Source organism: Pseudonocardia autotrophica (genome assembly GCF_003945385.1).
Lineage (GTDB): Bacteria > Actinomycetota > Actinomycetes > Mycobacteriales > Pseudonocardiaceae > Pseudonocardia > Pseudonocardia autotrophica.
In genome coordinates this window covers 5,015,496-5,071,998 of the sequence record NZ_AP018920.1, presented here as the reverse complement: position 1 = coordinate 5,071,998, position 56,503 = coordinate 5,015,496, and the positions used below count along the sequence as shown (strand labels likewise).

The following is a 56,503-nucleotide window of genomic DNA, read 5'->3' as shown; positions in this document are numbered from 1 at the left end:
GAGCCGGGCCGCTCACCGGACCGCCCTCGCCAGGAGATCCCGCGAACGGACGGTGCGGGTCACCGCCACCGGTGCATCGGGATCTGCTGGGTGTCCTCGTCGGACGACGTCGGGCGTCCGGCCGGTCGCGGGGCCGGGGTGACGGCGTGCGGTGCGAGGGTGACGTGGTGGGGCATCATCGCCGGACCTCGGGACTTGACCGTCGCGGACCGTCAGCGGATGAGCTCACCCCAGGCAGCCAGCCTGTCGGCCGTCGAGTCCTGGCCGAGCTCGCGCAGCGCCAGCACGTACTCCGCGGTGAAGGTCGCGTAGATCGGCCGGAGGCCGGTGGACAGCAGGCGCCGTGCCGCCTCCGGATCTGTCAGCCCGGTGGTGCGCCACGTCGCGGCGGCGGCGGCGAGATCGGCGTGCTCGTGATGGCCGGAGTACCAGGCGGCTGCGTCGGTGTTGTGACCGAGGCGGCCGGTGGCGAGTGTGTAGAGGAACCGCACCGGGAAGAGAACTGCCTTGGTCACCGGGCGCGCGCCGCCGGCGACGAGATCGTCCGGATCGCGTAGCCGCGCCCGGTAGGCGTCGTCGAACGTGGTGAGCGCGAACTCGGCCGCTCGGAGCACGAGAGCATCGGTGGTCGGCCTGGTCGCGCCCGCCCGGCAGTCGTCGCCGAGCAGGAGCCGACCCGAGTCCAGCAGATCGAGCCGGTCGACCTCGGGCAGCCGGCTGTGCTCCCCGGCCCCGCGCCGTACGCCCGGCGGATCGGACCAGAAGATCGACAGCCGGTCGGCGAGCTCGCCGGGAACGTCTCGTCGCACCCTTTCCCGCACGTCCGCCATGCGCGCGGACGTCGCCGGATCGACGCCGTCCAGCACGAGCATCACGTCCACGTCGCTGACCAGGGGAGCGAATCCGCCGTGGGCGATGCTGCCCAGCGCGTACGCCGCCGAGAGGCGGGGCCCGAACGCCTCGGCCGCCACACCGATCGCCCGGTCGACGACCGATTCGCCGTCCCCGGCACCGCCCAGACCTGTCACCCCGTCTCCGCGGTCGCCTGCAGCAGTCACCGCTGACGATGTGGCGCTCGGTCGGGCCGGGGGGCACGGTTCTCGATCGCCTCCCGGATCAGTGTGGTGGCGGCCCGGCAGCGGGCGATGACCTCCGGTGACTGCAGCTGCTCGCCCCGTACGACGACCTGGTAGTAGTACATCCCGGCGAGCAGGTCCTGCACGATCTCCGGATCGATGTCGGCGCGGATCTCGCCGGAACGTCTGCCGCGCTCCAGCTCGGCGGTGACCGGGGCGCGGCGGCGGGAGACGTGCGACTCCCAGTACTCCCGCTGGACGGCGTGGTCGGCGAGACCGAGCCGCAGGCGTTGGCGCAGCCTGGCCTCCGAGTAGCCGGCCAGGACGTCGTCGCCCGGTTGCGGGGCGATGCGCTCCAGGGTCTCCAGTGCCGACCCGCCCTCGGGCAGCTCGATCGGGGAGCGGCCACGGTCCAGCGCCGCGGCGACCAGCTTCGGCAGCGTGGCCCAGCGGCGGTAGAGCGCGGCGCGACTGACCCCGCTCCGGGCGACGACGGCGTTGACCGTGACCGGGGTGTCCGCGTCGATCAGCGCGAGGACGGCGTCGAGAACCCGGTCGGAGATGTCGTCCTGGCGCGGGCGGCCCGGCCCGCGGGACCGGCCGCTCGCCTGCTCGGAGTGCGGAGCGCTCACGAGACCAGTTTCTCCTGCAACCGCCGGACCGTCCCGCCGGTGAGACCGGCCCGGGTGAGGACCTCGACGACGCCGCCGTCGGCGTCGAGCAGTGCGAGCATCGCCTCCATCGCGCCCCGTGGGGCGCGCAGCAGCACCGGGGGGAGCCTGGTCAGCAGATCCGCATCGGTGCCCGCCCCGGGCCGGGCCGCCGCGACGCGGGCCAGCAGCGGCCCGAGGTTGTCCTCGGTCCGGATGTAGTCGGCGACGATGTCGGACCGGTCGGCGCCCAGCACCGACAGCACCGCGGCGGCGAAGACTCCGGTGCGGTCCTTGCCCGCCGCACAGTGGAACAGCACCGCCCCCGGGGTGTCGGCGATCGCCTTGATCCCGCGGACGACGGCGCCCGCACGCGCACGCAGCTGCTCGGCGTACCAACCGCCCATCGCACGCTCGGGTTGCGCCGCCGAGGCGAGCCGGTCCATCAGTGCGAGCACGGTCGGGCCGGCGGCCTCCCTGGTCAGTGGCAGCGGCAGGTGGACAGGTGGGTATCCGGCGAGCACCCCCCGCCCGGTGTACGCGACCTCCTCGGGCGAGCGCAGGTCGATGATCAGCTCGACGCCGTCGGCGACCAGGGCGCGTGCCCCCGGGTCGTCGATGAGGGCGGCGTCGTCGGCGCGGAACAGCGTCCTGCCCCGGACCGCGCCCCCCTCCACGGCGATGCCGCCGAGGTCGCGCAGGTTGGCCAGTGGCCCGGTGGGGATGGTGGCGGTCAACGCACTCTCTTCCTGATGGTGGCGCTCAGCCGGTCGATCACCGTCACGAGCACGACGATGCTGATGATGATGGCGAGCATGTGGCCGTAGTCGTAGAGGCGCATGGCCGTCGTCAGCTCCATCCCGATCCCGCCCGCGCCGACCAGCCCCAGGATGGTGGCGCCGCGCACGTTGCCCTCGAACAGCAGCAGCGTGTAACTCACCAGCAGTGGCGACGCCTGCGGCAGCACGCCGTAGGCGATCACCTGCCTGCCGGTCGCACCGGTGGAGCGCAGTGCATCGATCGGGCCGGTGTCGACCGCCTCCATCGCCTCGGCGTACACCTTGGCGATCGAGCCGAGCGACCCGAGGATGATCGCCAGGATCCCTGCGAAAGGGCCGAGGCCGACGGCCGAGACGAACATCAACGCGAAGATCAGGTCCGGGATCGACCGCAGCACGTTGAGCACGAACCGGCACGGGTAGTAGAGCCAGCGCGGTGCGATCGTGCTGGTGGCACCGAAGCTCACCAGCAGCGAGAGCAGCGCGCCGACGAGCGTCCCGATGATCGCCATCTGCAGGGTCTCGATCAGCAACCGGACGATGACGTCGAGGTCGGTGAAGTCCGGCGGCCAGGTCCGGGACAGGAAATCGCCCATCCTGGGCACGCCCTCGATGAACCGCTCGATGCTGAACCCGGAGCCCGCCCAGCTCCAGGCCACCGCGGCGACGGCGACGATGATGCCCAGGACGCCGGTGGTCCCGGGGACCTGGACGGTCCGGCCCAGCCGCAGCCGGTCGGCCTCGGTCAGTTCCGGGGCGGGCCGGTTCCGCAGGTCAGACATCGAGATCCACCTGCTCGTCGTGGGTGTAGATGGCGTCGACGGACGCGTCGTCGAGCTGGCCCACCGGCGCGTCGAACACGACCCGCCCGCCGCAGGGACCGACCACCCGGTCGGCGTAGCGGCGGGCGAGATCGACGACGTGCAGGCTGACCACGGCGGGGATCCCGCGTTCGGCGGCGACCTGGCGGATGAGGGTGAGCACCGAGTCGGCCAGCCGCGGGTCCAGCGAGGCGACCGGCTCGTCGGCGAGCAGCAGCCGGGGGTGCTGCATGAGGGCCCGCGCGATCGCGACCCGCTGTTGCTGCCCTCCGGAGAGGGTCCGGGCGCTCTGCCGGGCCTTCGCCTCGAGCCCGACCCGGCCCAGCAGGTGCAACGCCTCCCGGCGCTGGGCCCGGTGGAACAGGCCCACCAGGTTGAGCCGGCCGGCCCGGTGCAGGCCCCCGGTGAGGACGTTCGTCATCGCGGACAGGTTCGGCACCAGATTGAAGTGCTGGAACACGAACCCGACCTCGGAGCGCAGGGCGCGCAGCTGTGGCGGGTTCAGCCGGGCGACGTCCTGTCCGGCGACGGTCAGGGCGGTGGACTCGGCGGGGACCATCGCGGTCAGCGCCCGCATGAGCGTCGACTTGCCCGATCCGGAGTGCCCGAGGAGGGCGACGACCTCGCCGGGCGCGACGTCGAGATCGACGCCGTCGAGGGCCACGCTGTCACCGAACCGGACGGTCACCCCACGAGCACGCACCACCGGCTCCACGCTGACCGGCTCCCTCGTCGTGAGCTCGGCGGTCACCGCATGTCCTCGAGGTTGACCCCGGCCTGCTCGGCGACCCTCATCAGCGGCTCGAAGACCTCCTGACCGGGCTCGGTCCGGTACGTCGTGCTGCCGCCGAAGACCGGGGCGAGGCTCTCGTCGGCCATCAGGATGTCGGGCAGCTCGGTGATGACCGCCTGCCGGGTCGCGTCGTCGAGATCGACGTTCGCGACGATCGAGACGCCCACCGGGATCGGGTCGGTCTCGGCGACCACCCGGTAGGTTCCCTCGCGCAGCAGGCCCGCCTCGCGGAACATCGGCAGGATCTGGGTGGCGCTGCAGGCCATGTCGACCGTCCCGTTGAGCATCGCGAGCAGGGCCGAGTCGTGGCCGCCCGCGAAGGTCGACGTGTAGTCGGTGCCGTCGGTGAGGCCGTTGGTCGCGAGCAGCGACTTCGGCATGAAGTAGCCGGTGGTCGATCCCGGGTCGACGAACGCGATCTGGCGGCCCCGCATGTCGGCGACCCCCCGGACCTCGCTGTCGGCGCGCACGATGCACGTCGAGGCGGGCTCCTGCTCGGCCTCCCAGACGATCAACGGCTCGACCGAGCCGTTCTGGTAGGCCAGCGCGGTGGAGAACGGGCTCATCAGGGCGACGTCGACGAAGCCGGAACGCACCGCCTCGACGACGGCCATGTAGTCGGCCGGGTTCTGGACCTCGACCTCGCGGCCGGTGACCGTGGCGATCGAGTCGGCGACGGTCTGGACCTGTGCCAACAGGTCCTCCTCATCGGTTCCCGGGGGCATCGCGAAGGCGATCGGCCCGCTCGCCTCGGGTGCCGGCTCGGTGCCCCCGCAGCCGGCGAGGACCGCCAGGGCGAGCAGGGACGCCGCCACACGGGCGACGATCGTGGAGGTGCGCATGCCAGGGACCTTTCGGCGTGGGAGGTGGAGCGCGCCCACTCCATCCCGCCGCGATGGCCGCCAATTACGAGACCGATGGTCTTGTATTCAAAGCCTGGGTGAACAGTGACCGCCGTGCCGGCCGCTCGGCATGTCGGGCCGGCTGCACCGGAGTTCGGACAGTCCCGGCTCGGCGGCTGCGACCGGCCCGCGTGCCGGTGTTCGAGGGCGGCAGTGCTCCGCCGGGCTACGCCTGGCCCAAGACCCGATCCAGCGCAGCGCGTCCGGCCGGTCCCCATGCCGGTTTTCCGCCGGGCAGGCCTCGGTCGCCGTTCTGGCCCATCAGCATCAGGAACAGGCTCTTCAGCACGGCCAGCCCGCGAGCGCGCCGGAACGTCGCCTCCTCGATCTCGCCGTAAGCGGTGTGGAAACGCTCGGCGGCACCTGCCGGGAGCAGTGTCCAGGCGGCGGCGAGGTCCACGGCGGGGTCGCCGGCGAACAGCGCATCGAAGTCGACGACGCCCGCGAGCGTTCCGTCGGCGACGACGACGTTCGCCGGATGCAGGTCGCCGTGCACCCACACCCGCGGGCCGTCCCAGGGCGGCGCGGCGGCAGCGTCGTCCCAGACGGCGCGAGCGCGGGTGGCGTCGGCGCCGAGAGTGGCCGCGTCGATCGAGTTCAGGAAGTGGTCGAAGCCTCCGGCACTGTCGCGGGGGTGCGCGCCGATGCCGATGGCATCGGGCGGTGCGTCGATCGGTGCCGGGACGTGCAGTGCTTGCAGGAACCCGGCGAGCGTGTCGGCGGCGTGCTCGGGCCGGGTGATCGCCCCGCGTTCCAGCGGACGGCCCGGCACCCAGGTCATGACCGTCCAGAGCTTGGGGAAGCGCTCGCAGGGTGTGCCGCTGCGGACCGGTACCGGGATCGGCAACGGCAGGTGCGGGGCGAGGTGGGGCAGCCACCGTCGTTCCTTGAGCTGCGGGCCGGGATCGGTGTCCATGCGCTGGATCCGCACGGCGAGGTCGTCGCCGAGCCGCCACATCTGATTGCCCCAGCCGCCCTCCACCGCGCGGAGGGGCAGGTCGGCCAGGTCCGGCTGCTGATCCTGGAGCAGCTCGCGGACGAGGCCGGCGGTGATCACAGGCTCGGTCGCGGTCACCGGGCGACCGTAGCCGGAGGTTCGATCACCACGACGAGGTCGGCCTGGTGGCACAGACACTGCTCGATCCCGCCCCCGTGGCCCGAACCCACCTACCGGGAGAGGATCAACCGGACTCCGGGTGGACCCTCCGACCGTGCCCTCGGTAGGCGGTCGCGGCGAGCAGTCCGCTGACCGCCAGCGACACCGCCATCACCACGAACGGCGTGGTGTAGGTGCCGGTCGCGTCACGAAGCCATCCCGTCGCGTACCCGGCGAGGAATCCGCCGAGACTCCCGACGGTGTTGACCAGGGCGAGTCCGCTCGCCGCCGCAGCGCCGGTCAGCGATGCACTCACCATGCTCCAGAAGATCGGGATCGCGGCGTAGATGCCCACGGCAGCCAGGGTGACTCCGGCGAGCAGCACGGGGAAGGAGTCGCCGGCGAACGCGGCCAGAGCGACTCCCACTGCGGCGACCGAGGCGGGAAGTGCGTACCGCCACGGACGGAGTCCCCCGTGCAGCGCGAGCCGGCTCCACACGTAGGAGGCGATCGCTCCGAGCAGGAACGGGCCGAAGGTCACGATGTTGACCGCGGTGGCATCGGTGCTGTTCGTGACTGCGGCAGTGACCAGCGGGACGAAGAACGAGATCTTGGACTCAACCGGTCAGCGCAACACCCCACAGGTAGTTGATCATGATAGGGGTGGGCGATGGCACGCTTGGGCAGGCCGGGGATGTCCGATGAGGACCGCACTGATCTGTGGGTCCGCTGGGGGCGCGGGGAGTCGATCAGTGACATCGCTCGGGCGATCGAGCGGCCCCCGGGTTCAGTGTTCACGGTGCTCAAGTCGAGCGGGGGCTATGTTCCGCCGCCACGCCGGCGCCGACCGGGGACGCTGACTGCCGCCGAGCGCGAGGAGATCTCGCGCGGGCTGGGCCAGAACAAGTCGATGCGCGCGATCGCGGCCGAGATCGGCCGACCCGCCTCGACGGTGAGCCGCGAGATCGCCCGCAACAAGGGCCGGCGCAAGTACCGGGCGGTCGACGCCGAGGATCGTGCCTGGCGCCGGGCACGGCGCCCGAAGGTGTGCCTGCTCGCGCGGCGTCCGCTGCTGCGCGGGTTCGTCGCTGACAGACTCGGCGAGGACTGGTCGCCCGAGCAGATCGCCGGGCACCTGGCCAAGCACTTCGAGCCGGGCTCAGGGATGCGGGTGTCGCACGAGACGATCTACAAGTCGCTGTTCGTGCAGACCCGCGGCGTACTGGCCAAGACCCTGCAGAAGCACTTGCGGTCGGGGCGGCCGATCCGGCGCAACGTGCACAACACCACCACCGGGCAGTGGCGCTCGCAGATCACCGACGCGGTCTCGATCCGCGAGCGCCCCGCCGAGGTCGCCGATCGGGCGGTGCCCGGGCACTGGGAGGGCGACCTGCTGCTCGGGCGCGGCACGACCCAGATCGCCACCGTGGTCGAGCGCACCACCCGGTTCACCGTGCTCGTCGCCCTGCAGGGACGCGACATGGACACCGTCACCTGGGCGCTGTCGCAGCAGATGTGCCGGCTGCCCGAGCAGTTGCGCCGCTCGCTGACCTGGGACCGCGGGATGGAACTGGCCCGACACAAGATCGTCACTGCGCGGACCGGGCTGGAGGTCTACTTCGCCGACCCGGCCAGCCCCTGGCAGCGCGGCACGAACGAGAACACCAACCGGCTGCTCCGGCAGTACTTCCCGAAGGGCACCAGCCTCGGCGACGTCACCCAGGCCCAGCTCGACGAGATTGCCCACCGACTCAACACGCGCCCCCGTAAGACCCTCGACTTCGACACCCCGGCTGATAGATTCGAAGCACTGTTGCGCTGACGGGTTGAGTCCAAGATCGCGAACATCGGGAACGTCAGCAGGAGGAAGGTCGCCGCGAGCGCAGGACGGTGCCGCTGCGCAACGCGCCCCAGAACGAATGGGCGGACTCCTCCCGGTGTGCCGACGCGTTCGCCGCGACGAGCGCGTCCTTCTTTTCGCAAGGACTCCGAAACCGGCCGCCACCGGCCTGTGTCTCGAGTCCAACACGACGTCAACGAGGCTCACGCCCGCCGCCGCGGCTCGGTTGAGCGCGCCGACACCGAACTCGAGAGCTGGAGGGTCTTGCGTCAGCTCGGCTCCAGCACGAACACCGATGAAGTGTTCACCACTGCAGTTCGGAAACTCATGATCGCCAGCGCATGATCAGGTCAGCACGACAACACTGCAAACACATTGACGACCCGAACCGGGATACCTCGCAGATTGGTCCGAATTGCCGATCTGGCAACAGGAGATCGACGCTGACATTTTCGAACACATCGAAGCTGTGTCGTCAGTATCTGGACAATTGGAGCTGTTCTCCGCGGCGGCTATGCTCTGCACTGCCTCAAACTGGCACGCAGGTGTAGCTGATCAGTTGGGAGGACGTAGGCGCTCCGACAGCTGTGACGTGAGACGTTGTCGCCGGATCTTGAAATCTGATTGTGAGACCGCTGTGGGTCGGCCCCAATATTCGCACAGCCAGATTCCAAGGGTCGTCGACACTCAGCTGTCGTCGGAGGCGGGGCGTTGCGGGGGAGGGTCGGGCACGGGCTGCACGAGACGGGCGATCATGGCGTGCAGTGCGCTGTTGTCGCCGGCCAGTGACAGCCGGGAGGCGTGGTTGTTCTCGTCGGCATCCATCGCCGTCCAACGCAGTTCGTAACCGGCGGCGCGGGCCAGCTGGGCCATGAATGCCCGCTGGGTGCGTCCGTTGCCTTCGCGGAAGGGATGCAGGGCGTTGATGTCGCCGAGCAGCTCGGCGAGTCCGGTGACGAACGAGCCGAGATGACGGCCGCGGAGCAGCTGCGTGCGGTGCAGGCGGTCGAAGATGTCCTCGCCCGAGGACTCCAGGTGCTGAGGCAGACAGAACAGCTGCCCCTTCCCGAGGGAGACCGTGCGCAGCTCCCCGGCCCAGTCGTAGATGTCGCAGAAGATGTGGTGGTGGAAATCCTGCAGGTGGTCGAGGTCGTAGCGGCCGGGCAGCGGTTCCTGACGCAGCTCGATCAGCCGCAGCGCGGTCAGCTCTGCCTCGGCGCGGGCCAGTTCGCCGGCGTCGGTGATGCCCAACCTGTTCCGCAGGACCCCGGCGTCGAGATCGAGGTAGGGATCGGTCACCGCTGGTAGCGGGCGAGGATCTGCTCACGCGCCTGCGTAGTGGACACCTCTCCGGAGGCGACGCCCTCGAGCAGCGCGAGCCCTTCCGGGCCGGGTTCGAGGCCTTCGGCCCGGACCGAGGCCAGTGCTTCGTCGACATCGGCCCGGCGGGTTTCGAATCTGACGAGTTCCTCGTAGCGCGACACCGACAGCATCACGGCCTCGGGCTTGCGGTGCGATCCGACGAACACCGGATCCGCGCCCGGCTCCTGCACCCGCTTGAGCGCGGCCGCCAAGCCGGCCCGGAACTCGCGGAACGACAACACCGCAGGAGGCCACACGCTCCGTAGCGTACACGGACGCGTACGCATCCGCGATCGCATCCAGCGTCGCCCGGCTGGCGACTCAGCTCTGCCGACGCCCTGGCCCCGTGGCCCGGGGGTAGTAGTCGCAGTCGATGAGGGGTCGCCGCCGATAGCGAGCCCCACCGAGAAGCCTCTCTGTCACGGCGCCGAGCTCGTCGAGGGTGCAGCGCCGACTGAACTAGTTGTAGTGGTGGGCGGGCCCGGACGGACCCGGGAGGTCCGGACCGGTGACGTGGTGACGAACGGGTACCCGGTCGGCGAGTGGACGGTCCCGCCGCCGCGCGAGCGCCGGGACCGCTGCTCAGCCGCGGTGCGTGCCCGAGGGGCGCGAGGTGTCCGGCGATCCCGCGGGCGGGCACCGCTGCGGGTATCGAGTGGACCGTCCTTCCGCGTCGTGAAAGCGGCCTCCCGGCGTCTGCCGGGTGGGCGGCATCGTGAAGGCACGAGCCGGTGACCCGGCCCACACCCGGTATCCGGGTCGGGCCGGGCTCCGGCTTTCGCCGAGGCGGCCGCATCCGTTGCCACACACAGGAGCCGACATGGGTATCACGACCCGAGCCGCGATCTGCCGGGAACCGGGAACGCCGTGGGAGATCACCGACGTAGAGCTGGACGACCCGCGCGCCAACGAGGTCCGCATCCGGTTCCACGCCGCGGGTCTCTGCCACTCCGACGACCACATCCAGAAGGGCGACGCCCGGATGCGGATGCCCGTCGTCGGCGGGCACGAGGGTGCCGGGGTGGTCGAGGCGATCGGCCCCGGCGTCACCCGGGTGCAGGTCGGTGACCACGTCGTCTGCTCCTTCATCCCGGCCTGCGGTTCCTGCCGGTACTGCTCCACCGCCCGGCAGAACCTGTGCGACGCCGGGAAGAACGCCGCCACCGGTGAGTTCCCGGACGGCAGCTTCCGCTTCCACCTCGACGGCGAGGACCTCGGCGGGCTCTGCGTGCTCGGCACGTTCTCCCAGCATGCGGTGGTCTCCGAGTTCTCCTGCATCCCGATCGCCGACGACATCCCGTTCGACGTCGCATCGCTGGTCGGCTGCGGTGTCCCGACCGGATGGGGTTCGGCGGTGCACGCCGCTGGGGTCCGGGCCGGGCAGACGGTCGTGGTCTACGGCTGCGGCGGGGTCGGCGCGAACGCGGTGCAGGGTGCCCGGCTCGCCGGTGCCCGCAACGTGGTGGTGGTCGATCCGGTGCCGTTCAAGCGGGACATGGCGAAGGTGTTCGGTGCCACGCACACCTTCGCCGATCCCGACGAGGCCCAGCGGTTCGTCGTCGAGACCACCTGGGGCGAGCTCGCCGATCACGCGATCATCACCGTCGGGGTGCTGCACGACGAGGTGATCGGCCGCGCGCTGGCGATCACCGGGAAGTCCGGCCAGGTCACCATCACCGCGGTCGGCAACGGTTCGGTCCGGGCGCCGTCCGGGATGCTGATCGGCTACCAGCGCCGGGTGCAGGGCGCGATCTTCGGCGCCTGCAACCCGTTGCACGACGTGCCCCGGCTGCTCGACCTCTACCGCTCCGGCGATCTGAAGCTGGACGAGCTGATCACCAGGCGGTACCGCCTGGAGGAGGTCAACCAGGGCTACGCAGACATGTTGGACGGCCGGAACATCCGCGGCGTGATCGTCCACGAGCACTGAGGCGGTAACCATGACGACCGATACGACGACCGACCCGAACACCGGTCCGGCGGGCACCGGGCTGCCGGCCGACGCCACCCACCTGATCGGCGACGCCTGGGTGCCCGCCGCCGACGGCCGCACGATCGACGTGCTCGATCCCGCCACCGGCGAGGTCATCGGGCGGGTGCCGCGCGGCACCGCCGCCGACGTCGACGCCGCCGTCGCGGCCGCCCGGGCCGCGTTCCCGGCCTGGCGCGACACCAGCGCCACCGAGCGGGGGCGGCTGCTGCTGCGCTGGGCCGAGCTGGTCGAGCGGCACGCCGACGAGCTGGACCGGCTGGAGTCCCGCGAGGTCGGACGCCCGCACTGGGGCCCGCCGCCGATGGCCCGGATGCTCACCTTCCTGGCCGGGCAGGCCGACAAGGTGCAGGGGCTCTCGCTGCCCACCCACACCCCGGACGTCCTCGGCCTCACCCTGCGCGAGCCCTACGGTGTCGTCGCCTCGATCATCCCCTGGAACGCGCCGGGCCCGATGTTCGCCAACGACGCCGGCGCCGCGATCGCCGCGGGCAACACCGTCGTCGTCAAACCGGCCGAGGACGCCCCGCTGACCCCGCTCGCGCTGGCCCGGCTCGCCCGCGAGGCGGGCATCCCGCCGGGCGTGCTCAACGTCGTCACCGGCTACGGCCACGAGGCCGGCGCTGCGCTGCCCGCGCACCCCGACGTCGCCCGGGTCGGGTTCACCGGCTCCCCGGAGACCGGGTCCGCGGTGATGGCGACCTGCGCGCGCCGGCTGGTGCCGCTGCACCTGGAACTGGGTGGCAAGTCCCCGCAGGTGGTGTTCCCCGACGCCGACCTGGACCGGGCGATCCCGGCGATCGTCGCGGGCATCACGCTGAACACCGGCCAGATCTGTGCCGCCGGATCCCGGGTGGTGGTGGACCGGTCGATCCGTGCCGAGGTGGTGGAACGGCTCGCCGCCGAGATGGCCGCGGTCAGCATCGGCCCCTGGCACGAGCGGGCCCGGATGGGCCCGCTGATCAACGCCCGGCAACGCGACCGGGTGCTCGGCTACGTCCGCGCCGGCCGCGAGGAGGGCGCCCGGCTGGTCACCGGCGGCGGCACGCCGACCGGGAACGGCCTGGACCAGGGCTTCTTCGTCGAACCGACGCTGTTCGACGACGTCGATCCCGGCATGACGATCGCCCGCGAGGAGATCTTCGGCCCGGTCCTGTCGGTACTCGCGGTGGACGACGAGGCGCAGGCCCTCGACGTCGCGAACGGCACCGACTACGGGCTGGTCGCGTCGGTCTGGACCCGCGACGTCGGACGCGCCGTGCGGATGTCGCGCGGGCTGGCCGCCGGGCAGGTCGCGGTGAACGCCGCGCTCGGCGCCGGGGTGATCGGCGGGCCGTTCGGCGGGTACCGGCGCAGCGGCTTCGGCCGCACCATGGGCGCCGACGCCGTGCTGGAGCACACCCAGGTGAAGACGGTGTCGATCCGTGGCTGAGCGCAGCGTGCCGGAGCGGGAGCCGGGCACCGGGCGAACGGGCGACTCCGGGGTCCGGATGCGGGTGCTGATGGAGCCCCGCCACGGCTCCCGGTACGACGAGATCCTCGCGCTGGCCCTGGCGACCGAGGCGGCCGGGTTCGACGCGTTCTTCCGCTCCGACCATCTGATGGGCGTCGACCCGCACGACACCACCTACCGCCCCACCGACTGCTGGACGACGCTGGGCGGGCTGGCCCGTGAGACCAGCCGGGTCCGGCTCGGCGCCCTGGTCGGCGCCGCCACGTTCCGCGAGGCGGGCCTGCTCGCGACGATCGTCGCCTCGGTCGACGAGATGAGCGGCGGCCGGGTCGAGCTGGGTCTGGGCACCGGCTGGTACGAGCGCGAGCACGCCGCGTTCGGGATCCCGTTCCCGCCGATCCGTGACCGGTTCGACCGGCTGGAGGAGCAGCTCGCGGTGGTCACCGGCCTGTGGCGGGCCGCCCGGGACGGCACGTCGTTCTCGCACGACGGCAGCCATCACCGGATCGCCGACAACCACACCCCGCCGCATCCGGCGCAGGACCCGTACCCGCCGGTGATCATCGGCGGGACCGGGCCGCGGCGCACCCCGGCGATCGCCGCCCGTTTCGCCGACGAGTTCAACGGTGCGCTCGGCGGTGATCTCGCCGAGCGCTACGCGGTGTTCGACCGGGCCTGCGAGGCGATCGGCCGGGACCCGGCAACCGCACGCCGGTCCGCGGTGCTGCCGGTGGCCTGCGGCGCCGATCCGGCGGAGGTCGCCCGCCGCGGTGCGGTGATCGGGTCCGACTTCATGCGCGACAACGCCGCCATCGGGTCGCCGGAGCACGTCACGGACCGGATCGGCCGGCTGGCGCAGGCCGGCGCGGACACCGTCTACCTGCACATCTACGACATCGGAGATCTCGACCACATCGCCCTGATCGGGGCGGAGGTGCTGCCGCACGTCGCGGCGCGACCGGAGGGGGCCCTGCAGTGAGCACAGCAGAGACGACGGCCGGACCGTCCACCACGGACGCCGGCGTCATCACCACCCGAGCGGCGGTGGCCCGTGGCCCGCACACCGGCTGGGAGCTGACCGACCTGCGGCTCGACCCGCCCCGCGCACACGAGGTGCGGGTCCGGTTCCACGCCTCCGGGCTCTGCCATTCCGACGACCACATCACCGCGGGCGACGCGCCGGTGCGGTTCCCGGTCGTCGGCGGGCACGAGGGCGCCGGGATCGTCGAGTCGGTCGGCCCGGACGTGCGCCGGGTCCGCCCCGGCGACCGGATCGTCTGCTCCTACATCCCCGCCTGCGGCGCCTGTCGGCCCTGCTCGACCGGGCAGCAGAACATGTGCGTGAAGGGCCTCAACGCGGGCACCGGGATGTTCCTGGACGGGTCGTTCCGGTTCCACGAGGGCACCGGCGACGATCGCGTCGACTTCGGCGGTTTCTGCACGCTCGGCACGTTCTCGCAGTACGCGGTGGTGTCGGAGTGGGCGTGCGTCCCGCTGCCTGAGGACATCCCGTTCGAGATCGGCGCGCTGGTCGGCTGCGGTGTCCCCACCGGCTGGGGCTCCGCGGTGTACGCCGCGGGTGTCCGGGCGGGGGAGACCGTGGTCATCTACGGCGCGGGCGGGGTCGGCTCGAACGCCGTGCAGGGCGCCCGCTACGCCGGGGCGAAGAACGTGGTCGTCGTCGATCCGGTCGCGTTCAAGCGTGAGTCCGCCGAGATGTTCGGGGCGACGCACACCTTCGCCGACGCGGCCAGCGCGCACGAGTTCGTCGTCGAGACCACCTGGGGCCAGCTCGCCGACCACGCGATCTGCACCCCCGGCGTGCTCACCCCGGAGATCGTGAACGACGCCGTGGCGGTCGTCGGCAAGGGTGGCAAGGTCACCGTCACCGCGGTCGGACGGCTCGGCGAGAACACCGTCGACGTGCACGCCGGGATGATGATCAGTTACCAGCGTCAGATCCGCGGCGCGCTGTTCGGCGGCTGCAACCCGCTGTACGACATCCCCCGCCTGCTCGGCCTCTACCGGGCCGGCGATCTCAAGCTCGACGAGCTGATCACCCGCCGGTACCGGCTGGACGAGGTCAATCAGGGCTACGCCGACATGACCGACGGCCGCACCATCCGCGGCGTGATCGTGCACGACGTCTGACGCCCGCCGTGATCCGAGGAGCCATCGTGTCCCCTGCACCCGTGCCCGGCTTCGTCGCGCCCGCCGACGCCGAGGCCGTCACCGACCTGTTGCGGGCCCAGCTGGAGGGCCTGCCCGCCCGCTCACCGCTCTACGCCGACCTGTTCGCCGAGCACGGGATCGACGCGTCCGCGTTCGGCTCGCTCGCCGACCTGGCCCGGTTCCCCTTCACCAGCAAGCAGATGCTGCGCGACTCGCAGGCCGCGCAGGCACCGCTGGGCCGGCACGCCGGCGTCGCGATGTCGGAGGTCGTGCGGGTGCACGCCTCCACCGGCACCACCGGACGGCCCAGCTGGGTCGGGGTGACCCGGCGCGACGCGGCCGCCTGGACCGATCTGGTCGCCCGTGCGTTCCGCACGATGGGCGCCACCCGCGACGACGTCGTGCTGCACGGCGCCGGACTCACCCTGTTCGTCGGGGGGCTCCCGATCCGCGACGCACTGGAGCGGATCGGCTGCACCATGGTCCCGATCGGGACCGGGGCGTCGGAGAAGGCGCTGCTGGCGCTGGACTCGCTCGGCGTCACCGCCCTGCACTCGACGCCGTCCTACGCCCGCTACCTGGCCGAGTACCTGCGTGCCGCCGGCCGCGACCCACGCGAGTTCGGGTTGCGCAAGATCTTCGTCGGGGGTGAGCCCGGCGGCGGGGAGCCCGCCTTCCGCAGGCAGGTCGAGCAGGAGTGGGGGGCCCCGGTCACCGAGGGCCTCGGCAACGCCGACATGGCCCCGGTGCTGTTCGCCGAGCAGCCCGGCAGCGGTGGGATGCGCTTCACCGGCGGCCGGCACGTGATCGCCGAGCTGATCGACCCGGAGTCCGGGGAGCCGGTGATCGCCGAACCCGGCGCTGAGGGCGAGCTCGTCTACACCTCGGTGGACCGCGAGTGCTGCCCGCTGGTGCGGTTCCGTACCCGGGACCGGGTGGTCGTCACCGGGCGGGCGGCCGACGACGCCCCGCTGATCCGCTGCATCGGGCGGACCGACGACATGCTGATCGTGCTCGGCGTCAACGTCTTCCCGTCCGCGGTGCGTGATCTCGTGGTCGCGATGCACCCGCGCACCACCGGCGCCGTGCAGATCGTGCTGCCCGAGCACGGCCCGCGGGTCGATCCGCCGCTGCGGATCGAGGCCGAGTGGGGCGATGCGGCCGGTGACACCGAGCAGCTCGGCCGGGACATCGAGACCGCGATCCGGAACCGGCTGTCGGTCAAGGCCGCGGTGACGCTGGTGCCGCCCGGCTCGCTGGAACGCGCCGAGATGAAGTCCCGGCTGACCCGGCTCGCGGGCTGAGCAGGAAGGAGACGAGACGTGCCCGAGAAGCCCAACGCCATCCTCGACCCGACCGGCCGGAGCGCCGAGCCGGCGCCGGAGCCGGGGGCCGCGCTGCTCGCGCCGCGCCGCGCCGACCTGACCGGCCTGCGGATCGGGGTACTGGAGAACACCAAGAAGAACGCCGATCTGCTGCTCACCGAGCTGGCCCGGTTGCTCGTCGACGAGCACGGCGCCGCCGGGGTCACGGTGGCCCGCACGAAGCGGCAGTTCGCCGTCCCGGCGCCCGACGAGCTGATCGAGGAGTACGCCCGCGACTGCGACGTCGTCGTCACCGGGGTCGGTGACTGCGGATCGTGCAGTGCCTCCGCGGTCGCCGACGGGGTGCTGTTCGAGCAGGCCGGGGTGCCCGCCGCGGTGATCTGCAGCGACGCTTTCGCGGCCACCGCCGACACGATGGCCGCGCTGCGCGGCGCCACCGGCTACCGCTACCTGACGACCCCGCACCCGGTCGCGATCCTCGAACCGGACCAGGTCCGGGACCGGGCCGCGCGGCTCGCCGGCGACGTCGCCGCGCTGCTCACCGGGGCGCAGCGGTGACCGCCGGGATCGATCCGGACCCGGATCTCGCCGCCGCGGCGGTCGAGCACTGCTTCGAGCAGGGCTGGACCGACGGGCTGCCGGTGGTGCCCGCGTCGCGCGCACTGGTCGACCGTTTCCTCGCCACCACCGATCTGGCCCCGGAGACCGAGATCGGCAGGCTGCCGCAGCTGGACCGGGCGGTCACCGTCGAGCTGGCCGCGATCAACGCGGTGATGGCGGGCTGCCGTCCGGAGTACTTCCCGGTCGTCCTCGCGGCCTGGGCCGCGCTGACCGCGGAACGCGCCACCGGGGGCGGGGGCTGGCAGTCGACCAGCGGCCCGGCGCCGCTGATCGTGGTCAACGGCCCGGTCCGCGAGGCGCTCGGGTTCAACTCCACCGGCGGCGTGTTCGGGCCGGGGTTCCGGCCGAACGCCACCGTCGCCCGGACGATCGGGCTGATCGTGCGCAACGTCTACGGCGTGCACCCGCACGCCCTGGAACAGGCCACCCAGGGCCTGCCCGGTCGCTGGCAGATCTGCATCGCCGAGAACGAGGAGGAGAGCCCCTGGGAGCCGCTGTCGGTCGAGGCCGGCGTCGCGCCGGGGGAGTCCGCGGTGTCCGCGACCCTGCTGCGGACCTGCGAGTACGTCGACAACCGGCACACCGGCTCGGTCGAGCAGCTGCTCACCGACATCGCCGACACGATCTCCCGCACCGGGGCCTGGATCTTCCGGCACGCGAGCGCCGGGATCGTGTTCTGCCCCGAGCACGCCCAGCAGCTCGCCGCCGCCGGGTTCGGCCGGGCCGACGTGCGGGCCTGGCTGGCCCAGCGGTGCGGCCGCAGCGTCGCCGATCTCGCCAGGGCGGGGAAGGACGGCCTGGACGGCCAGGTCCGGTTCGCCGACGGCACCCGCGCCGACGGCTTCGATCCGCTGCTCGCCGGCTCCGGCCGGGAGAACCTGCTGCTGGCCGTCGCCGGGGCCCGCAACGCCGGCATCTCGATGGTGGTGCGGCTGTTCTCCGACTGGTCGGGCACCTCGGTGCCGGTGGCGGGGGTGACCCGATGACCGGCCCGCTGCAGAACCCGTTCACGCCCGGGGCCGGACCGATGGACGGCCGCGCCGTGCTGGTCACCGGCGCCGGCCAGAACGGTGAGCTGCCCGGCGTCGGCTACGCGACCGCCCGGCTGGTGGCGTCCCAGGGTGCCCGGGTCGCGGTGCTCGACCGGGACCCGGCCGCCGCGGGCCGCACCGTCGAGCAGATCACCGCCGACGGCGGGCGGGCCGTCCCGGTCGTCGCCGACGTCACGACCGACCAGGAGTGCGCCGCCGCCGTCGCCCGGGCCGCCGAGCTGCTCGACGGGCTCGACGGGCTGGTGAACAACGTCGCCGCCGGGGACCGGGCCGGACTGTTCGACGTCACCCCGGAGCGGTTCGACGAGCTGCTCCGGATCAACCTCACCTCGGCCTGGCAGATCACCCGGCACGCCGTCCCGCTGCTGCCGCCCGGCTCGTCGATCGTGAACGTGTCCTCGGTCGGGGTCCGGATGCGCGGGCCCGGGATGGTCTACTGCGTCGCCAAGGCAGGCCTGGAGAACCTCACCGAGGGCGCCGCGACGACGCTGGGCCCGCAGGGCATCCGGGTCAACTGCGTGCAGGTCGGCGCGATCTGGGGATCGTTCGCCGCCGCGAACATGAGCGAGGACCTGCGCGGTGCGCGCCGGGACTCGACCGCGCTGAAGACCGAGGGCACCGCGTGGGACGTGGCCGCCGCGGCGGCGTTCCTGCTCGGTGCGCACGCCCGCTGGATCTCCGGGCACACCCTCGCCGTGGAGGGCGGGCCACCGCACCGGTTCCCGCCGGGGCCGCCGGTCCGCACGGTGGCCGGATCCGGTGACGTCCCGGACACCGGCGACCCGCAGCACCTCGCCGGTGCCGCGGTCGCCGCAGCCGCGCCGGGCACCGGGGGTGCCCGGTGAGCGCCCGGGTCGCGCTGGTCACCGGCTGCGGCAAGCCGGACGGTGCCGGCCAGGGGATCGCCCGCCGCCTCGCCGCGGCCGGGTACGCCGTCGTCGTCACCGACCGGGTGCCCGGCGGGGTGCCCAACGCCCGGCAGGCGGCGCAGACCGGAACCGGTACCCACGACGGCCTCACCACGCTCACCGCGGAGCTCGCCGGCACCGGGGCCCGGGCCGTCGCCGCACTCGGCGACATCGGCCACCCCGACGACGCCGCCCGGATGGTCGGCACCGCCGTCGAGGAGTTCGGCAGGCTCGACGTCCTGGTCAACAACGCCGCCGCACCACAGGGCGCCGACCGGGCCGACATCTGCGAGACCTCGCTGCAGGTGTGGCAGGAACTGCTGCACACCAACCTGACCGGCACCTTCCTGATGTGCCGGGAGGCGGTGCCGGTGATGCGCGGGCAGCGCTACGGCCGCATCGTCAACATCTCCTCGATGGCCGGGCTGTCCGCGGCCCCGCGCTCCGCCGCCTACTCGGCGTCCAAGGCCGGGGTGGTCGGGCTGACCCGCGCGCTCGCGATGGACGTCGCCGGGTGGGGGATCACGGTGAACGCGATCTGCCCCGGCCTGCTCGCCACCAGCCGGGCGGTGCTCGATCCGACGCTGGACGACGAGGCCGCGGTCGCCGCGGTCGCCGCCCGTGGGCGGTCCATCGCGGTCGGACGGGCCGGGCGGCCCGACGACGTCGCCGCGGCGGTCGCCTACCTCGCCGCCGAGGACGCCGGCTACGTCACCGCCCAGACCCTCGTCCTCGACGGCGGCGGGCTCAGCCCGTTCCCGCTGCCCCGACCCGCCGACAACGCAGGAGACACACCATGAGCGACCAGGTACGCGCCGCCGTGCAGACCGCACCCGGCACGATCGAGCTGCGCGAGTTCCCGCGCCCGGCGATCGGTGCCGACGACGGGCTGCTGCGGGTCGAGGCGAACGGGATCTGCGGCAGCGACGTCGAGATGTTCCGCGGCCACATGCGGATGGGCTCGGGCAAGCCGGTGATCCCAGGGCACGAGCCGCTCGGGATCATCGAGGAGGTCGGCGATCGGGCGGCCGCCCGGTGGGGCGTCGAGCCGGGCGACCGGGTCGCGCTCGAGGTCATCGTGCCGTGCCGGGCCTGCCACGACTGCCTCACCGGCCGCTACCAGTCCTGCCGCAACCGCGGGAACGCGCACGGCGTGACCGGGACCGACGTCGCGCCGTCGCTGTGGGGCGGGATGGCCGAGCACCTCTACCTGTCGCCGAACGCGGTGCTGCACAAGATCGACCGGAACCTGCCGGCCGAGCTGGCGGTGATGTTCAACCCGCTCGGGGCGGGCGTCCGGTGGGCGGTGCACCTGGGCGGGATCGGGCTCGGTGACACCGTGCTGGTGCTCGGTGCCGGCCAGCGCGGGATCGCCTCGGTGATCGCCGCCCGTGCCGCCGGCGCCGGGACGATCATCATCACCGGCCTCGAGTCCGATGCGCACAAGCTGGAGCTGGCCAGGGAGTTCGGCGCCGACCACACCGTCGTCGTCGACGGGGACGGCGCCCAGGACCCGGTCGAGACGGTGCTCGACCTGACCGGCGGGGCCGGGGCCGACGTCGTCCTGGAACTGACCCCGATGGCCGCCGCCCCGCTCACCCAGGCGCTGCGCGCCGCGAAGCACGGCGGCACCGTGGTGCTCGCCGGGCTCAAGGGCGGCCGGGAGAACCCGCTGAACACCGACCTGATCATCAACCGGGCACTGACCGTGCGCGGCGCCTACGGCGTCGACGCCCGCGGCTACGCCGAGGCGATCGCGATCATCGAGTCCGGCCGGTTCCCGCTGGAGAAGCTGCACACCCACACGTTCGGGCTCGACGACACCGCGCTGGCGCTGCGGACCCTGGCCGGGGACGAGCCCGGCGAGCACGCCGTGCACGTGTCGGTCCATCCCCACCTGCACTGAGGAGTCGCCGTGCTGATCGACGCACACGCCCACCTGCTGCCCCACGACTACCCCGACGACGGCCCCGATTGCTTCCCGCGGATGGAGGCGATCGACGGCACCGACGCCCGGCTGCTGGTGTTCGGGTCGGTGCGGTTCACCGCGAAGGCCGCGTTCTTCGATGCCGAACGGCGGATCGAGGCCCAGGACGCGTCCGGTGTGGACGCCGAGGTGATCACCCCGATGCCGCCGCTGCTGCGCTACGACCTCGCGGTCGCCGACGGGCTGTCGCTGGCCCGGCACGTCAACGAGTTCACCGCGACGCTGAGCGCGGCCGCACCGGGCAGGCTCTACGGCTTCGGCATCGTCCCGATGCAGGACCCGGACACCGCGACCGCCGAGCTGAAGCAGATCCGCGACGCCGGCCTGCACGGCGTCGAGATCGCCTCCGCGGTGCTCGGCAGGCCGATCGGGGACGAGCGGTTCCGGCCGTTCTTCGCCGAGGCGGAGCGGCTCGGGCTACCGGTGTTCGTGCACGCCATGCCCGTCCCGACCGATCAGCTCCCGGCCTCGGCGATGGGCACCCATGTGGTCGGCCTGCAGGGCGCGACCGCCGCCGCGTCGATGATCACCGGCGGGACCGCGGCCGAGTGCCCGGACCTGCGGCTGTCGTTCAGCCACGCGGCCGGCGGCTTCCCGCTCGTCCTGCCGCGGGCGCAGTACTTCTGGAGCGGCACCTGGAACGAGGAGCCCGCGGTACCCGAGCGCGCGTTCGCGCACGACGACGGACCGTCGCCGACGGAGCTCGCCCGGCGCTTCTACTACGACACGATGGTCTTCGACCACCGCGCCCTGCGCTACCTCGTCGATCTGCTCGGCCACGACCGGTTGCTGGCGGGCTCGGACTTCCCGGCGATGCCGCGCGAGGAGCCCTGCGGCCGCACCCTGCGGTCGTTGGACCTGTCCCCGGCCGAGCTGGACGACATCCTGTGGCACAACACCTTCCGCTGGCTCGGGATCGACCCGCCTGCCTGATCCCTGATCGCCGCCCGGCCCGAGGGCCGGGCGGCTCAGAGTTCGGTGACCGGGCTCGGGCCCAGGGTCCGGGAGATCGCCCGGGACGCCTGTGTCAGCACCCCTGCCAGCTCCCGGGTCCGCTCGTCGGTCGCCTCCACGACCACGCTGACGGCTGCGGCGACGCGTCCGCCGGCGTCGAGCACCGGCACCGCGACCACCATGTCGGGCACCGTGATCTGCCCGCGTGCCACCGCCACCCCGGTCTGCCGGATCGAGGCCAGGGTGCGGCGCAGCTCGTCCGGGTCGATCACGGTCATCGGGCTGAAGCGCTCCAGCGGCGAGCTCAGCACCTGCTCCTGGAACTCCGGTTCGGCGTGCGCGAGCAGGACCAGCCCGGTGCCGGTGGCGTGCATCGGCCAGCGGTCGCCGACCCGGCTGTTCACCGGATTGCGGACCCGGGCCCGGATCGCCTCGACGTAGACCACGCCGGTGCCGTCCCGCACGCCCAGATGGACGTTGCCGCGGGTGGCCCGGTGCAGGTCCTCCAGGTGTGGGTAGGCGGCCTCACGCAGGCCGAGGCCGCGCGGTGCCAGTGCCGACAGCTCCAGCAGTCGTAGCCCGACCGAGTAGCGGCCCTCGCCGTCGCGTTCCAGCGCGCCCCAGGCCATCAACTCGTGCACCAGCCGGTGCGCGGTCGACAGGCTGAGCCCGCCGCGGCGCGCGATGTCGCTGAGCGTGAGCGACCGGTGCCGGGGCCCGAAGGCGTCGAGTACCGCCAGCATCCGGCCCGCGGCCGTGACCCGCCGGCCGGCGTCGCCGGGATCCGGTTCGGGTGCCCATCCGGGGCCGCGCTCCGCCGTCACCGTCATCGTGCGGCCCTCGCGCCCGTCGTCCTGCAGGGTTCCACCACGCCCGACCCCCTCGTCCAGCGTTCCACGTCGTGCGGCGACCGGAGCCGCCGCCCGACCAGTCTCCGCAGGCCATGCGCTGCGTCACAAGGGCCCCACGAACGAACGGGTCGGATGGGACAGGCCCGGCTACGTCATTCGTCGTGTCCGGGGACGGCGTGCCGCCAAGTTGTCTTCCGCCGGGCGAAAGCGCCCTCCACCGCGACGGTGACGCTGCCCGACGCTGGTCGACGTCACAGTGAGCCTGGTCACGCCCGCCGGCGGCCCCGATCGCCCGGTGCCCGGGTCCCACCACCGACCGGACGCCCCGCCGACGCGTGGGCGGGCCGGTCCCGAACCGAACGGGAGTGCCCCGTGAGACGACGGATGCACCTGCCGGCCCTGCTGCTGGCCACGGCCATGGTCATGGCCGGCTGCGGAGGTGGGGCGGCCACGACCGCGGGCGACGGCCCCGCGGAGCCGTCCGGTCCGCCCCAGCAGGGCGGTGAGCTGACCGTGCTGGAGGATGCCGCGTTCGCCGGCGGCTGGCCGACCGGCCTTGACCCGGCCACCAACACCACCGGCGGCGCGAACGTGCCGCAGATGAGCGCGATCTACGGCGGGTTGTTCCGGCTCGTCGCCGACGACGACGGCACGAACGCCCGGGTGGAGCCGCACCAGGCGGAGAGCAGCTCCATCGAGAACGACGGCCGCACGATCCGGATCACGCTGCGCGAGGGGCTCCGGTTCACCGACGGCACGGCGTTCGACGCCGAGGCGGTCGCCACCAACTTCCGCCGGGCCGTCGACTCGCCCTGCACCTGCTCGCCGAACTGGCCGCTGGCCGATGGCGGCATCACCACCGACGGGCCGCTCACCGTCGTCCTGGAGTTCACCCGGCCCTACGCCGCGGTGATCAACGCGATTCCGGTGACGAACGTGAACTGGATCGCCTCGCCCACCGCGCTGGCGGAGAAGGGGGAGGACGCCTTCGCGATCGAGCCGGTCGGCGCCGGTCCCTTCACCGTGGTGTCGAACCAGCTCAGCTCCGAGCTGGTGCTGGAGCGCAACCCGGACTACTTCAAGGACGGGCTGCCCTACCTGGACCGGCTGACCTTCCAGTCGATCGGCGGTGACCAGCCCGCCTACCAGGCGCTGCTGGCCGGGCAGGCACAGGCGTACGAGGGACTGACCACGACCCCGCTGCTGGAGCAGGCGCAGTCGCAGGGGCAGCTCAGCGTGGCGGTACAGCCCGCGACCTCGCCCTACGTCGTCCAGCTCAACACCGAGGCCGCGCCGTTCGACGACCCGCGGGCCCGGGAGGCGATCTACGCCGCCACCGACTTCGACGCGATCGCGCAGGGCCTGTTCGGCGGCCAGTACCCGGTCAGCCAGAGCTTCACCGGGCCGGGCGGGCTGTTCCACACCGAGGAGATCCCCGGCTACACCGGCCACGACCCGGAGCGGGCGCGGCAGCTCGTCACCGAGCTCGGCGGGCTGGAGGTCGATCTCGGGACGCTCGGCGCCTACGTCGCCGAGCAGGTCATGACCGCGCTGCAGACGCAGTGGCAGGAGGCGGGCATCACTGTCCGGACCGAGACCTACGAGCTGTCCACCCTGATCCAGGAGTTCAACGGGGGCAGCTGGCACGCGATGCTGCAGACCGCCGGATCGTGGGACCCGGCGGCCGGTGTCGGCGTCAACTTCCGGTTCGACTCGAACAGCCCCTTCTCCGGGGTCACCGATCCCGAGCTGGACGCGCTGTTCGACGAGGCAGCGGCAACGGTCGACCCGGCGGAGCGCCAGGAGCTCTACGACCGGGCCGGCGAGATGATCGCCGAGAACCACTACGCCCCGTTCGGTCTCGCGTTCGCCCCGGCGAACCTCGCGGTCCCGGGGGTGTACGGACCCGGACTGACCACCCAGATCCCGCCGATCGTCGTCAACACCGGCGTGCACTGGGACGAGGTCTGGCGGGAGCCGCAGCAGTGACGGCGGGCGCACCGGTCCGCGACCGTTCCGGCGGCCTCACGACGCTGCTCGGATCACCGGCGCTGCGGATGGTCGGCAAGCGGACGCTGATGGCGGTCCCGATCGTGCTCGGGGCCAGCATCCTGACCTTCTGGGTGCTCAGCCTGATCCCGGGCGGGGCCGCGCAGCAGCTGCTCGGGCCGGAGGCGACCGCCGAGCAGATCGCCGCGCTGGAGCAGCGGCTCGGGCTCGACCGGTCCGGACCGGTGCGCTACCTGCAGTGGCTCGGCGGCGCCGTGACCGGCGACCTCGGCAACTCGGTGATCAGCGGCCAGCCGGTCACCCCGGTGCTGGCGGAGCGGCTGGCCGTCACCGGGCAGCTGGTCGGGATGGCGTTCGTGCTGTCGCTGGGGCTGGCGATCCCGGTCGCGCTGCTGGCGGCCTACCGGCCGAACCGCCTGTTCGACCGGCTCAGCATGCTGGTCAGCATCACCGGGCTGTCGGTCGCGAACTACGTGCTGGCGCTGCTGCTGGTGCTGCTGTTCGCGGTGCAGCTCTCGATGTTCCCGGCGATCGGCTTCGTGCCGCTCTCGGAGAGCGTGACCGGCAACCTGCACTCGCTGGCGTTGCCGGCGGTGGCGATCGCGTTCCCGCTGTTCTGCTTCTACACCCGGTTCCTGCGCGGGGACCTGGTGGATCAGTTACAGGGCGAGGACTACATCATCACGGCCCGGGCCAAGGGCGTCGGGCCGTGGCGGGTGCTGGTGCGGCACGCCTTCCGGAACTCCTCGTTCGGGCTGATCACCGTGGTCGGGCTGAACCTGGGCACGCTGATCGGCGCGACCGTGATCATCGAGCAGATCTTCGCGCTGCCCGGTCTCGGGCAGCTGCTGCTGCAGGCGATCAACACCCGGGACTTCGTGGTGGTGCAGGCGTGCGTCGTGGTGTTCGCCGTGATCGCCGTGCTGGCCAATCTGCTCGCCGACCTGCTCTACGCCGTGCTCGACCCGAGGATCCGCTATGGCAGTCGCTGAGCCCGTCACCTCCGGAACCCCTGTCACCCCTGCCTCACCACCGGGGCGGCGCAGCCTGCTCCGGACCCCGGCGATCGTGCTGCCCGGTGGGCTGCTCGCACTGATCACCGCGGCCTGCTTCGTCGCCCCGGTGGTGCTGCCGCTGCCACCCCCGATCGGCGGGAGCGTGCTGTCGAGCTACCTCCCGGCGTTCTCGCCGGGACATCTGCTCGGGACCGACCCGAACGGCAACGACATCTTCTCCCGGGTGCTGCACGGCGGGCGCTCGTCGCTGATCGTCGCGGTCTCGGTGAACCTGCTCGGGCTGCTCGTGGGCGGCACCCTCGGGGCGGTGTCCGGCTTCCTCGGCGGCATCGTCGACACCCTCATCATGCGGGTGCTCGACGTGCTGATCGCGTTCCCGTCGCTGGTGCTGACCCTGGCGGTGGCGCAGAGCCTCGGCCCGAGCCGGACGAACACCATCCTCGCGCTGGCGTTCTTCAGCGTGCCGGCGTTCGCCCGGATCGCCAGGGCCGCCACCCTGCGGCTGCGCGAGCAGCCGTTCATGGCGGCCGCCGAGCTGTGCGGCACGCCCGGCCACCGGACGCTGCTGCGGCACGTCGCGCCGAACATCGCACCCCAGCTGATCACCTTCGGGATGCTCGGCATGGGCATCGTGATGGTGATCGAGGGAGCGCTGTCGTTCCTCGGTCTCGGTATCCCGCCACCCGCACCGAGCTGGGGGAACATGATCGCCCAGGGCCAGCAGAGCCTGTCCGCGACGCCGATGCTGGTCGTCTGGCCGTGCCTGGTGCTCTTCGTGACCGTCCTGACCTTCAACCTGCTCGGCGAGACCCTGCGCGCACGATGGAGCGGCCGATGAGCATCTCCGGTACCGACACCGCCCCGGCCCGCACCGGCCCGGCGCCGGCCCCCGATCCGCTGCTCGTGGTGCGCGATCTGCGGGTCCGGTTCACCCGGGACGGCGTTCCGGTGCACGCGGTCAACGGGCTGTCCTACAGCGTCGCCCCCGGACGGACGCTGGCGGTGATCGGCGAGTCCGGGTCCGGCAAGAGCGTGAGCTCCCGGGCGCTGCTCGGGTTGCTGCCCGAGTCCGCCCGGATCACCGGCTCGGCGACGTTCGACGGCACCGAGCTGATCGGGATGCCGGAGCGCGAGATGCGCGGGCGGCGCGGCTCGGACATCGCGATGGTCTTCCAGGACCCGGCCCGCTCGCTCAATCCGACGATGCGAATCGGCAACCAGATCACCGAGGCCGTCCGGGTGCACGCCGACGTCGACGCCCGGGTCGCCCGGGAGCGCGCCGTCGAGCTGCTCACGCTGGTCCGGCTGCCGGCACCGGAGCGGCGCTTCTTCGAGTACCCGCACCAGCTCTCCGGCGGGATGCGGCAGCGGGTGATGATCGCGATCGCGCTCGCCGGGCAGCCCCGGCTGCTGATCGCCGACGAGGCGACGACCGCGCTCGACGTGACCACCCAGGCCCAGATCATGGAGCTGCTGGCCGAGCTGCAGCAGCGGCTCGGCACCGCCGTCGTCATGATCAGCCACGATCTCGGGCTGGCCGCCAGCTACGCCGACGACGTGCTGGTCATGTACGCGGGGCGGGCCGTCGAGTACGCGCCGGCGCCGACCCTGTTCGGTGCCGTCCGGATGCCGTACACCGCGGCGCTGCTCGGCGCGATCCCGCTGCTCGACCGGCCGTCCCACACCCTGCTGCCGGTGATCCCCGGCCAGCCGCCGGACCTGCGGGCGCTGCCCGAGGGCTGCCCGTTCCGCCCGCGGTGCGCCTCGTCCGACGATCAGTGCCTGACCGAGCCACCGCTGACCGAACACGAACCCGGGCACCGCTGGGCCTGCTGGCATCCCGAACCCGGCCCGGGCACCGACCGCGAGGAGGACCGGCGATGACGGTCACCGACCATCGGGGGACCGGCACGCGGACCGCGCCGCCCGCCCCGCTGCTGGCCGCCCGCGACGTCGTCCAGGAGTTCCCGGTCCGGGCCGCGGGCGGGGTGAAGGGCGGCGTGGTGCACGCCGTCTCGAACGTCTCGCTGGAGGTCTACCCGGGGGAGACGCTGGGGGTGGTCGGCGAGACCGGCTCGGGCAAGTCCACGCTGGCCCGCTCGCTGATCCAGGCGCCGCGGCCGCAGTCCGGCGAGATCGAGTTCCAGGGCGTCGACCTGATGCGGCTGCGCCGGCGCGAGCTGGTGCGGGCCCGGCGCTCGCTGCAGATGGTCTATCAGGACCCGTTCGGCTCGCTGAACCCGCGCTGGCGGGTCGCCGAGCTGGTCGCCGAGCCGCTGGTCGGCTACCGGGAGGGCACCGCGTCGACGCGCGCCCGCCGGGTCGACGAGCTGCTGGACATGGTCGGGCTGGACCCGTCGCTGTACGGGCAGCGGCGCCCGCACGAGCTGTCCGGCGGGCAGTGCCAGCGGGTCGCGATCGCCCGGGCGATCGCACTGGACCCGGCGCTGCTGATCTGCGACGAGGCGGTGTCCTCGCTGGACGTGCTGATCCAGGCCCAGGTGCTGAACCTGTTCGAACGGCTGCGTTCCGAGCTCGGCCTGTCCTATCTGTTCATCGCGCACGACCTGGCGCTGGTCAAGCAGGTCAGCGACCGGGTCGCGGTGATGCACCTCGGGCAGCTCGCCGAGCTCGGCCCGGCGACCGCCCTCTACCGGGCGCCCCGGCATCCCTACACCGCGGCGCTGCTCGACTCGATCCCCGGCCTGGACCCGGCGACCGGGCGGGTGCGGCGGCCGAAGGCGCCCCCCGGCGAGCCGCCGTCGCCGCTGGACCCGCCCAGCGGCTGCCGCTACCGCACCCGTTGTCCGCGCGCGCAGCAGCGCTGCGCCGAGGAGGAGCCGGTGCTCCTCGAACTGGCACCGGGGCACCGGGCCGCCTGCCACTACCCGCTCGACCCACCCGGAAGCACCGACGACGAAGGGACCCGCACATGACGATCGACCACACCGCGCTGGAGGGCCTGCGCGCCGGTCTGGAGGCCGACGACTACTCGATGGAGGTGACCGAGGCCGGTGACCGGCTGGAGATCCGGATCAGCGCCGGACCGGACGCCTGCGCCGACTGTCTCGTCCCGAAGGACATGATGCGATCCGTGCTGCACTCGGCGCTCGGCGTGCCGGAGGAGCAGATTGATATCAACTACCCTGATGAAACGCTCGAACCGGGCGGCCGGTGACCGCATGATGGTGCGGTGCACGACGATGTGACGACCATTCCGGTTCCGGACCGGGACGAGCCCGGAGCGGCCGCGCTCGTCGCGGTGTGCGCGGACGGTCTCGTCCTGCTCGACGCCGACGGCCGGTTCCGCTCGCTGAACCCGGCCGCCGCCGCGCTGCTCGGACGCCCTGCCGAGGAACTCGTCGGCGTCCGGGCGCCGTTCGTTCCCGGCCCGGCCGGTCCGTCCGGGACCCGCACGGTGCGCTGGGCCGTGGCGGACGGGCTGTCCCGCGAGCTGCGCTACCGGGTGGCGCCGGACGGCACCGGTGGGCTGGCCGTGTGGTTCAGCGACGTCACCGACCGGCTGGCCCGGCAGGAGCGGCTGACCGCGATCGTCCGGGCCGCCGCCGGGGTCGCCGAGGCGGGTTCGCTGACCAGCACGCTGGACGCGATCGCCCGCGAGATCGTCGGCACCGCGCACATCGCGGCCGCGCAGATCCTGGCGGTCGACGATCCGGCGGCCGATCTGCAGGTGCTCGGGATGGCCGGGTTCGGGTCGGCACCCGACTTCGTCCGGCGGCTGCGGGCCTGCCGGGAGCGCGGCGCGGACATCCGGTTCCTGGACGCGCACGCGCGCGGCGAGGCGGTCGCCGTGCCGCACCGCCGGGCGGCGATCCTGTCGGACCCAGCGTGGGAGCCGCTGCACGAGATCATGAGCCGGCCGGACTGGGACGGCTTCGTCGCGATGCCGATGGTCGTCCGCGGCACCACCGTCGGCGTGATCAACGCCTACTACGAGCCGGACGAGGCGCCGGACCCGTCGTCGCTGGCGTTCCTGGAGGCGATGGCCGCACACGCCGCCGTCGCGGTGGACACCGCCCGGCTGGTCGCCCGCTCCCGTTCCGAGGCCCGCACCGCGGAGCGCCGCAAGCTGGCCCGGGACCTGCACGACTCGGTGGTGCAGCAGCTGTTCTCGATCCGGATGCAGGTCTCGGCGCTGCAGGGCCAGCTGGACCGCTCCGATCCGGACCCGACCCGGGTGCTGGGTGCGGCGACCGAGCTCTCCGAGATGTCCGCCGACGCATTGGACGACCTGCGGCTGCTGGTGCGCGAGATGCACCCGTCCGCACCACGCGGCGGCGACCTGGTGGAGGCCGTCCGCACGCACGCCTCCGAGGTGCAGTCCCGGACCGGCCTGCGGGTGGACGTGCTGGCCCCGGCGGACCCGCGGCTGGGCCCCGGTGTCGCCGACGACCTCTACCGGACCGTCCGGGAGGCGCTGCACAACGCCGTCAAGCACGCCGGGGCGGACACGGTGCGGGTGCGGATCGAACGCAGCAACGGCGACCTGGTGGTCGAGATAGCCGACGACGGGTCCGGGATCCGGCCGGCGGATCCGCTGACCGGCGTCCCCGGCGGCCTGGGGCTGGTGTCGATGCGCGAGCGCGCCGAACGCTGGGGCGGAACCTGCGCGGCGGGCCCGCGCCCGGACGGCGGCTGGACGGTCCGCACCGTGCTCCCGGTCGCCGGCCTGGACGAACAGGAGAGCTGAGGTGGCCCGTTCCGCCGCGGCCGCACTGGCCAATGTCGACCTGAACCTGCTGGTGATCCTGCGCGAGCTGCTGCGCGAGCAGAACGTCACCCGGGCCGCCGAGCGGGTCGGGGTGACCCAGCCCGCGGCGAGCGCGGCACTCGCCCGGCTGCGCAGGCACTTCGACGACGACCTGCTCGAACGCACCCGCGGCGGCTACGTGCTGTCCCCGCTGGGGCGCCGGCTCGCCGTGCAGGTCGAGCCGCTGTGCCTCGGGCTGGAGCGGCTGTTCGCGCCGGAGGAGCCGTTCCGGCCGGAGATCTCCGAGCACGAGTTCACGATCATGACCACCGACTACGTGCTGGCGGCGATGGGTGAGTCGCTCTCCCGCGCGGTGCACGATGCCGCACCCGGGGTGCGGCTGCACGTCCCGGTCGTGAAGGGCAGGCTGCCCACCGACCTGCCGGAGACGCTGCGCACGCTGGACGGGATCATCTCCGCGCCGAAGGCCGAGTTCAAGGCCGACGAGCTGCGCGGCCAGGAGCTGTTCCGGGACCGCTGGGTGTGTGTCGTCGACGCGGCGAACCCGGTGCGGGACCGGATGGAGCTGGGTGACCTGGAACGCCTGCCGTGGGTGATCCCGAACCATCCCGATCCGCAGTACCCGGCGAGCTCCCCGCTCGCCCCGCTGCTCGCGATGCTCGGCACCAGGCCGCGGGTGGCGGTGCGGGTCGACAGCTACGCGGCCACCCCGTGGTTCGTCGCCGGGACCGACCGGGTCGCGGTCATGCAGGGGCGGCTCGCCGCCGGCTTCGCGGACCGTTCCGATCTGCGGATCGTGGCCTGTCCGGGAGATCCGCCACCGATCGTCGAGGTCTTCTGGTGGCACCGGCTGCGCTCCGACGACGCCGCGCACTCCTGGCTGCGCGCGATGCTCGACACCGCGTCGCGATCGTTGCGCCCCGGCCCATAGACCCGGTGAATGCCCCGCATCCCAAGTCTTTCTTTCCGCCCGCCGTGACCTGCGACATAGCGTCGGGGCATGCGGATCGTGGTGGCCCGGGTGGAGGATTTCGCGCCCGGCGAACGAAAGATCGTCACCCGTGGACGGCGCTCGATCGGGGTCTTCCGGGTCGGTGATCGCTTCTACGCACTCAACAACCACTGCCCGCACCTGGGCGGCCCGCTGTGCCAGGGCCGCACCCAGGCGTGGGTCCGGTCGAGCACACCCGGGAGCTACCAGCGCGAAGACGAGCAGGCCCTGATCGCCTGCCCCTGGCACGGCTGGGAGTACGACCTGGCGACCGGCCAGTCGTTCCTCGGGCCGGGGGAGCCGCCGGCCCGGAGCTACGAGGTGAGCATCGAGCCGGGCGACGACTGCGCGGGTGAGCCCGCGCCCGGCGAGCGCCGGCCCGGCCCGTTCGTCGCCGAGACCTTCGACGTGACGGTGGAGCGGTTCGGTTCGGGCGACCACGTCGTCGTCGACACCACGCCGCGTTCCACCCGCACCGTCCCGAGCCAGGGGGAGAGCCAGTGACCACCGCACCCGAGGCGCCGGCGGCGCCGGTTCGCCGGCGTACCGGATTCACCATCGTCGACACCGACATCCACCCGGCCTGCCCGCCGGCCGAGCTGGTGCGACGGCTGGACCCGGCCGCCCGGCGCCGCTACGAGCTGTTCGGCAGCCGCGTCCCCGCCCCGCCGGACGTCTACCCGCGGGTGCGCAACTCCGGCTACCGGCTGGACGCCTGGCCGGAGGGTGCCTTCCCGGGCAGCGATCTGCAGCTCGTCCGCGATCAGCTGCTCGACGAGTTCGACATCGACCACGGCGTGCTCATCCCGCTGCAGTCGCACAGCTGGGGCGCCGAGACCCCGGAGTTCGCGGCGTCGCTGTGCCGGGCGCTCAACGACTGGGTCGCCGAGTGCTGGCTGGATCGCGAGCCGCGGCTGCGGTCGTCGATCGCGGTGTCGCTGGAGTCGCCGGAGCTGGCCGCGGAGGAGATCCGCAGGCGCTCGGGCGACCCGCGGTTCTGCCAGGTGCTGCTTGCCACCGGCGGCGAGTCCGGATTCGGCAGGCGCCGGTACTGGCCGATCTACGCCGCCGCCGCCGAGGCCGGTCTGCCGATCGCCGCGCACACCGGTGGGCTGGAGCAGCACCGCGGAGCCGGCTGGCCCTCGTTCTACCTCGAGGAACACGTCTGGAACGGCAACATGATGGGCTCGCTGGTCACCAGCCTGCTCTGCGAGGGGGTGCTCACCGAGTTCCCCGAGCTGCAGGTGGTCTGCGTGGAGGGCGGGCTGGCCTGGGCGGCACCGCTGATCTGGGCGCTGGACGACGGCTGGGCGGCGCTACGGGAGGACGTCCCGCACCTGGACCGGCTGCCGTCGGAGATCCTGCGCGAGCACCTGTGGTTCACCACGCAGCCGATCGAGGAGCCGCGCGATCCGGCCGATCTGGCCACCGTGATCCGGCATCTCGGCCTGGGTGAGCGGATCATGTTCGCCTCGGACTACCCGCACTGGGACTTCGACTCGCCGACAGCGGCGCCACGGCTGTTCCCGGCCGACCTGCGCGAGTCGATCATGGGATCGAACGCCTGCCGGCTCTACGACCTGCCCGAGCGGGTGGCGGCATGAGCGCCCCGGCGGTGGGAGTGGTGGCGGTCGACACCGATGTCCACTGTGTCCCGTCGAAACTGTCCGACGTGGTCGCGCACATGGACCCGTACTGGCGCGACTACACCACCGACGGCGGGGTGTCGCTGTCGCCGACCCAGGGCGGCGCCTACCCGCCCGCCATCGGCCCGGGCGGCCGGCCGCTGTCCGACGTCGGTGAGCTGGGTGAGCGCGTGCTCTCCCCGGACGGCACCGATATCGCGATCCTGACCTGCACCAGCACCTTCCAGACCAACCGCAACCCGTACTACGAGGCGGCGCTCTGCCGGGCGCTCAACGACTGGCTGCTGGAGCACTGGCAGGCCCGCGACCCGCGGCTGCGGGTGGCGATGGTCGTGCCGACCCTCGACGTCGACGCCGCGGTCGCCGAGATCCACCGGATCGGCTCCCGGCCGGAGGTCGTCACGGTGCTGCTGCCGGTCCGCAACGACACCCGCTGGGGCAACGTCTCGAACCGGCCGGTGCTGCGCGCCGCCGCCGAGCACGATCTCGTCGTCACCCTGCACGCGTGGGGCCGGGCCGGGCAGGCGCCGACGTCGAGCGGGATGACCCACAGCTACCTGGAGGACTACCTGGCCAACGGCCAGATCATCGCCCAGGGGCAACTGGTCAGCCTGGTCACCGAGGGCGTGTTCGCCGAGTTCCCCGGGCTCCGGGTCACCGTCGCCGAGTGCGGCTCGACCTGGCTGCCGACGCTGCTGTGGCGGTTCGACAAGGACTGGAAGGGCGTCTGGCGCGAGGTGCCGTGGGTGAACCGGCCGCCGTCGGAGATCGTCCGCGAGCACGTCCGGTTCACCACCGCGCCGATCCACCTGCCGTCCGACCCGGTGCAGGCCAGGGAGGCGATCGACCTGCTCGGCCCGGAGCTGCTGATGCACGCCGAGGACCACCCGCACGACCACGGTCCCGGCGCCGACCGGCTGGCGGCCGTACTGAACGGCGACGAGCTGGCCGCGGTGCGCGGCGCGACGGCCGCCGCCTGGTACCGGCTCGGGTGAGCGGGATCGGGCTGCCCGGTCGTCCGCAGGACGTCCGGACGCCGTCCGGCGGGACCGTGCGGGTCCGGCAGGCGGGCCAGGGGCCGCCGGTGCTGCTGCTGCACGGATGGCCGCAGACGTCGGTGATGTGGCACCGGGTCGCCCCCGGCCTGATCGACCGCCACACCGTGGTGCTCGCGGACCTGCCCGGCTACGGCGACAGCACGCTGCCGGCGGGCGCCGAGGTCGCGGTGTCCGGCAAGCGGACGATGGCCGCCGACCTGGTCGCGGTGATGGCCGCGCTCGGGCACGAGCGGTTCGCCGTCGTCGGGCACGACCGGGGTGCCCGCTGCGGGTACCGGATGGCGCTGGACCATCCCGGCACGGTGAGCGCGCTGGCGGTGCTCGACATCCTGCCGACGGCCGACGTGCTGGCCCGGGCCGGCGCCCGGTTCGCCAGGGGGGCGATCCACTGGTTCCTGCTGTCGCAGCCGACGGACCTGGCGGAGCGGCTGGTGGCCGCGGAGCCCGAGGCGATCCTCGGGCGCGGGCTGGCGGAGGTCTGCGATCCGGCGGCGCTCGACGCGTACGCGGCGGCGTGGGCGCGCCCGGAGGTGGTGCACGGGATGTGCCAGGACTACCGGGCCGGGTTCGACGTCGACGCCGCCGACGACGAGGCCGACCGCGGCCTGCGCACGATCAGCGCGCCGACACTCGTCCTGTGGGGACGGCGCGGCCCGCTCGGCCGGGAATCGGATGTGCTGCAGGACTGGCGGGTGTGGGCGCCGGAGGCCACCGGGCGGGCACTGGACGCCGGGCACCTGCTGGCCGAGGAGGCGCCCGGTGCGGTGCTGGCGGAGCTGGCCGCCTTCCTGCCCGCCACCAGCGAGTATCGACGCCATTGATGAGCGGCAGGCGGATCGTCTATTTCCGCTGCCCGGGCGCCCTTCCTAGCGTTGTGGCCGGGGAACCCGGGATCGCCACGGATCGCAACGACGCGAGGAGACGTGAGCCATGACCACCACATCCACCCGGAGCGCCCGGGGAGCCCGCCGCGTGGGCCGGACCTGCGCCGCGGTGCTGGCCGCCTGCGCGGTGCTGGCCGCCTGCGGCGGGAACGACGAGAGCGGCGGCGAGCCGGTCACCTTCCTCAACGTACTGCCGCTGGAGAGCCTCTCGTTCGCCCCGGAGATGATCGCCGACACCCGTGGCCTGTTCGAGGCGCGCGGGCTGGACGTCACGTTCGAGGCCACCCAGGGTTCCGCTCCCGCGATCCAGACCGTGCTCGCCGGCGGCGCGGAGCTGACCCGGATCGGCGACATCGAGACGATGATCGCCGCCGGTGAACGCAACGCCCCGCTGCTCGCGTTCGGCGAGCCGATCCACACCGGCACCATCCGGATGATCTCCACCGAGGCTGCCCCGATCACCCGGGCCGAGCAGTTCCGCGGACAGCTCGTCGGCACCCCGTCGGAGGGCGGGACCAGCTCGATCACCCTGGACCTGGTGGCGGGCTCCGCCGGGGTCGCGCCGGAGGAGGTGCCGCGCCAGGTCGTCGGGCTGAGCCCGGGCGTGTTCGATCTCCTGACCTCCGGCCGGGTCGACGCCTACATCGTGTCGCTGGACACCTCCGTGCTGCTCGACCGCACCCGCCCCGAGGCGGTCGTCTACGACCCGAACCAGGACGTCGACGCCGGCTCCCAGGTATACGTCACCTCCGCCGCGCAGATGGCCGACCCGCAGACCCGCGACCAGTTGGAGCGCTACGCCGCCGCCGTCGAGGAGGCGATGCAGTTCATCATCGACGACGAGGCGAACGGCTTCGCCGAGACGATGGAGCTGATCGGTTCCGAGTACGAGGTCCCCGCACTGGGTGATCCGGAGGTGGCGACGGCCGCGCTGTCCGCCTACGCCGACTCCTACACCGCCGGTGACACGCTGCTGGGGATCTCGCCGGAGCGTTGGCAGGCCGCCTACGACGAGATCGTCGGGATCGGGCAGCTCCCGCCCGGCCTCGACCCGGGCAGCTGGCTCGACACCAGCGTGACCGCGCCGCCGGCCGGCTGATCGCGCCGCCGGCTGATCGCTGCGTCCGCCGGCCGGCCGCAGCGTCCGGCCGTGACGGCGGGGTGTCCGAGATGCAGCTCAGCGGGCCGGTGACGGCCGGGAACCCGCCGGGCTGCATCTCGGCTGCGCTGTATCCCGTAGTGCCGCATCCGGTGGCGCTGCATCATCACGGCGGCACGGCGGCACGGCGGCACGGCGGCACGGCGGCACGGCGGCACGGCGTTGCGGCGGCTCGGTGGTGCGCTGCCGGCCCGGTCAGCAGGCGGCGGCCCGTGCGCGGGCCTCGGCGACCTCGGTGGCGGTGAGCAGCGGCAGCCAGGCCGCCTCACGGGTCGACCCGACCACGTTCTGCCGCACCCGCATCAGCGGCAACGGCTGCTCGTCGGGTACGACCCGCAGATAGGGGCGCGGGTCGGCGGCGCCGAGCGGGCTCCAGCCACGCAGCAGGACGACGTCGCCGGCAGCGATCCGGCTGCGGCGCAACACCTCGGTCCGGTCACGCTCGGAGTGCTCGGTGAGCGTCCCGCCGCCGGCGAGCACCACCCAGGCCGTGCAGCCCAGGTAGAAGCGCCGGTCCCGGCGGGGCTCGGTGGCGTGCCGGGTCACGAAGCCGACCTCGGTCGGTTCGAACGGCGATGCGAGATGGTGGGACTCGGCGAGCGCCGAGAGCCGCTGCGCGATCTGCGAGGTCACCGGGCGGTGCGCCGGGGCGAGACCGCTGATCCGTCCGTCTGCCGGGGCTTCGGCGCTCAGCGCGCGCAGGTCGTCGCGGCCGACGGTCCCGGTCAGCACGGCGTGCCGGCGACCGAACAGCGAGCCGGGAACCGGGTACGTCCAAGGACAGGTCATCGGTGCTCCTCGTCGAGCGGAACGGTGACGATGCCGAGCCTAGGAGCACCCTGCGGTGCAGGTGAGCCGCTGCTGACGGAGACCGGCTACGTCGTTCGTCGCGGTGGCGGGATTTGTCCTGCGGACGCAGTACCCGCAAGGATGCGCGGCATGCGGACGGCCGAACACGCCCGGACCCGGCTGGTGGCCGACCTGGAGCGGGACGGCCGGGTACACAGCCCGCGGATCCGGGCCGCGCTACAGGAGGTGCCCCGGCACCTGTTCCTGCCGGGCAGCGACCCGATCGACGCCTACGCCGACGAGGCCGTCCCGATCAAGACGGCCGACGGCGTCACGGTCAGCTCGGTGTCCCAGCCGTCGATGGTGGCGATCATGCTGGAGCAGCTCGACGCGGCACCCGGCCACCGGGTGCTGGAGATCGGCGCCGGCGCGGGATGGAACGCCGGGCTGCTCGCCCACATCGTCGGCTGCCGCGGCGCGGTGACCACGGTCGACATCGACGACGACCTCGTCGAGGGTGCGCGGGCCAACCTGCTCGCCGCCGGGCTCGACGAGGTCGAGGTGATCACCGCGGACGGGGCGGCCGGCTACCCGTCGTCGGCGCCCTACGACCGGATCGAGCTGACCGTCGGCTCCACCGGCATCCGCCCGGAATGGGTGCTCCAGCTGACCCCGACCGGACGGCTGCTGCTCCCGCTCACCGTGCGCGGCAGCCAGCTGTCGGTGGCCTTCGCGCGGACGACGCCGCACCGGCTCGCCTCGGTGTCGGTCCGCAGCTGCGCGTTCGTCCGGCTCCGCGGCGCCGGTGCGGACCCGGGCGCGGACACCGTGCTGCCCGGATCGGGATGGTCGGTGCAGCACTCCGGCAACGGCGCACCGGACCCTGATCCCGGGCTGCTCGAACGGGCGCTGCACGACCGCGGGACGGACCGCCCGTCACCCGCGCCGGGCTCGGTGTCGGATCTGTGGGACGGCCTCGGCCTGTGGTGCGCGCTCGCCGATCCCGCCGTCGTCCGGCTGCTCGGACCGTCCCGCGGGCGGCTCGCCGATGCGCTGTTCCCGCTGGCCGGGGGCCGGGCCGGGCTCGGCATCACCACCGACGACGGCTGCGCGCTGCTGCTCGCCGAGCCCGCCGCGACGCTCCGCTCGTTCGGTCCCGGCGGCGCCGCCGCCGCGGACCGGCTCGCCGAGCTGGCCGACCGCTGGATCGCGGCCGGTCGGCCGCACGCCGCGGACCTGCGGATCGACGCGGTCGTCCCGGGGCCCGACGACGGCCGATCACCGGCCGGGGAACCGCTCGCCGACTCGGCGGGGACCCTGCTCTACCCGAGCTGGGGGCCGCGCCCCGACGAGCGCACCCCGCCCGGGCGGGGCCGGTCCTCCGGGGACACACCGTCCGGTGGGGCCACGACCTGATCACCCGCCGCGTCGCATCCGCGCCGGCGCAGCCCGCTCCCGGTCCCGCTCCCGGGCCCGCTCCTGCTTCCGGTCCCGGTCCACGCGGAACCGGGCCGGTCAGGTCTTCGGCTCGAGGTGCACCAGCGGGATCTCCCGCTCGGTGCTGCGCTGGTACCCGGCGTAGTTGCGGTACTCCCCGGCGATCCGGGGCCAGAGCTCGGCCCGCTCGTCGGTGGAGGCGATCCGGGCCCGCATCGGCACCCGGTCCCCGCCCTGCACCGCGACCTGCACCTCGGGGTTCGCCCGCAGGTTCAGGAACCAGGCCGGGTGCTTGTCGTCGCCGCCGCGGGAGGCGACGACGACGTAGCGCCCGTCGCCGTGGACGGGCGCGGTCAGCAGCACGGTGCGCGGCTCTCCGCTCTTGCGCCCGGTGGTGGTGAGCTCCACGACGGGCATGCCCATCGCCGAGTGACCGATCTTGCCACCGGTGAGCTTGATCAGCAGTCGATGACCGGCGTTCATCGCCTTCAGGGCGAAATCCGGAGGATTCATGGCCTCGACCCTACTCACGGGTAGTCCCGATCGGGTCGAGCGGCGGGCGCTCGGTGCGCACCCCGGCCCTGTCCGGCCGGGCCCGCCGCAGACGAGCCGCACGGTCTGCGTCGGAGCACGCCTCGCCCGGGGACCGGGGTCAGCCGGCGATCTTCTCCAGCGACGGCCGCAGCTGGTCGAGCAGCCACCCGGCCGACACCGGGTTCGGTGCCTGCAGCGCCACCGCCGTGTCCAGGTCGACCGGCGTGTAGCTGCCCTCCTGCACGGCGCGTACCCGCTTCACCAGTTCGTTGCCCTCGAACGCCGCCCGGTCGTCGGTACCGGCGAAGGTCATGATGAGCAGATCGGCGTCGGAGAGCCGGCCGACCTCCTCGTAGGACACGCCGACCGTGCCCGGAGCGAGATCGTCGGAGGCGGGAGCGTTCCGGAACGACTCCGGGACATCGAGGCCCAGCGCCCGCATGAACACGGTGGACTGGTTCTGCTCACCGACGACCATCGGCAGGATCTCGCCGCGCGCCTGGCCGTAGAGGTAGGTCTTCCCGGCCAGCCCGGGGAGCTGCGCACGGACCTCGGCGATCTGCTCCTCGGCCGTCGTGATCAGCTCCTCGACCTTCTCCTGTTCGCCGATCGCGCGGCCCACCTGGCGGGCATCGTCCTGCATGGAGGCGGCGTAGAGCCCCTCGGCCGGCCCGATCACCGGTGCGATCGCGGCGAGCTGGTCGTAGGACGCCCGGTCCGCGATCTGCCATGCCGACACCGCGAGGATCAGGTCCGGATCGAAGGTGGCGATCTGCTCGGCGGAGAACGAGGGGGCCTCGCCACTGATCGCGAGCACCTCGTCGGGCAGCGGATCGAGGTAGGGGAGCGCCGGGCCGGAACCGGTGACGTTCTGCACCGCCCCGACGACCGGTGCTCCGACGGCCTGGGCGACGGCCAGGTCGTTGGCGCCGAGCGCGACGATCCGCTGCGGCTTCTCCGGGATCGTCGTCTCGCCGAAGGCGTGCATGACGGTCACCGGGTAGCTCCCGTCGGCGGAGTCCGCCGGTGCTCCCTGTTCGGGCGCGGGGGAGCTGCATCCGGCGAGGACGGCCGTGGCCGCGAGGAGCGCAGCGAGCACGGGGAACCGGCCGAGCGGTGCTGACGTCATGAGGAATCCCTTCGATGAGGCGAGGCTAACCTCTACTCGATCGAGGGCGATGTCAACAGTCGATCACCCGGCGACCGCAAGTGTCATCGGAAGCACAGCCGGGGCGCCCGCCCGGCGGACGGCGCGGGCCGCCACAGTCATCGTCCAGCCGGAGTCGACGAGATCGTCGACGAGCAGTACCGGACCGTCGACACCGGACAGGTCGGGCAGGGCTCCGGTGTCCAGTGCGGCCCAGACCGCCGCGAGCCGCTGGGCGGAGTTCTCCTTCGGACCCGGCCGGTCCCCGGCCGGCGGCAGCGCCCCGAGCAGCGGCAGCCGGCCGATCTCCGCGATCCGCTGCGCCAGGTGCTCGAGCTGGCGCGGACGGGTCCGCGAGCCGATCCCGATCACGCCGACCGGCCGCTGCTCCCAGCCCCAGCCGGCGAGCACCCGGACCACCGCGTCCAGTACGTCGGCGGGCACCGGATCGTCCGGCCCGGCGAGCAGCTCGCGCAGCCGGGTGCCCCAGCCGATGTCCGAGAGCCGCCCCACCGCCCGGCCGGTCCCGGCCTGCTCACCGGCGGCGATCCGGCCGGAGAGCGGGACGTCGAGCTCCTTCATCCCGGACGGCCACATCTTGCGCGGCGCGACCTCGATCCCGGGGCGGGTCAGCCGCTCGGCCGCGGCCTGCTCGCCGTCGGCCGACACCTCGCCCGACCACACCGTGCCGGTGCAGGTGTCGCAGCGCCCGCACGGTGTCGGGTCCGGGTCGTCGAGCTGGCGGCGCAGGAAGACCAGGCGGCACTCGGACGTCGCGATGTAGTCGAGCATCGCCTGCTGCTCGGCCCGGCGGGCCTCGTTCACCCGCTGGTGCCGCTCGGTGTCGTACTCCCAGGGCTGGTCGGTGGTGATCCAGCCGCCCTTCACCCGCTTCGCCGCGCCGTCGGCGTCGAGCACCTTGAGCAGCATCTCCAGCCGGGTGCGGGACAGATCCACCCGGGTCTCGATCGACGCCGTCGACTGTGGACGGTCGGACAGCACCGCGAGGGTCTGCCGGACCAGCGGCTCGGCCGGGAACGCCAGCGACGCGAAGTACGCCCAGATGTCGCGGTCCTCCCGGCCGGGCAGCAGCACCACCTCGGCCCGCTCCAGCGCGCGCCCGGCGCGGCCGATCTGCTGGTAGTAGGCCACCGGCGAGGCCGGCGCGCCCAGGTGCACGACGAACCCGAGATCGGGCTTGTCGAAGCCCATCCCCAGCGCGGAGGTGGCCACCAGCGCCTTCACCCGGTTCTCCTGCAGGTCCGATTCGGCGGCCAGTCGCTGCTCGGGATCGGTCTTGCCGGAGTAGGACCGCACCGCGAACCCGCGCTCGCGCAGGAACTCCGCGACCTCGTCGGCGGCCTGGACGGTCAGCGTGTAGACGATCCCGGCGCCGGGCAGCTCGTCGAGCTTTGCCGCCAGCCAGGCCAGCCGCCGCGCCGGGGTGGGCAGCGCCACCACGGCGAGGCGCAGCGACTCACGGTCCAGCGAGCCGCGCAGCACCAGCGTGTCCTGCTGGTCGCGCCCCATCCCGAGCTGCTCGGAGACATCGGTGACCACCCGGTCGTTCGCGGTCGCCGTCGTCGCCAGGACCGGGATCCCGGACGGCAGCTCCGCGATGAGCGTGCGCAGCCGCCGGTAGTCCGGCCGGAAGTCGTGGCCCCAGTCGGACACGCAGTGCGCCTCGTCGACCACCAGCATCCCGGCGCTGGCCGCGAGCTTCGGCAGCACCCGGTCCCGGAAGTCGGGATTGTTCAGCCGCTCGGGGCTGACCAGCAGCACGTCGACGTCGCCGTTCTCGATGTCGGCATACACCGCATCCCACTCGTCGGCGTTCGCCGAGTTCACCGTGACCGCGACGATCCCGGACCGGATCGCGGCATCGATCTGGTTGCGCATCAGCGCCAGCAGCGGCGAGACGATCACCGTCGGGCCTGCGCCCTGCTCGCGCAGCAGCGCCGTCGCGACGAAGTAGACCGCCGACTTGCCCCAGCCGGTGCGCTGCACGACGAGCGCCCGCCGGTGCTGGGCGACGAGCGCGGAGATCGCCGTCCACTGGTCCTCGCGCAGGCGGGCCCCCGGCCCGGCGAGCTGCGCGAGCACCTCCTCCGCCCGTGCCCGCAGCGCGGTCTCCCCGTCAGCCGTCATGCCCGCCATGCTGCACCCACCCCCCGACAGTTCCGCGGCCGCGGTCATCCGGCCGTGCGGCGCAGCAGGTACGCCTGCACACCGTCGAGCACGATCGTGAGCCCGAAGTCGACGTCGGTCTCCGGGTCGGAGGCCAGGAACGTCGCCGAGTCGCCGGACAGGGCCTCGGTCAGGTGCGGGTAGTCGGCCGGATCGGCGAGATGCTGCAGCACGGTCTCGAAGTCGTTCAGCGGGTTCGCCGCGGCGAGCTCGGCAGCCGTGAGCTCGGCGACCGGGGCGTCGGCCGGCAGTCCGCGGGCCCGCCGTGCCCCGTCCGCCGCCGCCCGCCCGGCCTCCACCTGCACCCGGCCCTCGGCGAGCACGTGCTGGGCCAGCAGGCCGATCACCGCCATCTTCTCCGCGGCGGGCAGGTCGACCTCGCGCAGCACGCCGAAGGCCTCGTTCAGCCAGCGCATCCGGTGCGGTCCGGGCTGCACGGTCGCCAGCGGCAGGTCGAGGAACCAGGGGCGGGCGAGCACCGCCTCGATCTGGGCCAGCGTCCAGGCGTGCAGCCCGGAGCGCCAGTCGCCGGCGTGGGCGGGCATCGTCAGGTCCGCCGCGACGTGGTCGGCGAGCTGCACCAGCAGTTCGTCCTTGCTCTCCACGTGCCGGTAGAGGGCCATCGCCGAGTAGCCCAGTGCGTCGCCGATCCGGGCCATGGACACGGCCGAGAGGCCCTCGGCGTCGGCGATCGCGGCGGCCGCCCGCACGATCGCGTCCACGCTCAGCGCGGGCTTCGGCCCCCGGCGTGGCCGGTCTTCCTGGCCCCACAACCGGCGCAACGTCGGCGGGAGGTCCGGATCAGGTTCGTGCTCGCCCATGCCGTCATCCTCCCGTGCCCCGTCCGCCGGGCCCGATGGTGTCTCGCGTAAGCAGTTGATGCTATAAACAGTTTGTACCGTAATCAGTAAGGGGGAACGACGATGACCGGAACGGATCGCCTCGTGCAGGCCGTCGGCCTGCGCAAGAGCTATCGGTCGGTGCACGTGCTCGACGGCGTCGACCTGGAGCTCGGCCGCGGCGAGGTGCTCGCACTGCTCGGCCCGAACGGCGCCGGGAAGACGACCACCGTGCGGATACTCAGCACGCTGGCCCGGCTCGACGGCGGGACCGCCCGGGTCGCCGGGTTCGACGTGGTGTCCGAGGCCAGGAAGGTGCGCGAGGTCATCGGCCTCACCGGCCAGTACGCGGCGGTCGACGCCAAGCTGACCGGCCGCGAGAACCTGACGATGATGGCCCGGCTGGCGCACCTGCCGCGGCGTGCCGTGCGGCCGCGGGTCGACGAGCTGCTCGAGGCCTTCGACCTGACCGCGGCCGCGCACCGCAGGCTGGACACCTACTCGGGCGGGATGCGGCGTCGGCTCGACCTGGCCGCCGGGCTGCTGCGCCACCCCCGGGTGCTCTTCCTCGACGAGCCGACCACCGGCCTGGACCCGCGCAGCCGACGTGGCATGTGGGAGGTGATCGAGCGGGTCGTCGCCGACGGGGCCGGCCTGTTCCTCACCACCCAGTACCTCGAGGAGGCGGATCGGCTCGCCGACCGGGTCGCGATGATCGACTCCGGGCGGGTGGTCGCCGAGGGCACACCGGCCCAGCTCAAGCGCCGGGTCGGCGACGCGGGCGTCGAGCTCACCTTCGCGACCGGCCCGGAGGCGACCAGGGTGGCGGCGGCGCTGCGCCTGCCGGTCCCGGGTTCGCGGACGCTGCGGGTGCCCACCGACGGCTCGGTCGGGCACGTGCGGCACGTACTGGCCGAGGTCGAGGAGACCGGCGTCGTCCCCGAGCAGTGGCAGGTCCGCGCCCCCAGCCTGGACGACGCGTTTCTCGCGCTGACCGGGCGTGCGACGGGCGGCGACCGGGAGCTCGCGGCATGAGCGCCCCGGTGCAGGCACGGTGGACGCGGCTCGGCCCGGACACCATGACGATGACCGGGCGGGCGCTGCGGCTCGCCCGCCGCGACCCCGACGAGCTGCTCGTCGCGCTGCTCATGCCGACCGTGATCATGCTGCTGTTCGTCTACGTCTTCGGCGGCGCGATGGAGGTCGGTACCGACTACCTGACCTACGCCACACCCGGCGTGATCCTGCTCTGCGCCGGCTTCGGGGCGTCGAACACGGCGATCGCGGTCACCCAGGACATGGCGGACGGAATCATGGACCGGTTCCGGTCGATGCCCGTCGCGAGCGCGACGGTGCTGGCCGGGCACGTGCTGGCCAGTGTGACGCGCAATCTCGTGACGACCGCGATCGTGCTCGGGGTGGCGACGCTGATCGGTTTCCGGGCGGGCGCCGGCCCGGCCGGCTGGCTGGCCGCGGTCGGCATGGTCGCCGCCTACATCCTCGCGATCACCTGCGTGTCGGTGTTCGTCGGCGTGGTGGTGCGCACGCCCGCGGCGGCAGGCGGGTTCGGGTTCGTCATGCTCTTCCTGCCCTACGTCTCCAGCGCGTTCGTCCCGCCGGAGACGATGCCGGCATGGCTGCGCGGCTTCGCCGAGGTCCAGCCGGTGACGCCGGTGATCGAGTCGGTCCGCGGACTGCTGGTGGGGATGGGGTCCGACGGTGCGCCGGTCGTGGGGCTCGGTTCGACGGTCGCGGTCGCGCTGGCCTGGTGCGCCGGCGTGGCCGTGCTGTTCCTGTCCGCGGCGTCCTGGGCGTTCGCCCGGCGCAGCAGGTGACGGCGCCGCCGCGGGGTGAGCCGGGTCACCCCGCGGCGCGACGGGGGCGGCGCCCGGCCGGTGCGCAGGGCAGGATGATCGCCGTGACCCCACGCGACGCGACCCACCATCCCGCGTTCGGCTCGGTGGCCGACGTCGTGGAGCGGCTCGGACAGGCCGGCTATCTGGCGTCCACGGCCGTCGCGACCACGGTGTTCCTGGCCGACCGGCTCGGGAAGCCGCTGCTGGTGGAGGGGCCGGCCGGCGTCGGCAAGACGGAACTGGCGAAGGCGGTGGCGACGGCGACCGGCGCCGGGCTGGTGCGGCTGCAGTGCTACGAGGGCATCGACGAGGCCCGCGCGCTCTACGAGTGGAACCACGCCAAGCAGCTGCTCCGGATCACCGCGAGCCGCGGTGAGGAGGGTTGGGACACCACCCGCGACGACGTGTTCGCCGAGGAGTTCCTGCTGCCGCGCCCGCTGCTCACGGCGATCCGCCGGACCGACCCGACGGTGCTGCTGGTCGACGAGATCGACAAGGCCGACGTCGAGGTCGAGGGGCTGCTGCTGGAGGTGCTCTCGGACTTCCAGGTCTCGATCCCGGAGCTCGGGACGGTCTCGGCGAACCGCCGGCCGTTCGTGCTGCTGACGTCGAACTCCACCCGGGAGCTGTCCGAGGCGCTGAAGCGGCGGTGCCTGTTCCTGCACCTCGACTTCCCGGACGCCGAGCTGGAACGCCGGATCGTGCTCACCCGGGTCCCGGAGCTGACCGAGCAGCTCACCGACGCGCTGGTCCGGACCGTGCGGGTGCTGCGGGCGATGGAGCTGCGCAAGGTGCCCAGCGTCGCCGAGACGATCGACTGGGGGCACACGCTGCTCGCACTCGGCCTCGACACCCTCGACGACGACGCGGTGCGCAGCACCCTCGGCGTCGTGCTCAAACACCGTTCGGACACCGACAAGGCGGCCGCCGAGCTGCGTCTGAACTAGGACGGACGGTTAGCACCGGCTGTTCCCGCATGGCAAGGTTTCGTCCTCGATGGTGTGAAGATCACGGATCGACCGGTACCTCGCGTAACCGCGGGTCGCTCCCGCAGTTGTGCCGGGTGACCCGCTCGTCACCATCCCGGTCCGGTGTCCTCGTCGACCCCGGACCCGGTGCCGGTCGATCCGGGCGGAGTGCGCAGGACCCCGCGGTGTGGGACCGCGGTGAACGACGACGTCCCGGCCGTCGCTCGGCGGCACGGCCGGGACGTCGCGCACCGTCGGTGTCCTCACGCATGATGGGGGCGTGACCGCACCGCCGACGTCCGGCCCCGAACACGGCCTGCCCGGGCATCTCGTCGACTTCGTGTCCGCGCTGCGCCGGCATCACGTCGCGGTCGGCCCGGGGGAGACGGTCGACGCGGCGCGCGTGCTCGGTGCGCTCGACCTGCTGCACCGCGACCAGCTCCGCGAGGGCCTCGCCGCGGCGCTGCTGCGCCGATCCGGCCAGCGGACCACCTTCGACGCGCTGTTCGACCTGTGGTTCCCGCCGGCGCTGGGTGCCGGCGCGTCCGAGGTCGACGTGCCGCGCACCGACGACGCGACCGGCGACGGGACCGGCCCGGTCGATGTCGACGCGCTCCGCGAGATCCTCGCCGACCTGCTCCGCGACGGCGACGAGGAGACCCTGCGCGAGCTGGCCCGCGCCGCGGTCGAGGCGATCGGCACGTCCGGGGCCGCCGGGCAGGGCGTGCGGGGCCAGTCCGCGAAGCCCAACTGGTCGGCCTACCAGGCGCTGAGCGCGCTCTCCCCGGACACGTTGCTCGCCCAGATCCTCGACGGGCTGCGCGGCGAGGACGATTCCGACTTCGTCTCCGAGATCCGGCGCCGCGAGATCCGGGACCGGATCGCCCGGTTCCGGGACATGGTGCGTGACGAGGTGCGCCGCCGGACGGCCGAGCAGCGCGGCCGGGAGCAGATCGCCCGCTCGGCGACGCCCAAGCAGCCCGGCCGGGTCGACTTCCTCACCGCGAACACGGCCCAGCTCACCGAGCTGCGCCGCACCGTGCATCCGCTCGCCCGGCGGCTGGCGTCCCGGCTGTCCGCCCGGCGCCGGCGCGCGCACCGGGGCCGGCTGGATCTGCGGCGCACGTTACGGCGGTCGATGTCGACCGGTGGGGTGCCGATGGAGCCCGCGTACCGCACGCGGCGGCCGGGGCGCCCCGAGCTGGTCGTCCTGTGTGACGTGTCCGGATCCGTCGCCGGCTTCAGCCACTTCACGTTGCTGCTGGTCCAGGCGCTGCGCGAGCAGTTCTCGAAGGTGCGTGTGTTCGCCTTCGTCGAGCGCACCGACGAGGTGACGCACCTGTTCGAGCCGGGCGCCGAGCTAGCCGGGGTGATGCAGCGGGTGCTGCGCGAGGCCCGCCTGACCGCATTCGACGGGCACTCCGACTACGGCAGCGCCTTCGGCGACTTCGTCGAGCACTACGCCGAGGCGATCACCCCGAAGACGTCGCTGCTGGTGCTCGGCGACGGCCGGACCAACTACCGCGATCCGAACCTGCGCGGCCTGGCGATGATGACCGGCCGGGCCCGGCACGCGCACTGGCTGAACCCGGAGCCGCAGCGGATGTGGGGGACCGGGGACTCCGCGGCGAAGCGGTACGCGGAGGTACTGCCGATGCACGAGTGCCGCACGGCGACCCAGCTCGCCGACGTCGTCGAGGGGCTGCTCCCGATCTGAGCGCCGCCACCCGGCCGGGTGGACCGGGCTGCGCCCGGATGCGCGACACCGGTCCGTCGCGCAAGGGTGTCCGGATGAGGATCACCCGGATGCGGTTCGCCGCGGCGCTGTGCACGGCCGGTCTGCTGCTCGCCGGCTGCGGCGGTGGCGGCTGGCCGTCGGCGGCGGGGCCGGTCGGCACACCGTCCGCGCCCCCGCCGCCGGCTCCCACGACCGCGGCGGCCACCGGCACTCCGGCACCGGCGCCGTCCACCGCGCAGGAGAGCGGGGAGGGCCGCTGCACCGACGCCGAGCTGGACGCGGGCGTCGGCACCACCACCGGCGAGGCAGGTCAGCGGCACACCACGGTCGTCTGGACCAACACCTCGTCGCGCCCCTGCACGACCGCCGGCTTCGGCGGCGTCGACCTGCGCGGCCCGGCCGACCCGACGTTCGGGCCGTCCTACTCGTTGCCGCGCTCGGCGGAGCAGGCCTCCCCGGTGCGGCTGGACCCGGGCGGCACCGCGCACACCGTGATCACCTGGCTGCCGGGTGGTGACTGGACGCCGACCGAGCTCGTCGTGACCCCGCCGGACGAGACGACGTCGACGGTCCTGCAGTGGCCGGGCGCCGCCGTGCAGCGGCAGGACGGTGCGACCCGCCCGGGCAGCTACATCGGTCCGGTTACGGCCGGCACCGGCTGACCGATCAGGGCCAGGGCCGCCACGGGGCGCCGGTCTCCTCGAACCGCGGCACGGTGTGCCTGCGGTCCGCGGCCCGGTGCAGCGTGTACGCCGACCAGGTGCGCCATCCCAGTGCGGCGAGCACCAGCACGATCAGCCCGGCCGTCGCCGGTCCGAGCCACCACAGTGATCCGCTGGCGTTCGCCACCGCGACGACGAGCGGTCCGAGCAGCGCGAACGTGGCGCCGGTGACCAGCGGCAGCTTGGCGTCGGCCTGCACGTCGACGGCGATGAGCCGGCGCTGCTCGCCGTCCGGTGTCCCGCCGGAACGCAGCACCGTGCGGGCGACCCCGCGATCGGTGGCCAGGCCCATCTCCGGGCCGCGGGCGGGCGCCACCCGCGACGGCGTGCGGGAGGAGTACAGCCACAGCAGGACGACGCCGACCGCGCTCAGCACCCCGCCGGCCACGACACCGGCCAGCAGGTACTCGGCGCGTGAGAGCACGTCGGTGGCGATCGAGAACACGACGCAGAACCAGACCACGCCGAGTGCCGCTGCGATCTTCCCCGCGACCACCGCCCGGGTGGACGCCGGCCGCACGGTCGGCCACGGCCCGGCCGGCGTGACGTGCCCGACCTGCGGATCCGCGGTGGGCGATGGGCTCCCGGCCTCGTCGGCCCCGGGAGCGTCGGCTCCGGGTCCGGTTGCCCTGGCGGGGTCGGCTCTTGGACCGGCTGACCCGGGTCCGGCTGCCCCGGGGCTTCCGACGCCAGGTCCGGCTGCCCTGGGGACGTCGGCTCCGGGACCGGTTGCCCTGGGATCCCCGGCTCCGGGTCCGGCGGCCCCCGCGCGGCCGGCAGCGGCCGGGTAGCTCGGCAGCTCCGCCCCGTCGGCGACGGCGGGGGAGCGGGAGCCGGCAGGTCGGGGAGCCCGGTCACCGGTGTCCGGAGCGCGCATGCCGGGGACGCTACCCGCCACCGGGGTGTGCGCCCCCGAGAGGCACAGCAGAGCTGTCCCGACGCCCGACGACGACGCTGCGGTACCTCTCGGCACCGGCGTGCAACTAAGGTTAGGCTCCCCTTTTCGTGTTAGGAGGAGTTGTGCCCGTCGTAGTACCGCAGTCCACCGTCACCCGTCGCGGGGTGCTGGCCGGAGCCGCCGGCCTGTTCCTGCTCACCGCCTGCGGTGGGACGGACCGGCCCGCCGCTCCCGGCTCCGGTGCCGCCACCGGCGGGTTCCCGGTGACGATCCCGCACGCGCTGGGCGAGACGGTGCTCCCGGAGCGTCCGCAGCGCGTGGTCACGCTGAGCGCGGCGAACGCCGACGTGGCGCTGGCGCTCGGCGTGGTGCCGGTCGCGATCCCGCGGACCGTCTACGGAGGTGACGCCGAGGGCGTGCTGCCCTGGGTGCGCGACGCGGTCGAGGCGTCCGGCGGGGAGTTCCCGCAGGTCATCGGCACCGACGATCTCGCGGCGATCCCGCTGGAGCAGGTGGCGGCGGCCCGGCCGGATCTGATCCTCGCGACCTACTCGGGGCTGACCCGCCCGGAGTACGACCAGCTCTCGGCGATCGCGCCGACGGTCGCCTATCCGGACGCGCCGTACTCCACCGGCTGGCAGGACCAGACGCGGATCGCCGGTGACGCGCTCGGCGAGCCGGAGCGGGCCGCCCGGCTGATCGAGGAGACCCGGGCGCTGCTCGGCGGGGCGGTCGAGCGGTTCCCGCAGCTGGCGGGGCGGACGTTCGTCTACTCGGGCGGGATGGACGCCGGCTCGCTCGGCGTGTTCCGCGCGGGCGACGTGCGGGTCCAGCTCGTCACCGACATGGGGCTGACGCTCGCGCCCTACGTCGAGGAGAACGCCCCCGGCGGCGACGAGGTCTACTACACCGTCAGCCCGGAGCTGGTGTCCGGCGTCGAGTCGGACCTGCTGATCGCGTTCTTCGCGACGCCGGAGGAGGAGCAGGCGTTCCGGGCGACCCCGGGCGTCGACCTGATCCCGGCGATGGCGGCCGGTGGGTTCGCTCCCGTGGTCGGTGCCGACCGGGTGGTGGCGAGCTCCGCACCGTCGGTGCTGTCGATCCCGTGGGTGCTGGATTCCTACCTGCCGATCCTCGGCGAGGCGGCGGCGCGAGCCACCACGTGACCTCACCCCCGGAGTCACCTGCGACGACCTCGGAGCGTGACGCGATCGGGTGACGCTCCGTAGCAACCGGGCGCGGCTCTCGTTACCCCGGCAAGGCCGTTTGCGACGGTCTGTCGATCAACGAGTACGGCCACGGGAAGGGGTCCCCGCTGCCCGAGCTGCTCGCCGGCGTGCTCGAGCTGATCACGGGTGGGGAGATGGCTACCGGTCCGGTCGGCTGAGCCGATCGCTCCGGTGGGCGGGCCGGTTCCGGATACGAGGGGGCCTCCGGACCGGCCCGTTCTCCTGGGCGGGGTCAGACGGCCGGCGCCGGATCCGACGACGGAGGATCGCGCAGCACGGTGTCGCCCTTGACGAACCACGCGACGCCGAACGCCACGATCGCGATCGCCTCCAGCCAGAACAGGGTGTTCCAGCGGGTGGCGAGCGCGTCCGGCAGGAACGCGGCGTCGAGCGCCGCGAGCGCCAGGCAGGCGATGATCGTCCAGCCGCAGATCCGGTAGACCCGGTTGCGCGCGGCCTTGCGCGGGTTGCCCGCCTCGCCACGGGTGAACAGGTCGAGGCAGAACACCGCGAGCCCGACGAAGAAGATCGCGGCCGCCACCAGGTGCAGCCATCCGACGACGATCTCGGCCGTCGTCGCACCGGTCTCGGGGCGGGTGGGCAGGAGTGCGACCGCGATCGCCGCCGTGCCGGTGACGTTCGCCAGCAGCCGGTCCGGCCGGTCGTAGCGGTAGCAGTAGAGGAAGACGCCGACCGCGCACATGCTGCCCACGAAGACGTCGCGCACGGGGGAGAAGTAGTACCGGCTGATCGAGTCGCGCAGCCCGTCGCCGCCGAGTGCCAGGTCCCCGGCCACCAGCACGAACGGCAGCGCGATCCCGATCACGCCGACCGCCCGCCGGAGCCCGAGGTAGGACAGCACGGCACCCTCGGTGCGCGGTGTCGGCGAGGTCATGACGAAGATCGTCCCAGGCGAGGTGCTCGAACTTCTGTTCGATTCGAGGTAGGCTCCGCCGGGTGGACGCCTGCTGGCAGGGATCGCTGTTCGCCTCCGTCGAGTGCGAGCCGGCGCCGGCGTTCCGGCACGAGCTCGCGCACGGGGCGTGGGTGGATGTGACGCCCGGCTGGGTGCCCGAGCCGGATGCGTTGTTCGATCACCTGCGGCGCTCGGTCCCGTTCCGCGGGCACCGGCGCCGGATGTACGACCGGATGGTCGACGAGCCGCGACTGACCCACCGCTGGACTCCGGACATGCCCGACGGGCCACCGCGACGCCTGCGGGACATGGCGGCCGATCTCGGCGCGAGCTACGGCGTGCGGTTCACCCAGATCGGCGTGAACCTCTACCGCGACGGGGCCGACGGCGTCGCGTGGCACGGCGACCGGGTCGCGCGGGAGCGGCCCGAGGCGGTCGTCGCGCTGGTGTCGCTGGGCGCGACCCGCCCGCTGCGGCTGCGGCCCACCGGCGGCGGGGCGTCGGTGTCGTTCCCGCTGGCGTCGGGTGACCTGCTGGTGATGGGTGGGAGCTGTCAGCGGACGTGGCAGCACAGCGTGCCGAAGATGGCCGTGTCCGGGCCGCGGATCAGCGTGCAGTTCCGGCATCTCTATCCGGGAGCACCGGGGCTGCAACAGGCCGGGGCCGCGACATAGTCTGCGGCGATGCAGCGGAAGATCGGCGTGATGGGCGGGACCTTCGATCCCATCCACCACGGCCACCTCGTGGCGGCCAGCGAGGTGGCCGACCGGTTCGCCCTCGACGAAGTGATCTTCGTGCCGACCGGTGAGCCCTGGCAGAAGACCGACCGGGACGTCGCACCCGCCGAGGACCGCTATCTGATGACGGTCGTGGCGACCGCGTCGAACCCGCGTTTCACGGTCAGCCGGGTCGACATCGACCGCCGCGGCCCCACCTACACCGCGGACACCCTCGCCGATCTGCATGCCGCGATGCCCGAGGCGAAGCTGTTCTTCATCACCGGTGCCGATGCGCTGCAGCAGATCCTGTCCTGGCGCAAGGTCGACGAGCTGTTCAGTCACGCCCATTTCGTCGGGGTGACGAGGCCGGGCTACGAGCTCGCCGACGGCCACCTGCCCCAGGGATCGGTGACGACCGTCGAGGTCCCGGCGATGGCGATCTCGTCGAGTGAATGCCGGGCGCGCGTGGCCGCGGGGCGGCCGGTCTGGTACCTGGTGCCGGACGGGGTCGTGCAGTACATCTCCAAGCGCAGCCTTTACGTGGATCCGGGCCGCTGAGCTGCGGGTTCTCGTTACTCGGCCCCTCGCGGGTATGGGATCGTCGGACTGCGCAGCGGTGTCGCCGCTGCTGAGCGGGATCGGAATGCGGGTTCCGACGTCGAGTGAGGGCGCGCCGATCGCTGCGGCCCTGGGACGGGCACGGAGCGACAGGACCGGTGGGAGCTATGGCGAGACCCGGGACGACCGCACAGTGGTGGGCGCCGACAGTCGGTGGGCTCGCTCTGGGCTCAGCGCTGGGCCTGTCACTCGTGAACGCGTTCGTATGAGCGAGTGACGAGTGGCTCAGCTGGCTGCTCGCAGCGCTCCTCATGATCGGCACGATCGCGTTCGGTGCGCTCAGCCGGTCCGCTCGACAGTAGGGCCGGCCATCTGGCCGCCGAGTGGGCAAGCGCCGTGTCAGCGAGCGTGCGTGTCCGGTCCCGGCCCGGTCGCCCAGAAGGTCGCGTTGATCCCGCGCAGGTCGAGTCGACTCCGTCGATCGTCACCCGTCGGAGAAACCGGTCGACCCGGCCTCCTCGGCGGCTGCATCATCCGCTCCATGACTGCGTTGCCCGATGTGGCGCTCCGTCTGCCGGGCGATGACCCGGCCCGGCTCGCGCAGGAGTTCGGCGACGACTACGTCGCCATCGGGCTGACCGCGCTCGCGGGATCCACCCCGGGACTCGCCCTCGACGAGGCCGAGCGACATGGGAGCGCACTCCACACCGAGCCCCTCGGTGCTCCCGCGCCCGGCAGCATCGAGCGCGCCGTTGCCGCGGCGGGGCTCGGCGGCGAGCCGGTCCTGCTCGACCTGCGACCGGCGCGCGGAGTCCCTGGCCCTACCGGCATCCGCCACGCGACGACCCATGTACCGGTCGACGTATCCACCGGCTACGACGCGTTGTACTGCCTGCCGCACCAGGAATCCGCGGGCTGCGCGGCCGGGAGCTGACGGTCGCTACGCGGCCAGGGCCTCGGTCGCCGGCGGCTGAGGCTGTCGCTGGGGCGTCGCGCGGTCGGACGTTGCCAGGCGTCGAGTTGATACGAACTCGCTACACGATCGGTCAACTCCGGAGCCGGTCGATCGTGCGATCCAGCCAGGCGATGGCTGCCGCGGTCTGGGAGAGCGTGTAGTCGACCTCGGCGAGGTGCGTCCACGGTTGCCCTCCGTCCAGCGCCCGGGCGTGCTCGCGCGTGACGTCGGCGAGGTGCGTTGCGAGTCGCTCGCGTCGTCGCCCGAGCAGGAGGCAGGCCTCCTGCGCTTCGAACAGGCCGATGTACGCGATCGCCTGGATGAAGTGGTCGTGGTCGGGGGACGTGTCCTCCACCTGGGAGCGGACGCGTTTCCGGAGCTCGTCGACGCCTTCCCGGGTGGTCCGGTAGGTCGCGACGTCGTCCGTCGCGTCAGGTCTGACGAGCTCGATCCAGCCGATGTCGTGAAGCCGGACGAGCAGATTGCGGAGGGAACCCCGGCCGGTCGGGAGGCCGGACGCGTCGAGACGTCGCGGGAGTTCCTTCGACAGGGCGTAGAGGTGGAGCGGTCGCTCGACGAGCAGGCCCAGGAGCGAGGTGATCGCCGGGTTGTCGAGCATCGATGCGGGCACGAGGCTATGGTACTGGTCTAAATAGACCAAGGAGGCTCCATGCGGTGTGGCATCTATCCGGGCGGCCCTGTCGGCGGGGACGGGGAGATCATCGGTCCGATTCGTGACGATCCTCCGTCGATCGACGCGGCGATCGCTCGCTTGCGTGGCTCCCAGCCGTTCCACGTACGGGCCTACGCGCACTTCACCGACGAGCGTGCGGCCGCGGACGTGCAGGTCCGGCACCCGGATGAGCCCCGTCAGTACCTGAACGAGAACACCCGGCTCGACCTCGTTCTCCAGTACCAGTCGGTCTCCGGCGACATCGCCGGGTTCTGCGCGTTCGTGGAGCGCATGATCGCCGAGTACGGGCCGGTTCTCGGCGCCGTGCAGATCGGTGAGGAGGCCAACGTCACGGACAACCCGGTCCTGGACGGGGCGTTCACCCGAGTCCTGGAGGCTGTGGGGTCCGCGATCCCGGTGGCGAAGAACGCGACGCGCCGGTCGTGTCCGGAAGTGCTGGTCGGGACCAACACCACCCAGCTCATGGCGGACCCGCACTTCTATCAACGACTGCTCGACAGCGTTCGTCCGGATGTCGCCGGGCATCTGGACTACGTGGGGCTCGACGCCTTTCCCGACGTGTTCGCGCCACTACCCCCGAACGCCGATCTGGCCGCGGTCTGCACGTGGCTTCTCTTGTCGCATCGCACCGATTCACTCGCGCCCGCCGGTCTCGGCGACGTGCCGATCCACCTCACGGAGCACGGGTGGCCGACCGGCCCGAGCAGGAGCGTCGAGCGTCAGAGCGAGGTGCTCGACGCCATGTTCGCCAGCGCCGTGCAACCAAGTTCGGGCGTCACGTCCTACACGCACTTCAGTCTGCGCGACGCTTCGGACGACGGCTCATTCTTCGGTGGGTTCGGCCTGATGACCTCCGACTACTCACCCAAGCCGGCGTTCCACCGCTATCGGCATCTCGTCCATCACCACGCGACGTGAGCGGGGTAGTGGCGTCCACTTGCTCCTATGTCGAGCGGCGATGTCAGCGTCCTGTTGCGGCGGTGAGCAGCGATCGTGGTCGGCGAGGTGGGTCTTCTTCGCCGACCGGGTCCGGGCGAACCTGACGACGATGCTGCTCAGTGGTGCGTTGTCGGCGTCGTTCCTGCTGTTCACCTTCTACCTGCAGGACGAGCTCGGAATCGGTCCGCTGGGAGCCGGTCTCTCGATGCTGCTGATCGCCGCTGCCCTCGCCGTCGCCGGGCTGATCGCCGGGGCGGTGGTCATCGGTCGTTCTCCTGCGCCCGGGCCGGCCCGGCAGCAGACCGGGTAACCGGTGCCGCTGCGGGCGGGGTGGGCATCAGCTCGTCGACGTCGGCTCGCGCGGGCGGGGCGAGCCGAGGATGCATCTGAGTCCACGCGACGAGTGCGAGCAGACCGGTCAGCGCGAACGTCGGGCCGAGGCCGAGCAGGCCCGCCGTCGTGCCGGCAAGCGACGAGCCCGCGGTCTGCCCGATGCCGAGGGCGAGAAAACTCCAGGTCACCCCCTGCGACGGTGCCGCCGGGAACAGACGCGCGCCCCAGAGGATGCACAGTCCGGTCAGGGCCATGAAGCCGGCGCCGAACACGCCCGCGGAGATCATTGCCCCGACCGGGCCCGGCGCGGGGAGCGCGAGCAGCGCGATTCCCGCCGACCAGGTCGTCCAGATCGCCAGTCCGGTGGCTCTCAGCCCGTAGCGTTCCACGGCGCGTCCCGCGGTGCCGCCGGCCAGGCCGACGAGGCCGATCGCGCACCAGGACCAGGTCGCGACCGCCGGGCTCAGGCCGGCCTCGCCGACCCGCGATATCGAGAACGTCCAGTAGGGGGCGCTCACCGCTCCGAGCAGCGCGGAGTTGAGCAGGAGCGGAAGGAGCAGCGCCGGTCGCGGTCGTGAGCCCGCTGCCGGCGGTCCTGTTGCCGGCTCGCTCCTTGCCGCGCGGGGGAGTGACCAGGCCGCGACGGCCGTGCTGATCGCCGCGAGGACGGCGAACCCGAGCCAGATCGGTCGCCAGCCGACCGGGAGCAGCGGGGTGAACGCGGTCAGGGCGAGCCCGGCACCGGTTCCGGTGTTGGCCCAGGTCTGGGCCCGGGTGCGTGCGTCGCGTCGGACCGTCTCGACGATCAGTTGGGCGACGCCCGGTGACGCCAGCCCGGCGCCCGCACCGGCGACGACGATTCCGGACGCGAAGGACACGACACCGGGTGCGACGGCCATGACTGCCAGCCCGATCGT

General features: G+C 73.0%; 57 protein-coding genes (1 of these 57 running past the window's edge). 37 read left to right on the top strand and 20 right to left on the bottom strand.

From position 1 onward, the window contains the following. Positions 1–212: 212 nt before the first annotated feature. The 8 genes from Pdca_RS23670 to Pdca_RS23635 form a co-directional block, all read right to left on the bottom strand. On the bottom strand, positions 213–1,028 hold the full coding sequence (locus Pdca_RS23670; RefSeq protein ID WP_085913235.1) for a hypothetical protein: 816 nt from the start codon (positions 1,026–1,028) through the stop codon (positions 213–215). 26 nt (positions 1,029–1,054) lie between these two features. Continuing rightward, positions 1,055–1,708: a TetR/AcrR family transcriptional regulator gene (locus Pdca_RS23665; RefSeq protein ID WP_085913236.1), complete on the bottom strand. Its 654-nt coding sequence runs from the start codon at positions 1,706–1,708 to the stop codon at positions 1,055–1,057. Then, on the bottom strand, positions 1,705–2,463 hold the full coding sequence (locus Pdca_RS23660) for a tyrosine-protein phosphatase (RefSeq protein ID WP_085913237.1): 759 nt from the start codon (positions 2,461–2,463) through the stop codon (positions 1,705–1,707). The genes Pdca_RS23665 and Pdca_RS23660 overlap by 4 nt, the downstream gene beginning before the upstream one ends. Then, positions 2,460–3,287 carry a phosphonate ABC transporter, permease protein PhnE gene (phnE, locus tag Pdca_RS23655; protein ID WP_085913238.1) on the bottom strand — a complete coding sequence of 276 codons (828 nt, stop codon included), beginning with the start codon at positions 3,285–3,287 and terminating at the stop codon, positions 2,460–2,462. Before phnE ends, Pdca_RS23660 begins: the two co-directional genes overlap by 4 nt. Next, positions 3,280–4,077, bottom strand: coding sequence for a phosphonate ABC transporter ATP-binding protein (locus Pdca_RS23650; protein ID WP_085913239.1), 798 nt, complete (start codon positions 4,075–4,077; stop codon positions 3,280–3,282). The genes phnE and Pdca_RS23650 overlap by 8 nt, the downstream gene beginning before the upstream one ends. Further along, a complete protein-coding gene (phnD, locus tag Pdca_RS23645) occupies positions 4,074–4,961 on the bottom strand; it encodes a phosphate/phosphite/phosphonate ABC transporter substrate-binding protein (RefSeq protein ID WP_085913240.1) in 888 nt (295 codons plus the stop codon). Before phnD ends, Pdca_RS23650 begins: the two co-directional genes overlap by 4 nt. Positions 4,962–5,187: 226 nt before the next feature. Beyond that, on the bottom strand, positions 5,188–6,096 hold the full coding sequence (locus Pdca_RS23640; protein WP_085913241.1) for an aminoglycoside phosphotransferase family protein: 909 nt from the start codon (positions 6,094–6,096) through the stop codon (positions 5,188–5,190). Positions 6,097–6,202: 106 nt separating this feature from the next. Further along, positions 6,203–6,727: an MFS transporter gene (locus Pdca_RS23635; protein ID WP_125911532.1), complete on the bottom strand. Its 525-nt coding sequence runs from the start codon at positions 6,725–6,727 to the stop codon at positions 6,203–6,205. A 60-nt stretch (positions 6,728–6,787) separates the two neighbouring features. Between Pdca_RS23635 and Pdca_RS23630 the strand changes: the two genes are divergently transcribed. Then, positions 6,788–7,939 carry an IS30 family transposase gene (locus Pdca_RS23630; RefSeq protein WP_125911214.1) on the top strand — a complete coding sequence of 384 codons (1,152 nt, stop codon included), beginning with the start codon at positions 6,788–6,790 and terminating at the stop codon, positions 7,937–7,939. 705 nt (positions 7,940–8,644) lie between these two features. Here Pdca_RS23630 and Pdca_RS23625 read toward each other — a convergent pair. Beyond that, a complete protein-coding gene (locus tag Pdca_RS23625; RefSeq protein ID WP_085913537.1) occupies positions 8,645–9,256 on the bottom strand; it encodes a Fic/DOC family protein in 612 nt (203 codons plus the stop codon). Next, a complete protein-coding gene (locus Pdca_RS36465) occupies positions 9,253–9,576 on the bottom strand; it encodes an antitoxin VbhA family protein (RefSeq protein ID WP_197719808.1) in 324 nt (107 codons plus the stop codon). The genes Pdca_RS23625 and Pdca_RS36465 overlap by 4 nt, the downstream gene beginning before the upstream one ends. A 563-nt stretch (positions 9,577–10,139) precedes the next feature. On the opposite strand from Pdca_RS36465, the gene Pdca_RS23615 reads away from it, so the two are divergent. From Pdca_RS23615 to Pdca_RS23565, 11 genes are read left to right on the top strand one after another with little or no spacing between them, the layout of a single operon-like run. Continuing rightward, positions 10,140–11,249: an NDMA-dependent alcohol dehydrogenase gene (locus Pdca_RS23615; RefSeq protein WP_085913535.1), complete on the top strand. Its 1,110-nt coding sequence runs from the start codon at positions 10,140–10,142 to the stop codon at positions 11,247–11,249. A gap of 10 nt (positions 11,250–11,259) precedes the next feature. Further along, positions 11,260–12,741: an aldehyde dehydrogenase family protein gene (locus Pdca_RS23610; RefSeq protein ID WP_085913534.1), complete on the top strand. Its 1,482-nt coding sequence runs from the start codon at positions 11,260–11,262 to the stop codon at positions 12,739–12,741. Between the two features lie 58 nt (positions 12,742–12,799). After that, positions 12,800–13,741, top strand: a complete 942-nt coding sequence (locus Pdca_RS23605) for a TIGR03560 family F420-dependent LLM class oxidoreductase (protein WP_085913558.1) — start codon at positions 12,800–12,802, stop codon at positions 13,739–13,741. A 47-nt stretch (positions 13,742–13,788) separates the two neighbouring features. Then, complete coding sequence (locus tag Pdca_RS23600; RefSeq protein ID WP_085913557.1) at positions 13,789–14,913, top strand: NDMA-dependent alcohol dehydrogenase; 1,125 nt, start codon at positions 13,789–13,791, stop codon at positions 14,911–14,913. 26 nt (positions 14,914–14,939) lie between these two features. Then, positions 14,940–16,238 (top strand): phenylacetate--CoA ligase family protein, encoded by a 1,299-nt coding sequence (locus Pdca_RS23595; RefSeq protein WP_232021156.1) that lies wholly within the window; start codon positions 14,940–14,942, stop codon positions 16,236–16,238. An 18-nt stretch (positions 16,239–16,256) separates the two neighbouring features. Then, positions 16,257–16,817: a UGSC family (seleno)protein gene (locus Pdca_RS23590; RefSeq protein ID WP_085913532.1), complete on the top strand. Its 561-nt coding sequence runs from the start codon at positions 16,257–16,259 to the stop codon at positions 16,815–16,817. Beyond that, entirely contained in the window at positions 16,814–17,866 is a 1,053-nt protein-coding gene (locus Pdca_RS23585; protein ID WP_085913531.1) for a hypothetical protein, read from the top strand. Before Pdca_RS23590 ends, Pdca_RS23585 begins: the two co-directional genes overlap by 4 nt. Beyond that, a complete protein-coding gene (locus Pdca_RS23580) occupies positions 17,863–18,777 on the top strand; it encodes an SDR family NAD(P)-dependent oxidoreductase (protein ID WP_085913530.1) in 915 nt (304 codons plus the stop codon). The genes Pdca_RS23585 and Pdca_RS23580 overlap by 4 nt, the downstream gene beginning before the upstream one ends. Then, a complete protein-coding gene (locus Pdca_RS23575) occupies positions 18,774–19,640 on the top strand; it encodes an SDR family NAD(P)-dependent oxidoreductase (protein WP_085913529.1) in 867 nt (288 codons plus the stop codon). Before Pdca_RS23580 ends, Pdca_RS23575 begins: the two co-directional genes overlap by 4 nt. Then, a complete protein-coding gene (locus Pdca_RS23570) occupies positions 19,637–20,746 on the top strand; it encodes a zinc-dependent alcohol dehydrogenase (protein ID WP_085913528.1) in 1,110 nt (369 codons plus the stop codon). Before Pdca_RS23575 ends, Pdca_RS23570 begins: the two co-directional genes overlap by 4 nt. A gap of 9 nt (positions 20,747–20,755) precedes the next feature. Further along, positions 20,756–21,760: an amidohydrolase family protein gene (locus Pdca_RS23565; protein ID WP_085913527.1), complete on the top strand. Its 1,005-nt coding sequence runs from the start codon at positions 20,756–20,758 to the stop codon at positions 21,758–21,760. 35 nt (positions 21,761–21,795) lie between these two features. Here Pdca_RS23565 and Pdca_RS23560 read toward each other — a convergent pair whose 3' ends face one another. Next, positions 21,796–22,611, bottom strand: coding sequence for an IclR family transcriptional regulator (locus tag Pdca_RS23560; protein ID WP_085913526.1), 816 nt, complete (start codon positions 22,609–22,611; stop codon positions 21,796–21,798). Positions 22,612–23,004: 393 nt separating this feature from the next. Here Pdca_RS23560 and Pdca_RS23555 point away from each other — a divergent pair, with 393 nt between their 5' ends. The 13 genes from Pdca_RS23555 (at position 23,005) to Pdca_RS23495 (ending at position 36,068) form a co-directional block, all read left to right on the top strand. After that, the gene (locus Pdca_RS23555) at positions 23,005–24,621 is read left to right on the top strand and encodes an ABC transporter substrate-binding protein (protein ID WP_232021154.1); all 1,617 of its coding nucleotides are present in this window, start codon (positions 23,005–23,007) and stop codon (positions 24,619–24,621) included. Further along, the gene (locus Pdca_RS23550) at positions 24,618–25,634 is read left to right on the top strand and encodes an ABC transporter permease (RefSeq protein ID WP_232021152.1); all 1,017 of its coding nucleotides are present in this window, start codon (positions 24,618–24,620) and stop codon (positions 25,632–25,634) included. Before Pdca_RS23555 ends, Pdca_RS23550 begins: the two co-directional genes overlap by 4 nt. Beyond that, complete coding sequence (locus Pdca_RS23545) at positions 25,621–26,496, top strand: ABC transporter permease (RefSeq protein WP_085913524.1); 876 nt, start codon at positions 25,621–25,623, stop codon at positions 26,494–26,496. Before Pdca_RS23550 ends, Pdca_RS23545 begins: the two co-directional genes overlap by 14 nt. Beyond that, complete coding sequence (locus Pdca_RS23540) at positions 26,493–27,542, top strand: ABC transporter ATP-binding protein (RefSeq protein WP_085913523.1); 1,050 nt, start codon at positions 26,493–26,495, stop codon at positions 27,540–27,542. The genes Pdca_RS23545 and Pdca_RS23540 overlap by 4 nt, the downstream gene beginning before the upstream one ends. Next, on the top strand, positions 27,539–28,594 hold the full coding sequence (locus Pdca_RS23535) for an ABC transporter ATP-binding protein (RefSeq protein WP_085913522.1): 1,056 nt from the start codon (positions 27,539–27,541) through the stop codon (positions 28,592–28,594). The genes Pdca_RS23540 and Pdca_RS23535 overlap by 4 nt, the downstream gene beginning before the upstream one ends. Then, positions 28,591–28,836: a hypothetical protein gene (locus Pdca_RS23530; protein ID WP_085913521.1), complete on the top strand. Its 246-nt coding sequence runs from the start codon at positions 28,591–28,593 to the stop codon at positions 28,834–28,836. Before Pdca_RS23535 ends, Pdca_RS23530 begins: the two co-directional genes overlap by 4 nt. A gap of 15 nt (positions 28,837–28,851) precedes the next feature. Further along, complete coding sequence (locus tag Pdca_RS23525) at positions 28,852–30,369, top strand: sensor histidine kinase (protein WP_085913520.1); 1,518 nt, start codon at positions 28,852–28,854, stop codon at positions 30,367–30,369. Position 30,370: 1 nt separating this feature from the next. Continuing rightward, positions 30,371–31,321, top strand: a complete 951-nt coding sequence (locus tag Pdca_RS23520; protein ID WP_085913519.1) for a LysR family transcriptional regulator — start codon at positions 30,371–30,373, stop codon at positions 31,319–31,321. A 69-nt stretch (positions 31,322–31,390) separates the two neighbouring features. Further along, positions 31,391–31,885 (top strand): Rieske (2Fe-2S) protein, encoded by a 495-nt coding sequence (locus tag Pdca_RS23515; RefSeq protein WP_085913518.1) that lies wholly within the window; start codon positions 31,391–31,393, stop codon positions 31,883–31,885. Next, positions 31,882–32,985 (top strand): amidohydrolase family protein, encoded by a 1,104-nt coding sequence (locus Pdca_RS23510; RefSeq protein ID WP_085913517.1) that lies wholly within the window; start codon positions 31,882–31,884, stop codon positions 32,983–32,985. The genes Pdca_RS23515 and Pdca_RS23510 overlap by 4 nt, the downstream gene beginning before the upstream one ends. Next, complete coding sequence (locus Pdca_RS23505) at positions 32,982–34,022, top strand: amidohydrolase family protein (protein ID WP_085913516.1); 1,041 nt, start codon at positions 32,982–32,984, stop codon at positions 34,020–34,022. Before Pdca_RS23510 ends, Pdca_RS23505 begins: the two co-directional genes overlap by 4 nt. Further along, positions 34,019–34,906, top strand: a complete 888-nt coding sequence (locus Pdca_RS23500) for an alpha/beta fold hydrolase (protein WP_232021150.1) — start codon at positions 34,019–34,021, stop codon at positions 34,904–34,906. The genes Pdca_RS23505 and Pdca_RS23500 overlap by 4 nt, the downstream gene beginning before the upstream one ends. Positions 34,907–35,015: 109 nt before the next feature. After that, on the top strand, positions 35,016–36,068 hold the full coding sequence (locus Pdca_RS23495; protein WP_085913515.1) for an ABC transporter substrate-binding protein: 1,053 nt from the start codon (positions 35,016–35,018) through the stop codon (positions 36,066–36,068). Positions 36,069–36,323: 255 nt separating this feature from the next. On the opposite strand, the gene Pdca_RS23490 is transcribed toward Pdca_RS23495, so the two are convergent. Beyond that, the gene (locus Pdca_RS23490; protein WP_085913514.1) at positions 36,324–36,917 is read right to left on the bottom strand and encodes a hypothetical protein; all 594 of its coding nucleotides are present in this window, start codon (positions 36,915–36,917) and stop codon (positions 36,324–36,326) included. Positions 36,918–37,067: 150 nt separating this feature from the next. Here Pdca_RS23490 and Pdca_RS23485 point away from each other — a divergent pair, with 150 nt between their 5' ends. Continuing rightward, the gene (locus tag Pdca_RS23485) at positions 37,068–38,333 is read left to right on the top strand and encodes a methyltransferase domain-containing protein (protein ID WP_232021148.1); all 1,266 of its coding nucleotides are present in this window, start codon (positions 37,068–37,070) and stop codon (positions 38,331–38,333) included. A gap of 99 nt (positions 38,334–38,432) precedes the next feature. Here Pdca_RS23485 and Pdca_RS23480 read toward each other — a convergent pair whose 3' ends face one another. The 4 genes from Pdca_RS23480 to Pdca_RS23465 form a co-directional block, all read right to left on the bottom strand. Further along, positions 38,433–38,867, bottom strand: coding sequence for a nitroreductase family deazaflavin-dependent oxidoreductase (locus tag Pdca_RS23480; protein WP_085913512.1), 435 nt, complete (start codon positions 38,865–38,867; stop codon positions 38,433–38,435). 139 nt (positions 38,868–39,006) lie between these two features. Then, the gene (locus Pdca_RS23475; RefSeq protein ID WP_085913511.1) at positions 39,007–40,017 is read right to left on the bottom strand and encodes an ABC transporter substrate-binding protein; all 1,011 of its coding nucleotides are present in this window, start codon (positions 40,015–40,017) and stop codon (positions 39,007–39,009) included. Positions 40,018–40,080: 63 nt separating this feature from the next. Beyond that, positions 40,081–42,192, bottom strand: coding sequence for a RecQ family ATP-dependent DNA helicase (locus tag Pdca_RS23470; RefSeq protein ID WP_085913554.1), 2,112 nt, complete (start codon positions 42,190–42,192; stop codon positions 40,081–40,083). A gap of 35 nt (positions 42,193–42,227) precedes the next feature. Then, entirely contained in the window at positions 42,228–43,043 is an 816-nt protein-coding gene (locus tag Pdca_RS23465) for a TetR/AcrR family transcriptional regulator (RefSeq protein ID WP_085913510.1), read from the bottom strand. A 102-nt stretch (positions 43,044–43,145) separates the two neighbouring features. Here Pdca_RS23465 and Pdca_RS23460 point away from each other — a divergent pair, with 102 nt between their 5' ends. From Pdca_RS23460 to Pdca_RS23440, 5 genes are all read left to right on the top strand, one after another. Then, entirely contained in the window at positions 43,146–44,096 is a 951-nt protein-coding gene (locus Pdca_RS23460) for an ATP-binding cassette domain-containing protein (RefSeq protein WP_085913509.1), read from the top strand. After that, positions 44,093–44,896 (top strand): ABC transporter permease, encoded by an 804-nt coding sequence (locus Pdca_RS23455; RefSeq protein ID WP_085913508.1) that lies wholly within the window; start codon positions 44,093–44,095, stop codon positions 44,894–44,896. The genes Pdca_RS23460 and Pdca_RS23455 overlap by 4 nt, the downstream gene beginning before the upstream one ends. Before the next feature lie 83 nt (positions 44,897–44,979). Further along, on the top strand, positions 44,980–45,864 hold the full coding sequence (locus tag Pdca_RS23450; protein ID WP_373865494.1) for an AAA family ATPase: 885 nt from the start codon (positions 44,980–44,982) through the stop codon (positions 45,862–45,864). A gap of 301 nt (positions 45,865–46,165) precedes the next feature. After that, a complete protein-coding gene (locus tag Pdca_RS23445) occupies positions 46,166–47,602 on the top strand; it encodes a vWA domain-containing protein (RefSeq protein WP_085913506.1) in 1,437 nt (478 codons plus the stop codon). Between the two features lie 74 nt (positions 47,603–47,676). Beyond that, positions 47,677–48,285: a DUF4232 domain-containing protein gene (locus Pdca_RS23440; RefSeq protein WP_232021146.1), complete on the top strand. Its 609-nt coding sequence runs from the start codon at positions 47,677–47,679 to the stop codon at positions 48,283–48,285. Positions 48,286–48,289: 4 nt separating this feature from the next. On the opposite strand, the gene Pdca_RS23435 is transcribed toward Pdca_RS23440, so the two are convergent. Continuing rightward, positions 48,290–48,865 carry a hypothetical protein gene (locus Pdca_RS23435; RefSeq protein ID WP_085913505.1) on the bottom strand — a complete coding sequence of 192 codons (576 nt, stop codon included), beginning with the start codon at positions 48,863–48,865 and terminating at the stop codon, positions 48,290–48,292. Between the two features lie 500 nt (positions 48,866–49,365). Here Pdca_RS23435 and Pdca_RS23425 point away from each other — a divergent pair, with 500 nt between their 5' ends. Further along, a complete protein-coding gene (locus Pdca_RS23425) occupies positions 49,366–50,409 on the top strand; it encodes an iron-siderophore ABC transporter substrate-binding protein (RefSeq protein WP_158092191.1) in 1,044 nt (347 codons plus the stop codon). Between the two features lie 295 nt (positions 50,410–50,704). Here Pdca_RS23425 and Pdca_RS23420 read toward each other — a convergent pair whose 3' ends face one another. After that, a complete protein-coding gene (locus Pdca_RS23420) occupies positions 50,705–51,367 on the bottom strand; it encodes a hypothetical protein (protein WP_085913502.1) in 663 nt (220 codons plus the stop codon). 62 nt (positions 51,368–51,429) lie between these two features. On the opposite strand from Pdca_RS23420, the gene Pdca_RS23415 reads away from it, so the two are divergent. The 3 genes from Pdca_RS23415 (at position 51,430) to Pdca_RS23405 (ending at position 53,599) form a co-directional block, all read left to right on the top strand. Further along, positions 51,430–52,062 carry an alpha-ketoglutarate-dependent dioxygenase AlkB gene (locus tag Pdca_RS23415; protein ID WP_085913501.1) on the top strand — a complete coding sequence of 211 codons (633 nt, stop codon included), beginning with the start codon at positions 51,430–51,432 and terminating at the stop codon, positions 52,060–52,062. Positions 52,063–52,071: 9 nt separating this feature from the next. Further along, positions 52,072–52,665, top strand: a complete 594-nt coding sequence (gene nadD, locus Pdca_RS23410; RefSeq protein WP_085913500.1) for a nicotinate-nucleotide adenylyltransferase — start codon at positions 52,072–52,074, stop codon at positions 52,663–52,665. Positions 52,666–53,206: 541 nt separating this feature from the next. Beyond that, positions 53,207–53,599 (top strand): TraB/GumN family protein, encoded by a 393-nt coding sequence (locus tag Pdca_RS23405; RefSeq protein ID WP_085913499.1) that lies wholly within the window; start codon positions 53,207–53,209, stop codon positions 53,597–53,599. A 112-nt stretch (positions 53,600–53,711) separates the two neighbouring features. On the opposite strand, the gene Pdca_RS23400 is transcribed toward Pdca_RS23405, so the two are convergent. Then, the gene (locus Pdca_RS23400; protein ID WP_125911531.1) at positions 53,712–54,251 is read right to left on the bottom strand and encodes a PadR family transcriptional regulator; all 540 of its coding nucleotides are present in this window, start codon (positions 54,249–54,251) and stop codon (positions 53,712–53,714) included. A gap of 39 nt (positions 54,252–54,290) precedes the next feature. Between Pdca_RS23400 and Pdca_RS23395 the strand changes: the two genes are divergently transcribed. Both Pdca_RS23395 and Pdca_RS36460 read left to right on the top strand, forming a co-directional pair. Beyond that, complete coding sequence (locus Pdca_RS23395; protein ID WP_085913497.1) at positions 54,291–55,232, top strand: hypothetical protein; 942 nt, start codon at positions 54,291–54,293, stop codon at positions 55,230–55,232. A gap of 40 nt (positions 55,233–55,272) precedes the next feature. Further along, on the top strand, positions 55,273–55,563 hold the full coding sequence (locus Pdca_RS36460) for a hypothetical protein (protein ID WP_085913496.1): 291 nt from the start codon (positions 55,273–55,275) through the stop codon (positions 55,561–55,563). Here the strand turns inward: Pdca_RS36460 and Pdca_RS23385 are convergent. Continuing rightward, positions 55,514–56,503: the 3' portion of a YbfB/YjiJ family MFS transporter gene (locus Pdca_RS23385; RefSeq protein WP_085913495.1), read on the bottom strand. The gene runs 285 nt beyond the window's last position; only the last 990 of its 1,275 coding nucleotides appear in the window; the start codon falls outside the window, past its right edge; its stop codon occupies positions 55,514–55,516. The genes Pdca_RS36460 and Pdca_RS23385 overlap by 50 nt on opposite strands.

Bases quoted from the DNA above. Each gene is read 5' to 3' on its own strand.
- phnE (WP_085913238.1), bottom strand. From the start codon at position 3,287: ATGTCTGACCTGCGGAACCGGCCCGCCCCGGAACTGACCGAGGCCGAC.
- phnD (WP_085913240.1), bottom strand. From the start codon at position 4,961: ATGCGCACCTCCACGATCGTCGCCCGTGTGGCGGCGTCCCTGCTCGCC.
- Pdca_RS23630 (WP_125911214.1), top strand. From the start codon at position 6,788: ATGGCACGCTTGGGCAGGCCGGGGATGTCCGATGAGGACCGCACTGAT.
- Pdca_RS23615 (WP_085913535.1), top strand. From the start codon at position 10,140: ATGGGTATCACGACCCGAGCCGCGATCTGCCGGGAACCGGGAACGCCG.
- Pdca_RS23610 (WP_085913534.1), top strand. From the start codon at position 11,260: ATGACGACCGATACGACGACCGACCCGAACACCGGTCCGGCGGGCACC.
- Pdca_RS23605 (WP_085913558.1), top strand. From the start codon at position 12,800: ATGCGGGTGCTGATGGAGCCCCGCCACGGCTCCCGGTACGACGAGATC.
- Pdca_RS23580 (WP_085913530.1), top strand. From the start codon at position 17,863: ATGACCGGCCCGCTGCAGAACCCGTTCACGCCCGGGGCCGGACCGATG.
- Pdca_RS23570 (WP_085913528.1), top strand. From the start codon at position 19,637: ATGAGCGACCAGGTACGCGCCGCCGTGCAGACCGCACCCGGCACGATC.
- Pdca_RS23560 (WP_085913526.1), bottom strand. From the start codon at position 22,611: ATGACGGTGACGGCGGAGCGCGGCCCCGGATGGGCACCCGAACCGGAT.
- Pdca_RS23545 (WP_085913524.1), top strand. From the start codon at position 25,621: ATGGCAGTCGCTGAGCCCGTCACCTCCGGAACCCCTGTCACCCCTGCC.
- Pdca_RS23540 (WP_085913523.1), top strand. From the start codon at position 26,493: ATGAGCATCTCCGGTACCGACACCGCCCCGGCCCGCACCGGCCCGGCG.
- Pdca_RS23535 (WP_085913522.1), top strand. From the start codon at position 27,539: ATGACGGTCACCGACCATCGGGGGACCGGCACGCGGACCGCGCCGCCC.
- Pdca_RS23530 (WP_085913521.1), top strand. From the start codon at position 28,591: ATGACGATCGACCACACCGCGCTGGAGGGCCTGCGCGCCGGTCTGGAG.
- Pdca_RS23515 (WP_085913518.1), top strand. From the start codon at position 31,391: ATGCGGATCGTGGTGGCCCGGGTGGAGGATTTCGCGCCCGGCGAACGA.
- Pdca_RS23505 (WP_085913516.1), top strand. From the start codon at position 32,982: ATGAGCGCCCCGGCGGTGGGAGTGGTGGCGGTCGACACCGATGTCCAC.
- Pdca_RS23495 (WP_085913515.1), top strand. From the start codon at position 35,016: ATGACCACCACATCCACCCGGAGCGCCCGGGGAGCCCGCCGCGTGGGC.
- Pdca_RS23490 (WP_085913514.1), bottom strand. From the start codon at position 36,917: ATGACCTGTCCTTGGACGTACCCGGTTCCCGGCTCGCTGTTCGGTCGC.
- Pdca_RS23485 (WP_232021148.1), top strand. From the start codon at position 37,068: ATGCGGACGGCCGAACACGCCCGGACCCGGCTGGTGGCCGACCTGGAG.
- Pdca_RS23480 (WP_085913512.1), bottom strand. From the start codon at position 38,867: ATGAATCCTCCGGATTTCGCCCTGAAGGCGATGAACGCCGGTCATCGA.
- Pdca_RS23475 (WP_085913511.1), bottom strand. From the start codon at position 40,017: ATGACGTCAGCACCGCTCGGCCGGTTCCCCGTGCTCGCTGCGCTCCTC.
- Pdca_RS23470 (WP_085913554.1), bottom strand. From the start codon at position 42,192: ATGGCGGGCATGACGGCTGACGGGGAGACCGCGCTGCGGGCACGGGCG.
- Pdca_RS23465 (WP_085913510.1), bottom strand. From the start codon at position 43,043: ATGGGCGAGCACGAACCTGATCCGGACCTCCCGCCGACGTTGCGCCGG.
- Pdca_RS23460 (WP_085913509.1), top strand. From the start codon at position 43,146: ATGACCGGAACGGATCGCCTCGTGCAGGCCGTCGGCCTGCGCAAGAGC.
- Pdca_RS23455 (WP_085913508.1), top strand. From the start codon at position 44,093: ATGAGCGCCCCGGTGCAGGCACGGTGGACGCGGCTCGGCCCGGACACC.
- Pdca_RS23440 (WP_232021146.1), top strand. From the start codon at position 47,677: ATGAGGATCACCCGGATGCGGTTCGCCGCGGCGCTGTGCACGGCCGGT.
- Pdca_RS23420 (WP_085913502.1), bottom strand. From the start codon at position 51,367: ATGACCTCGCCGACACCGCGCACCGAGGGTGCCGTGCTGTCCTACCTC.
- nadD (WP_085913500.1), top strand. From the start codon at position 52,072: ATGCAGCGGAAGATCGGCGTGATGGGCGGGACCTTCGATCCCATCCAC.
- Pdca_RS23405 (WP_085913499.1), top strand. From the start codon at position 53,207: ATGACTGCGTTGCCCGATGTGGCGCTCCGTCTGCCGGGCGATGACCCG.
- Pdca_RS23395 (WP_085913497.1), top strand. From the start codon at position 54,291: ATGCGGTGTGGCATCTATCCGGGCGGCCCTGTCGGCGGGGACGGGGAG.
- Pdca_RS36460 (WP_085913496.1), top strand. From the start codon at position 55,273: ATGTCAGCGTCCTGTTGCGGCGGTGAGCAGCGATCGTGGTCGGCGAGG.